At 58.6% G+C, this 57,671-nt stretch carries 50 protein-coding genes (2 of these 50 cut by a window edge); 2 read left to right on the forward strand and 48 right to left on the reverse strand.

All coding sequences use genetic code 11. The annotated features are described in order from the left end of the window. The 43 genes from ppc to aspS form a co-directional block, all read right to left on the reverse strand. Window positions 1–902 carry the beginning of a phosphoenolpyruvate carboxylase gene (gene ppc, locus QKE19_RS04285; RefSeq protein ID WP_347890458.1) on the reverse strand. It extends 1,927 nt beyond the left edge of the window, so only the first 902 of its 2,829 coding nucleotides appear in the window; the start codon lies at window positions 900–902; its stop codon lies beyond the left edge, outside the window. Between the two features lie 202 nt (window positions 903–1,104). Beyond that, entirely contained in the window at window positions 1,105–1,893 is a 789-nt protein-coding gene (gene tpiA / locus QKE19_RS04290; RefSeq protein WP_049190741.1) for a triose-phosphate isomerase, read from the reverse strand. Between the two features lie 69 nt (window positions 1,894–1,962). Then, complete coding sequence (locus QKE19_RS04295) at window positions 1,963–3,174, reverse strand: phosphoglycerate kinase (RefSeq protein WP_347890459.1); 1,212 nt, start codon at window positions 3,172–3,174, stop codon at window positions 1,963–1,965. A 110-nt stretch (window positions 3,175–3,284) separates the two neighbouring features. Further along, complete coding sequence (gap, locus tag QKE19_RS04300) at window positions 3,285–4,289, reverse strand: type I glyceraldehyde-3-phosphate dehydrogenase (RefSeq protein ID WP_048731894.1); 1,005 nt, start codon at window positions 4,287–4,289, stop codon at window positions 3,285–3,287. Between the two features lie 183 nt (window positions 4,290–4,472). Beyond that, window positions 4,473–5,471: a DNA-binding protein WhiA gene (whiA, locus tag QKE19_RS04305; protein ID WP_049190810.1), complete on the reverse strand. Its 999-nt coding sequence runs from the start codon at window positions 5,469–5,471 to the stop codon at window positions 4,473–4,475. A 191-nt stretch (window positions 5,472–5,662) separates the two neighbouring features. Next, the gene (gene yvcK, locus QKE19_RS04310; RefSeq protein WP_048731879.1) at window positions 5,663–6,610 is read right to left on the reverse strand and encodes a uridine diphosphate-N-acetylglucosamine-binding protein YvcK; all 948 of its coding nucleotides are present in this window, start codon (window positions 6,608–6,610) and stop codon (window positions 5,663–5,665) included. Between the two features lie 23 nt (window positions 6,611–6,633). Then, entirely contained in the window at window positions 6,634–7,524 is an 891-nt protein-coding gene (rapZ, locus tag QKE19_RS04315) for an RNase adapter RapZ (RefSeq protein ID WP_005510809.1), read from the reverse strand. Between the two features lie 112 nt (window positions 7,525–7,636). Further along, a complete protein-coding gene (gene uvrC / locus QKE19_RS04320) occupies window positions 7,637–9,685 on the reverse strand; it encodes an excinuclease ABC subunit UvrC (RefSeq protein ID WP_347890460.1) in 2,049 nt (682 codons plus the stop codon). A gap of 29 nt (window positions 9,686–9,714) precedes the next feature. Next, entirely contained in the window at window positions 9,715–10,209 is a 495-nt protein-coding gene (locus QKE19_RS04325; RefSeq protein WP_347890461.1) for a PH domain-containing protein, read from the reverse strand. A 2-nt stretch (window positions 10,210–10,211) separates the two neighbouring features. Then, entirely contained in the window at window positions 10,212–10,694 is a 483-nt protein-coding gene (gene ribH, locus QKE19_RS04330) for a 6,7-dimethyl-8-ribityllumazine synthase (RefSeq protein ID WP_048731874.1), read from the reverse strand. Beyond that, complete coding sequence (locus tag QKE19_RS04335; protein ID WP_239272011.1) at window positions 10,695–11,957, reverse strand: bifunctional 3,4-dihydroxy-2-butanone-4-phosphate synthase/GTP cyclohydrolase II; 1,263 nt, start codon at window positions 11,955–11,957, stop codon at window positions 10,695–10,697. It lies immediately after the preceding gene. Window positions 11,958–11,968: 11 nt separating this feature from the next. After that, window positions 11,969–12,556 carry a riboflavin synthase gene (locus QKE19_RS04340; RefSeq protein WP_016422724.1) on the reverse strand — a complete coding sequence of 196 codons (588 nt, stop codon included), beginning with the start codon at window positions 12,554–12,556 and terminating at the stop codon, window positions 11,969–11,971. Between the two features lie 69 nt (window positions 12,557–12,625). Then, complete coding sequence (ribD, locus tag QKE19_RS04345; protein ID WP_347890462.1) at window positions 12,626–13,678, reverse strand: bifunctional diaminohydroxyphosphoribosylaminopyrimidine deaminase/5-amino-6-(5-phosphoribosylamino)uracil reductase RibD; 1,053 nt, start codon at window positions 13,676–13,678, stop codon at window positions 12,626–12,628. A 16-nt stretch (window positions 13,679–13,694) separates the two neighbouring features. Further along, window positions 13,695–14,363, reverse strand: coding sequence for a ribulose-phosphate 3-epimerase (rpe, locus tag QKE19_RS04350; protein WP_347890463.1), 669 nt, complete (start codon window positions 14,361–14,363; stop codon window positions 13,695–13,697). Window positions 14,364–14,374: 11 nt separating this feature from the next. Further along, window positions 14,375–15,832, reverse strand: coding sequence for a transcription antitermination factor NusB (locus QKE19_RS04355; protein ID WP_347890464.1), 1,458 nt, complete (start codon window positions 15,830–15,832; stop codon window positions 14,375–14,377). Next, window positions 15,833–16,807, reverse strand: a complete 975-nt coding sequence (fmt, locus tag QKE19_RS04360; protein WP_016422720.1) for a methionyl-tRNA formyltransferase — start codon at window positions 16,805–16,807, stop codon at window positions 15,833–15,835. 94 nt (window positions 16,808–16,901) lie between these two features. Beyond that, the gene (gene def, locus QKE19_RS04365; protein ID WP_016422719.1) at window positions 16,902–17,405 is read right to left on the reverse strand and encodes a peptide deformylase; all 504 of its coding nucleotides are present in this window, start codon (window positions 17,403–17,405) and stop codon (window positions 16,902–16,904) included. 60 nt (window positions 17,406–17,465) lie between these two features. After that, the gene (locus QKE19_RS04370; protein WP_272708044.1) at window positions 17,466–19,502 is read right to left on the reverse strand and encodes a primosomal protein N'; all 2,037 of its coding nucleotides are present in this window, start codon (window positions 19,500–19,502) and stop codon (window positions 17,466–17,468) included. A gap of 49 nt (window positions 19,503–19,551) precedes the next feature. After that, complete coding sequence (metK, locus tag QKE19_RS04375) at window positions 19,552–20,769, reverse strand: methionine adenosyltransferase (RefSeq protein ID WP_016422717.1); 1,218 nt, start codon at window positions 20,767–20,769, stop codon at window positions 19,552–19,554. A gap of 118 nt (window positions 20,770–20,887) precedes the next feature. Continuing rightward, complete coding sequence (coaBC, locus tag QKE19_RS04380; protein ID WP_347890465.1) at window positions 20,888–22,168, reverse strand: bifunctional phosphopantothenoylcysteine decarboxylase/phosphopantothenate--cysteine ligase CoaBC; 1,281 nt, start codon at window positions 22,166–22,168, stop codon at window positions 20,888–20,890. A 27-nt stretch (window positions 22,169–22,195) separates the two neighbouring features. Beyond that, the gene (gene rpoZ, locus QKE19_RS04385) at window positions 22,196–22,474 is read right to left on the reverse strand and encodes a DNA-directed RNA polymerase subunit omega (RefSeq protein WP_005510796.1); all 279 of its coding nucleotides are present in this window, start codon (window positions 22,472–22,474) and stop codon (window positions 22,196–22,198) included. Between the two features lie 117 nt (window positions 22,475–22,591). Continuing rightward, window positions 22,592–23,164 (reverse strand): guanylate kinase, encoded by a 573-nt coding sequence (gene gmk, locus QKE19_RS04390; protein ID WP_016422715.1) that lies wholly within the window; start codon window positions 23,162–23,164, stop codon window positions 22,592–22,594. Window positions 23,165–23,169: 5 nt separating this feature from the next. Continuing rightward, the gene (gene mihF, locus QKE19_RS04395; protein WP_016422714.1) at window positions 23,170–23,496 is read right to left on the reverse strand and encodes an integration host factor, actinobacterial type; all 327 of its coding nucleotides are present in this window, start codon (window positions 23,494–23,496) and stop codon (window positions 23,170–23,172) included. A 421-nt stretch (window positions 23,497–23,917) separates the two neighbouring features. After that, window positions 23,918–24,787, reverse strand: a complete 870-nt coding sequence (pyrF, locus tag QKE19_RS04400) for an orotidine-5'-phosphate decarboxylase (protein ID WP_049172959.1) — start codon at window positions 24,785–24,787, stop codon at window positions 23,918–23,920. A gap of 1 nt (window position 24,788) precedes the next feature. After that, complete coding sequence (gene carB, locus QKE19_RS04405) at window positions 24,789–28,148, reverse strand: carbamoyl-phosphate synthase large subunit (protein ID WP_049193726.1); 3,360 nt, start codon at window positions 28,146–28,148, stop codon at window positions 24,789–24,791. Between the two features lie 24 nt (window positions 28,149–28,172). After that, a complete protein-coding gene (carA, locus tag QKE19_RS04410) occupies window positions 28,173–29,357 on the reverse strand; it encodes a glutamine-hydrolyzing carbamoyl-phosphate synthase small subunit (RefSeq protein WP_101687876.1) in 1,185 nt (394 codons plus the stop codon). An 86-nt stretch (window positions 29,358–29,443) separates the two neighbouring features. Continuing rightward, window positions 29,444–30,805: a dihydroorotase gene (locus QKE19_RS04415; RefSeq protein WP_049193729.1), complete on the reverse strand. Its 1,362-nt coding sequence runs from the start codon at window positions 30,803–30,805 to the stop codon at window positions 29,444–29,446. Further along, window positions 30,806–31,759, reverse strand: a complete 954-nt coding sequence (locus QKE19_RS04420) for an aspartate carbamoyltransferase catalytic subunit (protein ID WP_347890466.1) — start codon at window positions 31,757–31,759, stop codon at window positions 30,806–30,808. Continuing rightward, window positions 31,756–32,325, reverse strand: a complete 570-nt coding sequence (gene pyrR, locus QKE19_RS04425) for a bifunctional pyr operon transcriptional regulator/uracil phosphoribosyltransferase PyrR (protein WP_016422708.1) — start codon at window positions 32,323–32,325, stop codon at window positions 31,756–31,758. Before pyrR ends, QKE19_RS04420 begins: the two co-directional genes overlap by 4 nt. A gap of 251 nt (window positions 32,326–32,576) precedes the next feature. Next, complete coding sequence (gene nusB, locus QKE19_RS04430; protein ID WP_016422707.1) at window positions 32,577–33,281, reverse strand: transcription antitermination factor NusB; 705 nt, start codon at window positions 33,279–33,281, stop codon at window positions 32,577–32,579. A gap of 48 nt (window positions 33,282–33,329) precedes the next feature. Next, window positions 33,330–33,893, reverse strand: a complete 564-nt coding sequence (gene efp / locus QKE19_RS04435; protein WP_016422706.1) for an elongation factor P — start codon at window positions 33,891–33,893, stop codon at window positions 33,330–33,332. Between the two features lie 87 nt (window positions 33,894–33,980). Continuing rightward, the gene (locus QKE19_RS04440) at window positions 33,981–35,153 is read right to left on the reverse strand and encodes an aminopeptidase P family protein (protein WP_347890467.1); all 1,173 of its coding nucleotides are present in this window, start codon (window positions 35,151–35,153) and stop codon (window positions 33,981–33,983) included. Beyond that, on the reverse strand, window positions 35,150–35,626 hold the full coding sequence (gene aroQ, locus QKE19_RS04445; RefSeq protein WP_070602576.1) for a type II 3-dehydroquinate dehydratase: 477 nt from the start codon (window positions 35,624–35,626) through the stop codon (window positions 35,150–35,152). The genes QKE19_RS04440 and aroQ overlap by 4 nt, the downstream gene beginning before the upstream one ends. Next, on the reverse strand, window positions 35,623–36,732 hold the full coding sequence (gene aroB / locus QKE19_RS04450) for a 3-dehydroquinate synthase (RefSeq protein WP_070602574.1): 1,110 nt from the start codon (window positions 36,730–36,732) through the stop codon (window positions 35,623–35,625). Before aroB ends, aroQ begins: the two co-directional genes overlap by 4 nt. 87 nt (window positions 36,733–36,819) lie before the next feature. After that, the gene (locus tag QKE19_RS04455) at window positions 36,820–37,341 is read right to left on the reverse strand and encodes a shikimate kinase (protein ID WP_048731844.1); all 522 of its coding nucleotides are present in this window, start codon (window positions 37,339–37,341) and stop codon (window positions 36,820–36,822) included. 40 nt (window positions 37,342–37,381) lie between these two features. Next, complete coding sequence (aroC, locus tag QKE19_RS04460; RefSeq protein WP_187400145.1) at window positions 37,382–38,569, reverse strand: chorismate synthase; 1,188 nt, start codon at window positions 38,567–38,569, stop codon at window positions 37,382–37,384. A 732-nt stretch (window positions 38,570–39,301) separates the two neighbouring features. Further along, window positions 39,302–40,117, reverse strand: coding sequence for a shikimate dehydrogenase (locus QKE19_RS04465; RefSeq protein WP_347890468.1), 816 nt, complete (start codon window positions 40,115–40,117; stop codon window positions 39,302–39,304). A gap of 14 nt (window positions 40,118–40,131) precedes the next feature. Continuing rightward, window positions 40,132–41,358 (reverse strand): endolytic transglycosylase MltG, encoded by a 1,227-nt coding sequence (gene mltG, locus QKE19_RS04470; RefSeq protein ID WP_070602568.1) that lies wholly within the window; start codon window positions 41,356–41,358, stop codon window positions 40,132–40,134. 259 nt (window positions 41,359–41,617) lie between these two features. Beyond that, complete coding sequence (ruvX, locus tag QKE19_RS04475; protein WP_049193736.1) at window positions 41,618–42,121, reverse strand: Holliday junction resolvase RuvX; 504 nt, start codon at window positions 42,119–42,121, stop codon at window positions 41,618–41,620. Between the two features lie 37 nt (window positions 42,122–42,158). Further along, the gene (gene alaS / locus QKE19_RS04480) at window positions 42,159–44,819 is read right to left on the reverse strand and encodes an alanine--tRNA ligase (protein ID WP_347890471.1); all 2,661 of its coding nucleotides are present in this window, start codon (window positions 44,817–44,819) and stop codon (window positions 42,159–42,161) included. A gap of 128 nt (window positions 44,820–44,947) precedes the next feature. Further along, the gene (locus QKE19_RS04485) at window positions 44,948–46,273 is read right to left on the reverse strand and encodes a replication-associated recombination protein A (RefSeq protein ID WP_232250888.1); all 1,326 of its coding nucleotides are present in this window, start codon (window positions 46,271–46,273) and stop codon (window positions 44,948–44,950) included. A 148-nt stretch (window positions 46,274–46,421) separates the two neighbouring features. Beyond that, the gene (locus tag QKE19_RS04490) at window positions 46,422–47,603 is read right to left on the reverse strand and encodes a hypothetical protein (protein ID WP_347890473.1); all 1,182 of its coding nucleotides are present in this window, start codon (window positions 47,601–47,603) and stop codon (window positions 46,422–46,424) included. 147 nt (window positions 47,604–47,750) lie between these two features. Next, window positions 47,751–49,580 (reverse strand): aspartate--tRNA ligase, encoded by a 1,830-nt coding sequence (gene aspS / locus QKE19_RS04495; protein ID WP_347890475.1) that lies wholly within the window; start codon window positions 49,578–49,580, stop codon window positions 47,751–47,753. Between the two features lie 271 nt (window positions 49,581–49,851). Here aspS and QKE19_RS04500 point away from each other — a divergent pair, with 271 nt between their 5' ends. Then, on the forward strand, window positions 49,852–50,739 hold the full coding sequence (locus QKE19_RS04500; protein WP_005511486.1) for a neutral zinc metallopeptidase: 888 nt from the start codon (window positions 49,852–49,854) through the stop codon (window positions 50,737–50,739). 27 nt (window positions 50,740–50,766) lie between these two features. Here QKE19_RS04500 and hisS read toward each other — a convergent pair whose 3' ends face one another. Together hisS and QKE19_RS04510 are read right to left on the reverse strand one after the other, a co-directional pair. Further along, window positions 50,767–52,050, reverse strand: a complete 1,284-nt coding sequence (gene hisS, locus QKE19_RS04505) for a histidine--tRNA ligase (RefSeq protein ID WP_347890477.1) — start codon at window positions 52,048–52,050, stop codon at window positions 50,767–50,769. A gap of 43 nt (window positions 52,051–52,093) precedes the next feature. After that, window positions 52,094–52,765 (reverse strand): MBL fold metallo-hydrolase, encoded by a 672-nt coding sequence (locus tag QKE19_RS04510; RefSeq protein WP_347890479.1) that lies wholly within the window; start codon window positions 52,763–52,765, stop codon window positions 52,094–52,096. Between the two features lie 291 nt (window positions 52,766–53,056). Here QKE19_RS04510 and QKE19_RS04515 point away from each other — a divergent pair, with 291 nt between their 5' ends. Continuing rightward, window positions 53,057–53,896, forward strand: a complete 840-nt coding sequence (locus tag QKE19_RS04515; RefSeq protein ID WP_016422689.1) for a peptidylprolyl isomerase — start codon at window positions 53,057–53,059, stop codon at window positions 53,894–53,896. Between the two features lie 121 nt (window positions 53,897–54,017). Here QKE19_RS04515 and QKE19_RS04520 read toward each other — a convergent pair whose 3' ends face one another. The 3 genes from QKE19_RS04520 to secF form a co-directional block, all read right to left on the reverse strand. Then, entirely contained in the window at window positions 54,018–56,279 is a 2,262-nt protein-coding gene (locus QKE19_RS04520; RefSeq protein ID WP_016422688.1) for a bifunctional (p)ppGpp synthetase/guanosine-3',5'-bis(diphosphate) 3'-pyrophosphohydrolase, read from the reverse strand. A gap of 7 nt (window positions 56,280–56,286) precedes the next feature. Next, on the reverse strand, window positions 56,287–56,823 hold the full coding sequence (locus QKE19_RS04525) for an adenine phosphoribosyltransferase (RefSeq protein ID WP_016422687.1): 537 nt from the start codon (window positions 56,821–56,823) through the stop codon (window positions 56,287–56,289). A 110-nt stretch (window positions 56,824–56,933) separates the two neighbouring features. After that, a protein-coding gene (gene secF / locus QKE19_RS04530; protein WP_070602555.1) for a protein translocase subunit SecF crosses the window boundary here: on the reverse strand, window positions 56,934–57,671 show its 3' portion. Its footprint extends 480 nt past the window's final position; the window shows 738 of its 1,218 coding nt (coding positions 481–1,218); the start codon falls outside the window, past its right edge; its stop codon occupies window positions 56,934–56,936.

Here is a 57,671-nt window from a genome sequence, read left to right on the forward strand (position 1 = left end):
CTATCGGAGGCATAGCGCAGCGTCTCCTCCGTCACGTATGGGTTGCCGTCGTGGTCACCGCCAATCCACGAGCCCATGCGAATCGTTGGGTTAGCAGGCAACTTGTTGCCGCCGAGCTGACGCAAGTGCTTGACGACGTCTCGGTTAATCTGTGGCACAGCTTCCAGCAGAGAAAGCTGGTAGTAGCGAAGACCAACCTCGACCTCATCGCGAATGTCCGGGCGGTTCATGCGAATGAGAGCCGTTTGCCACAGCGTCAGGATACGGCGGCGGATATCGGCATCAATCTCAGCGAGTCGGTCCGCGGTGCGCGCATTCATCGGGGCCGCCTGAATCTCGTGGCGGCGCCGCATTGCGGCCGTGATGTGCTTCTGCACATCGAACACTGTGCGACGACGAGTTTCCGTTGGGTGTGCGGTCAGAACCGGGACGACCTCAATGTGGTCCATCATGTCCGCAATGGCGCTGCCGGAAACCTTGGCGTCGCGAAGCTTCTGCCATGTTGCCTCCAGAGTGGAGTCCTGCGGTGGATCGCCAGCATCGAGAGATGCCTCGATGCCCAGCTCCTCGTGCAAATCCTCAGCGAGGTTAGCCAAAAGTGCGAAGTGCGTGAAAGCACGGATGACAGGGCTTGCCTCGGCAGGGTCAATATCTCGGAAGAGGCCGGTGAGCTTCTCGATGTCGCCATCGCCACGATGGAGTTCGAAGGCTGCACGGCGAGCATTTTCGACCAGGTTAAAGACCTCGTCACCCTCTTGCTCGCGGATTACCTGCCCAAGAATTCGACCCAGGTGGCGAATATCCTCCCAGAGCAAGTCCTGCTGCTTCGCGGTAGCGGTCGATGAGGATTGCTCATTGCGTGCAGTGTGTCGGTCAGTGTCACCATGTACTTGTTCGTTCATTGAGCACGTCCTTTGAAAATTGCCGGGCATTCCAAGTGGAAAGCCTCGGGAAATGTATTGCGCTGAATTATTGCCAGTCGGTGTGCCTGGATTGAGTCCGCCTAAAGGCAATAACCCCGAATCGGTTTTATGAGAATCAATAAAACCAATCCGGGGTCGCGCATGGCGCCTATCTTATCAGTTGTTCTGAATTTATATGCACTTAGGCGTTCTGAGCGGCATCTGCAGCAAGTGCGCAGAGCTTCGCGAATGCTTCACCGTCGAGCGAAGCGCCACCGACGAGGCCGCCGTCGACGTCGGGCTTGCCGACGATCTCAGCGACGTTCTCGGCCTTGACGGAACCACCGTAGAGGATGCGCATCTCCTTTGCGATGTTCTCGTCCGCAATTTCTGCGACGGTCTCGCGGATAGCTGCACAGACTTCCTGCGCGTCCGCAGCCGATGCGACCTTACCGGTGCCGATAGCCCAGACAGGCTCGTAAGCGATGACGGTCTTGGCCAGCTCAGCGTTGGTCAGATTAGCCAGGGAGCCCTTGACCTGAGAGACAACGTACTCGACGTGCTCTTCGGCCTCTCGGACCTCCAGCGGCTCGCCGACACAGACGATTGGGTTCATGCCCTCGCGCAGTGCTGCCTTGGCCTTCTTTGCGACCAGCTCATCGTCCTCTGCGTGCATATCGCGACGCTCGGAGTGACCGACGACGACCCAGGTGCAGCCGAGCTTTGCCAGCATCGATGCGGAAATCTCGCCGGTGTAAGCGCCGGACTCGTGGACTGAGACATCCTGCGCGCCGTAAGTGACGCCGAGCTTATCGCCCTCAACCAGAGTCTGGACCGAACGCAGGTCGGTAAACGGCGGGATGACAGCGACGTCAACCTTGTCGTAGTACTCCTTTGGCAGAGCGAACGCGAGTTTCTGCACCACACCGATAGCTTCGAGATGGTTCAGGTTCATCTTCCAGTTACCAGCAATAAATGGTGTACGTGCCATAGTGGTGGAATTCACTTCCCTATCAATTAGCGGATTTTTAAGCGATGAAAATCCGGTGGTGGAAAAATCTTAGTCTTCCAGGACGGAGACGCCCGGCAGAGTCTTACCCTCGAGGAACTCCAGCGAAGCGCCACCACCAGTGGAGATGTGGGTGAAGCCGTCCTCGTTCAACCCCAGAGTACGTACTGCTGCTGCGGAGTCGCCGCCACCGACGACGGAGAAGCAACCGTTGTTAGTGGTGGCATCGATGATGGCCTGTGCAACCTCGCGGGTGCCAGCTGCGAAAGCCTCCATCTCGAACACGCCCATCGGACCGTTCCAGAACACAGTCTTGGACTCAGCGAGCACCTTGCCGAATGCCTCGGCGGAAGCCGGTCCGATGTCCAGGCCCATCCAGCCTTCCGGAATCTCGGTGGCGTCTACCACCTTGTTTTCAGCGTCTGCAGCGAACTTCTCAGCCACGACTACGTCGGTTGGCAGAACGATCTTATCGCCGTAGCGGTCCAGCAGATCCTTACAGGTGTCAATCATCTTTTCCTGCAGCAGGGATGCACCAACGGCGTAGCCCTTGGCAGCCAGGAAGGTGAAGCACATGCCGCCGCCGATGACCAGGGAGTCAACCTTCGGCGCGAGAGCCTCAATAACGCCCAGCTTGTCGGAAACCTTGGAACCGCCGAGCACGACGGTGTACGGCTTCTCCGGGGTCTCTGCGACCTTGCGCAGAACTTCAAGCTCAGCCTGAACCAGGTTGCCGGCGTAGTGCGGCAGCTTCTTAGCGACGTCGAAGACGGAAGCCTGGGCGCGGTGAACAACACCGAAACCGTCGGAAACAAATGCTCCGTCCGGAACAAGTGCGGCCAGCTCGGCTGCGAACTCGGCGCGCTCTGCCTCGTCCTTGGAGGTCTCGCGCGGATCGAAGCGGACGTTCTCCAACAGGAGTACATCGCCCTCAGTCAGACCATTTGCGCGCTCGTGCGCGTCCTCACCGGAGACATCACCGGCGAGCGCGACGTACTGCTCCAGGCGCTCAGATAGCGCCTCAGCGACCGGGGCCAGGGAGAACTCGGACTTAACCTCGCCCTTCGGGCGACCCAGGTGAGCCATAACAACGACCTTGGCGCCGGCCTCGACAAGCGCGGACAGGGTGGGCAGCGAAGCATCGATTCGACCCGGATCGGTGATAACGCCGTCTTTCAGTGGGACGTTAAAGTCGGAGCGGACGAGGACGTAACGGCCTTCAATACCTTCGTTGATCAGGTCTTTGACAGTCTTAACAGTCATCTCAATGAAATCCTTGTGAAAGTGTGTAAAAAACGGGCCGTGGGTGGTGTGCCCTACTCAGGCGCAACCACCCCGGCCCGTTCGGGGTCTGGGATTAACCAGGTGAGTTATTAGAGGCGCTCACCGACGTAGACAGCCAGGTCGACGAGGCGGTTGGAGTAGCCCCACTCGTTGTCGTACCAGGAGACAACCTTGACCTGATCGCCGATGACCTTGGTCAGCGGTGCGTCGAAGATCGAGGAACGCGGGTCGCCCTCGATGTCCTTGGAAACGATTGGGTCCTCGTTGTAGCCCAGAACACCCTTGAGCTCGCCCTCAGCAGCTTCCTTGATGGCAGCATTGACGGACTCGACGGTGACCTCGCTCTTCGCAGTGAAGGTCAGGTCGGTGACAGAGCCGGTCGGGGTCGGAACACGCAGTGCGTAGCCGTCCAGCAGACCCTTGAGCTGCGGCAGAACCAGAGCGACTGCCTTTGCAGCACCGGTGGAGGTCGGAACAATGTTCAGTGCAGCAGCGCGGGCGCGACGCAGGTCCTTGTGCGGAGCGTCGTGCAGACGCTGGTCACCGGTGTATGCGTGGATGGTGGTCATGAGACCGCGCTCGATGCCGAACTTGTCGTCCAGAACCTTAGCCATCGGAGCCAGGCAGTTGGTGGTGCAAGAAGCGTTCGAAATGATGTTGTGCTTCTCTGGGTCGTAGTCAGTGTGGTTGACACCGACAACGAAGGTTGCGTCTTCGTTCTTAGCTGGAGCGGAGATGATGACCTTCTTGGCGCCAGCCTCGATGTGAGCCTTGGCAGCGTTGGCATCGGTGAAGAAACCGGTGGACTCAATGACGATGTCGACCTCGTGCTTGCCCCACGGCAGGTCCTTCGGGTCGCGCTCAGCGTATGCCGCGATGCGCTTGCCGTTGACGGTGAGGGACTCATCGTCGTAGGTGACCTCTGCGTCAAGCTTGCCCATGATGGAGTCGTACTTGAGCAGGTGAGCCAGGGTCTTGTTATCAGTGAGGTCGTTTACAGCAACGACTTCCAGGTCAGCGCCCGCAGCGAGCAGGGAGCGGAAGAAGTTGCGGCCAATGCGACCAAAACCGTTAATACCTACACGAACCGTCACAATAATCTCCTTAATGGATTGGCGAATCGATGCCACTTGTCAGGGCGCTGATTGCGCTCCAACAGGTTCACTACAGAAGTGTACGTTGGGTTTTTCATTCGCGCAGCGGTGGTTTGGTGCGAAAACCCCAAATAAACGGAGATTTATCAAAAATTACGCACCTGACTAGGCATAACAGGTGCTTTACTCGTCAACTTCTTTGTCAAAAAGTTCGTCTGTAACGACTGCAGTTGTGGGGGGAATTCCGAGTTCGTTTGCTCTTTTGTCCGCCATGGAGAGCAAACGGCGGATGCGTCCTGCGACGGCGTCCTTGGTCATTGGCGGATTGGCCAGCTGCCCAAGTTCTTCCAGTGAAGCCTGCTTGTGCTCGATGCGCAGCTGTCCTGCAGACACCAAATGGTCTGGTACATCGTCACCGAGAATCTCTAAAGCACGCTCTACTCGCGCTGCTGCAATAACGGCCGCACGAGCCGAGCGCCGCAGGTTGGCATCGTCGAAGTTTGCCAAGCGGGTGGCCGTCGCTCGCACTTCACGACGCATACGCTGTTCTTCCCACTGCAGGCGAGTAGTCTGGGCCCCCATTCGCGTCAGCAGCGCACCGATTGCATCGCCCTCCCGGATGATTACGCGATCGCCACCGCGGGACTTATTCTCCTTGCTCTTAGCCGTAATTCCGAGCCTACGAGCACATCCCACCAATGCGAGTGCCGCTTCAGCAGAAGGAGCAGTGACTTCCAAAGCTGAGGAACGCCCCGGCTCAGTCAGTGAACCATGTGCCAAAAAAGCACCCCGCCATGCAGCTTCTTGATCAATTTTCTGCCCCATGATCAGCTTGCGTGGTAGCCCACGTACGGGACGTCCCGCAGAGTCAATCAGGCCAGTTTGCCTAACGACGAGTTCCGCGCCATCAGTTACCCGCACGATGTACTTCGAGGTCTTTCGCAAGCCACCGGGAGACAAGACATTGAGGCTGGCTTTGACATCGTAGAGTTCGGCCAGCATGGAGCGCAGGCGGCGTGCGACAGCGCCGGAATCCAACTCAGCCTCCAGCACAATCGAACCTGCCACCAGGTGGAGTCCTCCTGCGAAGCGGAACAGGGTCGCAATCTCCGCTGCCTGAGCGCTTTCCTGCGAAACTGACACGCGGGCTAGTTCGTCTTTGACCTTCGCCGTCAATGCCACGATGCTGTCCATCCTCATTTCATGTGTACGAGCTGGGTTTGAGCCTGGTTAATTTAGGTGAAATTAACCCCATTTGAGCTTTAGCAATAAACCTCAAGGATAGTATCCGGAACCAATCGAGTGGCAATTAGTTGATTGTCTGTTGCATCCTCGCAGGAGAATGCATAAAAATCCTCGATTGGCCGGACGCTTTAGAGGAACTGACGAAGTGCGACAGCTAGTTTCTCCGGCGAATGCCGACCCGTCAGAGCTCCGTGGTCATCAACTTCTTGCACATCGGCGAAGACAACCTGCGCGTCTAGGCTATCCGCCGCTCGCTGCAGGTATTCTCGTTCGGTATCCGCGAGCGGCGTGTTGTCGTCGACAAGCACGTAATTGAGCTTCAAGTTAGGTGCATGCTGCGTGAGCATATGGATGTGCCGTTCGGAAGAAAAACCGGCGGTCTCCCCCGGCTCGGCGACAAGATTCAGCACCACGACGGTTGTGGCATTGGTTTCTTGCAGAGCATCCCGCAGCCCGGGCACCTGAAGATGTGGCAGAACCGAAGTGAACCACGAACCCGGACCCAGCGTCACCAAATCGGCATTGAGGATAGCTTCAATGGCCTCCTCGGATGCCGGCGGAGTCTCAGGAATCAGCCGGATTCGGCGCACCTGGCCAGGTGTCGTGGCCACTGCGACCTGGCCACGGACCTGGCGCACAACGCGAGCATCCTGCTCCAAGCCAACGACTTCGGCCTCAATCTCTAGCGGGATCGGCGACATGGGCACGACGCGACCCCGGATTTGCAGCAACCGGCCAATTTCGTCAAGCGCGTCGACTTCATTTCCCATCACACTGGTGAGGCCAGCGATAATCAGATTGCCAATCGCATGCCCTGCCAGTGCGCCAGTTCCGCCAAAGCGGTGCTGCAGTGTCTTTTCCCACAGATCGCCTTTTTCCGTATCTGCGGAAAGCGCGGCGAGTGCCATGCGAAGGTCTCCAGGGGGAATCTGCCCCAGCTCACGACGAAGGCGACCCGAGGATCCGCCGTCGTCGGCAACTGTGACCACCGCTGTGACATGGTCCGCAACCTGACGGTCAGCTCTCAGCGTGGCAAATAGACCATGACCGCCACCCAGACTGGTAATTGATGTCAATTTCTACACCTCCACGAAAACCGCTAGTTGCGGTCAATATCGCGGTGGACGACGTTGACGTTGATCCCGGAAACTCCCTCGAGCTTCTTAGCCAGCGCCTCCGACATGGCCACACTTCGGTGATGGCCTCCGGTGCATCCCACAGCGATAGTCATAAAACCCTTGCCCTCACGGCGGTACCCGGGCAAAACCAATTCAATCAAGTTTGTGACGTTGTCCAAAAACCCCTGAGACTCAGGTTGGGACAGCACGTAGTCGGCCACGGCTTTGTTGGTACCGCGGCCCGCACGCAGCTCAGGTACCCAATAGGGATTGGGGAGAAAACGGACGTCGAAAAGCATGTCGGCATCGCGCGGCGCACCGTGCTTAAACCCAAATGATTCGATGGTGATCTGCTGAATCTTGCTAGCGGTATCCGACAACTGATGCTCTAACTCACGGCGCAAATCGTGCACGCTCATGTCAGAGGTATCCACTACTAAATCCGACATGCCCTTTATTGGCAGCAACATCTGACGTTCAGCGGCAATACCCTGTGAAAGCGTGCCATTTTCCTGCAGCGGATGGGTGCGGCGGACAGAGTCGTAGCGGGCGATGAGGGTGTCGTCGTTGGCATCAAAGAAGATGACATAGGGCTGGCGCCCCTCATTGCGGAGTCCGTCGAGCACCTCCCCCAAACTGCCGGCGAACGCGCGCGAGCGCACGTCGGTGACGATAGCGAGGCGCTCTACTGGAGAGTCCGCTTCAAACGACAACTCGACCATGCGCATAATCAACTCCGGGGGCAGGTTGTCTGCGACATACCAGCCCATCTCCTCCAAGACGCTGGCGGCCGTATTGCGTCCGGAACCGGACATGCCGGTAATCAACACAAGTGACTTTTCAGCCTGAGGGGAATAACCCGAAGTAATCATGCCATCACTCTAATACAATTCCGCCCAACCGCTCTCGGTTTTACTAGCGGAAGTAAACCCCCTAGCACTGTTTCAAGTGCGGTTTTAGCCACTTGTTTACCTACTTCTACGCCTACTCTCCCGGACCGACATCCGAGTTTGGCTCTGACGACTTCTCGTCTGGATGGAGGTAATCGTAAACAGTTTTCGCGAGCATCGGCCCGAAACCAGCCGCTTCTTCGATCTGCTCGACGCTGGCCTTCTTCAGCGCCGCAACGGAACCAAAGTGCTTGACCAACTCACTGCGGCGTGCTGGCCCCAGCCCCTTAATGCCATCAAGCACCGAAGAACGCATGCGTTTAGAGCGCTGCTGGCGGTGATAATTAATGGCAAAGCGGTGCGCCTCATCACGAATTCGCTGGATTAGGTACATCGCTTCCGAATTACGCGGCAGAATGAGCGGCTCATCATCGTCGGGAATCCACAGCTCTTCTAAGCGCTTGGCAATTCCCACCAACGTCACATCGGTGACCTCGAGTTCATCGAGAACCGCCTGTGCGGCTGCGACCTGCGGTGCACCACCGTCGACGATGAACAACTGTGGCGGGTAGGCAAACTTGCGGTTACTCCGCGACTGCTCATCGACGGCATCAGTCGTCTCTTCGACGAACATCTCGCTGGCATCATCGGGCATGGCGAGCTTGTCCTCGTTATGGCGCAGAAAACGACGGCGCACCACCTCAGCGATAGAACCGACGTCGTCCGAGCGACCGTCACCCGCTGCATCTTTGATCCGGTAGCGGCGATAGTCGGACTTCTTGGGCAATCCATCCTCGAAGACCACCAACGAGGCCACCACATCGGTGCCTTGAATATGCGAGATGTCAGTGCATTCGATACGCAGCGGCGCTTCATCCATAAACAGCGCGTCCTGAAGTTCGGAGAGAGCCTGCGATCGAGTAGTTAGATCTCCACTTCGCTTTAGTTTGTGCTGGCGTAGCGCTTCAGCGGCATTTTTCTGAACGGTCTCCATGAGCGTCCGCTTGTCACCGCGCTGTGGGACGCGAATATCCACATTGGTGCCACGAATATCGGCCAAAAATGCAGTAACCTCGTCAAGATCGTCGGGCGTGGCCTGGACGAGGATTTCGCGTGGCACAACCTGGGCGGCAGTGGTCGATTCATCGCCGTCTACATCCGCGTGCTTGGCGGCATCGCCATAGAACTGTGTGAGGAACTGCGTTAGCAGCCCACCCAAGCTGGGGTCAGTTTCTCCCTCTCGAAACTCCGTAGTCGCGTACTCGCCGGACTTCTCCACTACCCAGCCGCGCTGACCGTAAATACGTCCCGCCCGAACGTGGAAAATCTGCACGGCCGCTTCCAGTTCGTCGGTTGCTAGCGCAATAAAGTCGGCATCAGCGGCGTCGGAAAGCACGACTGATTGCCGCTCCATGACCTTGTCGATGGCAGCGAGGTTGTCGCGCAGACTAGCGGCGCGCTCGAAGTCTAACTCGCCGGCAGCTTCCTCCATTTCCTTTTTTAAGCGCCTGGTGACCGGGCCCGTATTTCCCGACATGAAGCTGGTAAAACCACGGACAATTTCGCGGTGTTCCTCGGCACTGACACGGCCGACACAAGGCGCCGAGCATTTGTCGATATAGCCGAGCAAACAGGGTCGCCCGAGGGCCTGCTGACGGTTGAAAACTCCCTTTGAACAGGTGCGGGCTGGGAAAACTCGAGTAAGCAAGTCGAGCGTTTCTCGGATAGCCCACGCGTGTGAATAGGGGCCGAAATAACGCACGCCCTTCCGGCGTGGCCCTCGGTAGAGGAACAGCCGCGGGTACAGCTCTCCGACGCTGACGGCCAACATCGGATACGACTTGTCGTCGCGGTACATCACGTTGAACCGCGGATTAAAGCGCTTGATCCAGGTGTACTCCAACTGCAGCGCTTCGACCTCATTGTGGACGACAGTCCACGTCACCTTCGAAGCGGACTGCACCATCTGACGGGTGCGGGGATGCAGCCGAGTTAAGTCCTGGAAATAGTTAGACAAACGTGCACGGAGATTCTTCGCCTTGCCGACGTAGAGAACGCGCCCGGTTGAATCGAGAAAACGGTACACCCCCGGCTCCGTGGGAATGGTGCCGGGGGCGGGACGGTACTGAGAAGGGTCAGTCACTTACGGTGTCCTTAAAACGTGTCCTTGGGTTAGTCCTCCGGCATGAACTTGTCTTCAAGTTCACGGAACCGGCGGATGTCTTCCACGACGCGGCTGCCGTCGGCTGACTGAATCGCGAGCATCGGCACAAACTCAAAGTCAGGCAGCTCCAAGCGAGCCCAGCGGGACTTCTTTGGAAAACTCAGGCCGTAGATATCGACCCACGGGTAGAACTTCGCATTGAGCAGATTGCGGACTTCCACGCCCCTGGCATTGACGCGAACGCGAGCCCGAGTCAGCAGCAGGATTACCCCGGCGATGATCAAACCAATCATTGGGAAAGCTAGCTGGTCAATAGTGGTCACCGAAGCGCCGGTGTTACCAAAGTCCACCACGATACCCATGAAGATATGGATAGCGAAGACCACAACTGCAGCGATAATCGCCCACAGACGCAGCTTTTGCGAGGTGATTTCCAACAGCCATTTGTCTTCGCTACCGGTGTCGACGGCAGTCGAATTGCTGTGGCGTTCGGAGTTACCCATTCTTACTCAGCTCCACCTTCACGAAGGGACTTCAACACGGCGACGGTATGCAGCGCTGCGGCCATGGCCTCGCGACCTTTATTCTCCGCAGCTCCCTCACCGCCGGCACGATCAATTGCCTGCTGTTCAGTGTTGCAGGTCAACACACCATTGCCAACTGGTGTTTCGCAGTCTAGTGCGATGCGCGTCAGGCCCTCAGTCACCGAGTCGCAGACATAGTCGAAGTGCGGCGTACCACCGCGGATAACGCATCCCAGCGCCACCACGGCGTCGTGAGTTCGCGCAAGCTGTTGCACCACAACCGGAATCTCTAGAGCACCGACGACAGTCACATCCGTAACTACAGCGCCGACCTCCTCGGCCTGGGCGAGCGCTTCACGACGAAGCTGCCCAGTAATCTCCTCGTTCCAGTGAGAGGTGACCAGACCGACGGTCACACCAGTGGAATCGGGAACGGAAATTTCAGGAAGACCTGCGCCACTCATCTACTGTGCTCCTTCTGTCGAAATGCCGTGGGTCTCCATGTACTCATCCAACCAAGGAAGCTCATGGCCCATGCGTTCGCGCTTTGTCAACAAGTATTTCAAGTTATCCTCGTTGACCTCAACTGGCACCGGTACCCGGCGGCTCATCTCCAACCCATATCCGCCTAGACCGGCACGCTTGGTCGGATTGTTCGTCAGCAGCGCCATAGAGGTGACTCCAAGATCCTGCAGAATCTGTGCACCAGTGCCGTACTCGCGGGCATCCGACGGCAAGCCGAGTGCGAGATTGGCATCAACGGTGTCAGCGCCTTCATCTTGCAGGTGGTAGGCCTGCAGCTTCGGCATCAGACCAATGCCTCGGCCCTCGTGACCGCGCATGTAGAGGATGACGCCACGCCCCGCTTCGTGAACCATGCGCATGGAGTTGTGCAGCTGCTGACCGCAGTCGCAGCGGCGAGATCCCAGTGCGTCGCCGGTGAGGCATTCGGAGTGCACACGCACGAGGACGTCCTGACCATCGTTGGAAGAAACATCCCCCACAACGAGAGCAACATGCTCGACACCGTCGATAAGGCTGCGGTACCCAATGGCACGGAACTCGCCGTAGTCGGTCGGCAGCTTTGTTTCGACAACGCGTTCAATCAAGTGCTCGTTGTGGCGACGGTATTCGATCAGCTGCTCAATGGAGATCAGCGCTAAATCGTGCTTGTCGCAGAAGCGACGCAGTTCCTCCGCGCGCGCCATACCGGTCGGGTCTTCCTCGGAGACAACCTCACACAGCACGCCGGCAGGACGAAGCCCTGCCAGGCGGGCGAGATCGACCGCAGCCTCGGTGTGGCCGGCACGGACGAGGACGCCTCCATCGCGAGCTCGCAACGGAACCACGTGTCCTGGTCGGGTGAAATCGTGCGGGCTCGACGTGGGGTCAGCCAGAGTACGAATGGTGTTCGCACGATCTGTGGCGGAAATACCGGTCGTACCGGTGTTGGCATCCACGGTCACTGTGTATGCGGTACCGCGGGCATCCTCATTCTCTGACACCATCGGTGGCAGATTCAGACGCTCGCAGTCCTCGGCGGTCAGCGGCGCGCAGATGTAACCAGAGGAATAGCGAACCATAAAGGCAACAAGTTCAGGCGTTGCCTTCTCGGCGGCGAAGATGATGTCGCCCTCGTTCTCACGATCTTCATCGTCGACGACGACCACGGCCTTACCGGCTGCGATGTCCGCAATGGCCCGCTCTACAGAATCGAACTTAATCACAGTCTTGTAGCTTATCTTTCCAACATTTTCTCGACGTACTTGGCTAGCACATCGACTTCCAAATTGACCTTGGCGCCTACCGCGGTCGAACCAATAACGGAGTCCGTCAGCGTCGTCGGTATCAGGCTGACCTCAAAGAACCCCTCGCCTACTGCAGAGACGGTCAACGAAGTACCATCCACGGCAATTGAGCCCTTTTCCACGACATACTTGGAGAGATGCTCCGGCAGGGAAATCCGCACTACCTCCCAGCGCTCCCCTGGCGTGCGCGAAATAACCTCGCCGGTGCCATCGACATGTCCCTGCACGATATGGCCGCCGAGGCGTTGACCTACTGCGGTTGCACGTTCGAGGTTGACCTTGGAACCGACCTCTACCTGGCCGAGGCTCGACCTATCCAGAGTCTCTTGCATGAGATCAGCGGTAAAGAAATCATCGCCAAACTCCACGACGGTCAAACAAACGCCATTGACAGCAATGGAATCACCGTGGTGCACGTCGTCAAGCACGGTGGTCGCGCGAATGGTCAGAGTAATGGAATCGGCTTCGCGGTGGATTTCGCGAATTTCGCCGAGTTCCTCAACAATTCCCGTAAACATAGTGGTCAGGAAAATCCTTTACCGTTTATTATAAATTGAAAGATTTTTACAAAATTAACTCTAGCCGGTCTACCCGCGATCTTTGCCACTGCGGAGAGCCGTAATCAAAATGTCATCTCCCAGAGTCTCGACCGCGACGGTACGAAAGCGCGAGATGTCAGTGATGGTGGTCTCATGGTTGGCCGATGTCACCGGCAGACCAGCTCCGAGAAACGCCGGGGCAATGTAAGACTCAATCGCGTCGACAGCATCGGCTTCTAAGAAAGCGCTGGCGAGCCGTGGTCCGCCTTCTACCAGCACGTCAATAAGCCCCATATCCGCCATTGTCTCCAGCGCAACTTCCACATCGTGAGTTCGAATGTGGCGGAAGTTATCGCCGCGGATATTCGCATCGGCAGCAACATCCGAGGTGCCGATCGCGATGCGCAGAGGTTGCGTTGACAGCTCGTCACCGTCTGGTGTGCGCGCGGTCAATCGCGGATTGTCGGCGAGCACTGTTCCCGTTCCGACGACAATCGCTTGCCGACGTGCACGATCGATATGTACCCGTGCCCGCGCCTGCTCCCCCGTAATCCACTGCGAGGTGCGGTCGGTAGCGGCGGCGAAACCATCCAGCGTGCCCGCCGTCTTCAGCGTGATGTGTGGGCGCCGAGTGCGCTGCCAGTGTAACCATGGACGCAGATAGCCATCCGTCACACGATTGCGTTGGAACTCCTCGACCACGTCGATTCCCTTGTATCGCAACCACTCGCTGCCGCCAGCGGCCACGGGATTAGGATCGGCGACCGCAAATATGACGCGGGAAACACCGGCTGCCGCAAGTGCCTCGGTGCACGGTGGTGTACGGCCGATATGATTGCACGGCTCTAGTGTGACCACTGCAGTACCGCCCTGAGCTCGTGCCCCCGCCATTTCCAATGCTTGTGGCTCTGCGTGTCGGCCACCTACCGGCTCAGTTCCGGCCACACCTACCGCAATCCCTGCGGTATCGAGGATGACGCAACCAATCGGTGGATTGGGATAGGTGGTGCCTCGAACTCGCTGGCCGGCTTCTATGGCCAATGCCATAGCTTGGGTGTCAGTCAGCGGCTGTGCGGAGACGAGATCCGGAAACTGTGCCACCGTGCTTCACCGCCGTCTACTTAGTTGCAGCAGCAGTTGCCAATGCGCGCAGCTCATCGACAGCCGCCGCACGATCCTCAGCGCCGAAAACGGCCGACCCTGCAACGAAGGCGTCGCAACCAGCGGCGGCAGCGGATTCGATGGTCTTGGCGGAGATACCACCGTCAATCTCGATCAGAGTATCCAGACCTTCGGCATCAATGCGCTGACGCAGCTTCTCGACCTTGGTTAGCTGATCCGGCATAAAGGACTGGCCCCCGAAACCGGGTTCGACACTCATGACCAGCACCTCGTCGAATTCGGCGAGGTGATCCAGCCACGGCTCAATTGGGGTACCCGGGCGCAGCGAGAACCCGGCCTTCACACCCTGGGAACGAATGTGGCGTGCCAGTGCGATGGCATCGTCGACGGCTTCCACATGGAAAATAACGGAGCTCGCCCCCGCCTTAATGTAGGTGTCGACCCACTTCTCCGGGTTCTCAATCATGAGATGGACATCCAAGTACTTGTCCGTCACCGCAGCTACGGCCTCCAGCACCGGAGCGCCGAAAGACAGGTTGGGAACGAAGTGGCCATCCATGACGTCGATATGTAGCCAATCTGCATTCGCTACAGCCTCAACCTCGCGGTCGAGGCGAGCGAAGTCAGCAGCGAGAATGGACGGGGCAATAATTGGTGCGCTCATAACCTCTGAGCCTAGTCGTTCTTGCGCAAAACTGAGAAGAACATCGCATCGGTACCGTGGCGGTGTGGCCACATCTGCACAGATGGATACGGTCCGACATCGGTCATCGGCGTTACCAGCTCGTGTGCCTTCAGCTCCGTCACCGGCAATTCCGTCACTGCCCTATCGACAATGCCCCTGGTTTCACGCAGATGCGGAGAACACGTGGAATAGACGATGATGCCACCCGGCCGTGCCAGACGCACAGCTTCACTGAGCAGTTCAAACTGCAGCGCAGTCAAGGAGTTCAGATCGGACGGCGACTTCCGCCAGCGTGCTTCCGGGCGACGGCGAAGCGAGCCCAAACCAGAGCACGGCGCGTCTACCAAAATGCGGTCAAAGCCTGCCTCCAGCCCGGTATCGCGACCATCCGCAACGGTTACAGTCACTGGCAGCCCGGCCGTGGCCTTCTTCACCAGTTCTGCGCGAGTCGCTGATACCTCAACAGCATCGAGCTTCGCGCCCTCAATAGCTGCGATGCCGCCGATGAAAGCTGACTTACCACCGGGGCCGGAACACAGATCTAACCAGCGGCCGCTGTCTTCACCGGCAACGGGTGCCATGGTGACGGCACGCGCAATGAGCTGAGAACCCTCGTCCTGCACCGCGGCCAAGCCCTGTCGGACCGGCTCCAGCTCTCCTGGGGCACCGGAATCCAAGCGCACGCAGTACGGCGACCACGGTCCCTCTTCACCGCCAGTGATCAGTGCCAATTCCTCAGCAGTAATCTCGCCCGGACGAGCGACCAAGTGCACTAGCGGGCGGGCATCGTCGGCAGCGAGTGCTTGCTGCAGCTCACCGGCTTGTGCACCGAGTGCGCGGGCAAACTCCATCGCAATCCAGCGCGGGTGGGCATGCTTCATTGCCACGTAGCCAATCGGATCGGTCGCGGGATCCGGTGCAATCTCAGCCACCCATTCGCTTTCGGTCTTCGAGGAGACCTTCCGCAAAATGGCGTTGACAAACCCGCGCGCACCAGGTCCCGCCACCTTCGCCACTGCCCGCACCGAGGTATCGACCGCCGCGTAGGCGTCGACGCGCGTACGCAGCAGCTGGTACGTGCCCAGGCGCAGCACGTCCATCACCGGTCCAGCAATATCGCTTAACGGGCGTGACGACGATGCCTCAATCACGGCATCCAACAGGCCTTCCGCCCGCAGTGTGCCGTACGTCAGCTCCGTTGCAAAAGCAGCATCCCGACCCTTGAGCTTGTGTGCCTTCAGCAACTTGGGCAGCAGCAGGTTCGCGTAAGCATCATTCTCGCGAACGTCGGCTAGTACCTTCAGTGCGACCTTGCGCGGCTGGTCGATGCCACCACGGTTGTCCCCACCGCGATTGTCACGGTTACGGTTGCGGTCATTGCGGTTCTGTCCGCTGCGATTGCCGCGCTGCCGTCCGCCACCGTTGTGGCGGGGTTTGTGGTTGCCCATTTACTCGCAGACCTTTCCGCCGGGTTGGCTACCTCGCGCCCAGTCGGACGCATCCATCATCTTCTTACCCTGTGGCTGCACCTTCACCAGCTGCACATAGCCATCGGCACAACGCACAGATACTCGGTGCTTCTCCACTACCAACTCACCCGGTGTGGCGGCTGCCGCCTCCGGAGCAGCTGCCTTTCGCACCTCGTCGACCGCGGCGCTGTCCTCGTCGGAAAGCGGGGTGAGCTCTCCGACCTTCAAACGTGCACCGTCGAGAGTCGTCCACGCACCTGGGGCAGGCGTGAATGCACGAGCGCGGCGGTCAAGAAGATGTCGCGGCTGAGTCCAAACGATTCGGGCATCCTCCGGCCCGAACTTAGCGGCGTAGCTGACATCCTGTTCTGGCTGAGCGGTCGGACGCAACGCACCGGCTTCGATGCCGTCCATGGTGGCGGCTAGAAGATCCGCGCCGGAGTATGCGAGGCGGGTCAAAAGGTCGTCGGCATTATCGGTCGGGCGAATCGCTTCGGTGACGGTACCGAAAACTGGTCCGGTATCCAGACCCTTTTCAATCCGGAAAGTACTGGCACCCGTGACTTCATCGCCGGCAGCGATAGCTGCCTGCACCGGCGCGGCACCTCGCCAAGCAGGAAGCAGTGAGAAATGCAGATTGACCCAGCCGTGCGTCGGTACATCGAGCAATTCCTCCGGCACGAGATTGCCGTAGGCGACCACCGGGATGCAGTCGGCGTTTAATTCGCGGATTTGCTGCTGGATCTCTTCATCGCGCAGGGTCGTCGGGGTGAGCACGGGAATGTCGTGTTCCAAGGCCAGCGCCTTCACCGGCGAGGGCGAAAGCGACTTGCCGCGGCCACGGCGGGCATCGGGGCGAGTGAGAACAGCGACGATTTCATGACGGGAGTCTTCGAGCAACTTCTTCAGTGCAACGACAGCAGGTTCCGGGGTTCCGGCAAAAATCAGGCGCACAGTAAGTGGATTCCTTCCTGGTGGACCTAGTTGTTCTAGTTAATCTAGTGATGAAACTCGGGGCGCCACACCCAGGGGGCTAGGCGCAGGTGAGTTAACCGCGGTTGAGGAACCAGTCCTGCTCACGTAGAGAACGCATCGCGGTCTTGCGCTCGTCGCCCTCGAGACGCTTTAAAAACAGCACACCGTCCAGGTGGTCGCTTTCATGCTGCACACAGCGAGCCAGCAAATCATCAGCTTCGAAGCTCACCGGTGTGCCGTGGCGATCCTGGCCAGTAACGCGCACACGTGCGTGTCGAGTCACGGGTCCATTAATACCCGGGATAGATAGGCATCCTTCGATTTCGTGGACAGTCTCGTCGCCGATGGCTTCCCATTCCGGATTGACGATGTGCCCGCGGGTGCCATTGCAGTCGTAGACGAAAACGCGCTGCAGCACGCCGACCTGGTTTGCCGCGAGCCCGACGCCCTGTTGCTCGTCCATCGTGTCGAACATGTCATCAATCAGGTGCGACAGCGTCGCGTCGAAATCAGTGACGGTATCCGCCTTGGACAGCAACACCGGATCGCCGAAAAGACGTACCTCACGAACTGCCATGAACTTAGAGCCTCCAAGAAAACTGGTGTGAATCAAGCGATAACGCGCTCATTTTAGCAGCTAGCCGAAATTAATCGGATCGACGACAACGCGCACCGGCGTCGGGTCCTTCCTGGTCGCTCGAACGACCTGTGCTGCCTTCAACGCCGCTCCCACCGCCCGTGCTTGCCGACGGTCACAGCGCACCAACATCCGCTGAATAGGTGTACCCGGTTCCACGCCTGCTGGTGGTCTGGCGTTGCGGGGAAGGTCTACCGGCCCCAGGATTTCCGCGCCCGATGGAACCTCCAGGGACTCCATGAAGTTACGCAGGCCCTCTTCAGTCCCGTCCACCGCTGCCACGTGAAAGGCCGGAGGCAGAGCGGCGGCTGTACGGTCGGCCAATTCCCTGTTTGCAGCGCCTACCGCGTCCCATGCCAGAAGATCGGCCACAGTCGGGACTGCAGCATCCGCATCGATAACTACTGCCCCTCCTCGCTCCCGCGGTCGCGCAAGCGTGACAGCTCGAGACCAATGCGCATAGGCCTCTTCATGAGCGCGCAAGTCCTGCCGGCCGAGCATCGCCCAAGTGTCCAGCAGCATCACTGCACCGTAGCCCTCCGGCGCATAAGGCTCGGCTCCCGGCGTGGCCACCACGACCCTCGGGCCTTCGGGAATGTCGTCAACAATCCGTTCGCCAGAGGAAGCGACGACTGGGAATGGACTGAAAATACGACCAAACTCTTCCGCCGTACGTTCACTGCCGACCACGACTGGCCGAATCTTGGTGGAACCGCAGCTATGGCAACGGTGGTGGATGTCGATGCGACCACACCACCGACAGGTCGGCGGCGCCGGATCGTCCGGGTTATCGGACGGTGGAATTCCCAGTGGACCGTTACACCAGCGACAGCGCGCAGGAGCACCACAGGAACGACACGACAATGTCGGTACATATCCCTTGCGGGGTACCTGGACCAGAATCGGAAGCTCTTCGCGCAGCGCGGCTTTTGCCCGTCGAAAAGCGATGGCAGGAAGGCGTCCCCTACTGACGTCATCCGGGTCTTCGGAAGTGTCCGTGGAGGCAATCATCTCCGGCATGGACTCAGCCAAGGCGTCGGCGCCTGCGACCAGATTGTGCGCCCAACCTGAGGAGACCAGCAGCTGCACTTCGGCTGTACGGCTATACGATGCAAAAATGAGAGCGCACCCCTCCTGCGCACTTCGCGTGACCAGCACCTCGCGAGAGTGGACGTAGGGTGCGCGGGGGTCTACGAGGTTATCATCGCCATCATCGACAATCACTGCTAAACGCAGATTCTGTACTGGCGCGTACGCTGCCGAACGCGTGCCGACGACTATGCGCCCCTGGCCGTGCAGGATATCCAGGTACCGGCGATAGCGGGACTCGGGCCCGAGACCAGCCCCGAGAAGAGTGAGCTGACGGGCAGAAATGAGCTCGCGAAAAGCGCTCTCGAAGCGTGCCTGCGTGCGTGCGTCCGGCACAATGATGAGAACACCGCCACCATTGCGGGCGACCGAAACACTGAGCGCGGCGAGCATGGCTGCCACCTGTTCCCCTGGAACTGGCTGCCACGCTGCACGTGCCGGGGCGCCCTTGCCGACGGAATCGACAAAGGATTCGCCGAAGACATAGTTGCCCCACGCGGAAAGGTCCGGATCCTCGGTGGCAAGCTTTCCCAATTCCTCCCACGTCGGGGGCATGTTCTCCTTGCGGGCACGTTCGGCCCGTGCATGACGGGTTGGGATGGCGGAGCGAATGATGTTTGAGCGTGTTGCGCCGTAATACTCCGCCAGAGAATCCACCAATCGTCGAAGCTGCGGCGGATAGACAACCTCAGAGCTGATGACATCCTTGAGATAGGACAGTTTGCCGTCGTGAGTGGGCGTGGCACAGCGCTCCAGCACCAGCGCATTGACCAATTGGCCGTGGAATCGAATCCGCACCCGGCAACCGACAACCGCTTCCTCCGCTAGCGCGCGCGGAACCAGGTAATCGAAGGGGCGATCCAACTGCGGCAGCCCCAAAAGTGGAAGCACCCGCGCGACTGGCAGCTTCTCAGCTGCGGCGGCGGGTGCGAAAGGGGCGTCGGTCATAGAGTCTTACTCTACTTCCCCACCCCAGGGTCATGCTGACGGGTGGTGTTTATCCCAGGCCAGCGGCTGCGCGGAGCTCTTCAACACGGTTGAGTTGCTCCCACGGCAGGTCCAAGTCAGTTCGGCCGAAGTGACCGTAGGTGGAGGTCTGCGCATAAATCGGGCGCAGCAAGTCCAGGTCACGAATAATAGCGGCCGGACGAAGGTCGAAGACCTTGTTGATAGCCTCGCGGATGGCGTCGTCCGAAACGTGACCGGTGCCGAAAGAGTCGACGTAAAGGCCTACCGGGCGAGCGCGGCCGATAGCGTAGGCGACCTGAATCTCCAGGCGGTCAGCCAGACCCGCAGCCACGGCATTCTTCGCAACCCAACGGGTGGCATAAGCGCCGGAGCGGTCCACCTTTGACGGGTCCTTACCCGAGAATGCGCCGCCACCGTGGCGAGCCATACCGCCATAAGTGTCGACGATAATCTTGCGGCCGGTCAGGCCGGCATCGCCCATCGGGCCACCGATAATAAATTGGCCAGACGGGTTGACCAGCAGCTTCAATTCATCGGTAACAAAGCGCTCGCGCAAGTTAGCGTCGTCGAGCACCCAATCGACTACGTGAGTCTTAATCTGCTCGGTAATCCACTCCTGGGTCACATCCGGGTCGTGCTGCGTGGACACCACAACAGTGTCCAAGTACACCGGGTTATTGTCTTCGTCGTAAGCGAAGGTGACCTGAGTCTTACCATCCGGTCGAAGCGATGGGACGATGCCTTCCTTGCGTACCTGCGTCAAGCGGCGAGCCAGACGGTGTGCCAGTGCAATCGGTAGCGGCATGTACTCCGGAGTTTCGTTGGTAGCGTAGCCGAACATCAGCCCCTGGTCGCCAGCGCCCTTGAGATCTTCTGCTTCGACTTCGCCATCAGAGCTGCGCGCTTCCAGAGAAGTGTGCACACCGTCGTGAATATCTGAGGACTGCTCACCGATCGAAACGGAGACGCCGCAGGTCTTGCCGTCAAAGCCCTTTTCAGAAGAATCGAAACCGATCTCCTTCAGTCGACTCCGGACAATACCGGGGATGTCAACGTAGCTCTTCGTGCGAACCTCGCCAACAACATGGACTAAACCGGTAGTCACCACAGTCTCAACGGCGACCATCGATGCAGAATCCTGCGCGAGCATAGCGTCAAGGATGGAGTCCGAAATCGAGTCGCAAATCTTATCTGGGTGCCCCTCGGTAACAGATTCACTGGAAAACAGCCGAAGATTAGAGGCCACGAGCAGTACAACTTTCTTCTAGATCATTTCCCCACGCCTGCGGTGTCGCTGCGGCGTGGGTTTTCGTTTGATTCGATAATTATAGACCAAGCGGTTCAGTCGCCGTAGTAGGCCTCCGCTACTCCGCTGGCTGAGGTTCCTGTCGCAGCTCGGAGACTGCATCCAAAATCGAACCGGCCACCGAGAATTTTGAGCCCCGCGGCACGTCCCACTGCTCGCCATCGAGAGACAGCAACCATCCGACATTGTCCGTCGCACCGAAAGTTTGCCCACCTGAGACGTCGTTACACATAAGCAAATCGCAGCCCTTGCGCACAATCTTCTGCTTCGCAAGCTCGAGTGGCGTCGTCGTCTCGTCGCCGGTCTCAGCCGCAAAGCCCACCATCGTCGTGGTTGCCGGAATCTCGCCCGCTTTACGCCGCTCCACAGTGGTAGCCAGAATGTCAGGGTTTTCTACGAGCTGGATGTTGCTCAAAGCGTCGTCTGCGACGCCCTTCTTCATCTTGGCCCCAGCGGTCGATGCCGGACGGAAGTCGGCGACGGCAGCGGCAAAAATGCAGACATCGGCCAACTTGGAGTGTTCGTGGGCGGCCTTGGCCATCTCCAAAGTGGAATCAACCTTTACAACATTCGCGCCCAGCGGTGTCGGCAACTGATCTGTATGTCCTGCCACCACAGTGACCTGAGCGCCACGCTGTGCTGCCATCTCAGCTAGCGCGAAGCCCTGACGTCCTGAGGAGTGGTTGCCGATAAAACGTACCGGGTCGATAGCCTCACGGGTGCCACCGGCAGTAATCATGAAGCGCACGCCCTCGAAGTCGCGGCGGAAGTGGCGCGGATTCTCGACTGCCGCTAATGCCAGCGAAACTATCTGCTCTGGCTCCGGCAGACGACCTGGACCAGTGTCCTTACCAGTCAAACGGCCATGGGCCGGATCGAGGACAATAGTGCCATGGCGACGAAGAATCGCGACATTATCGCGCGTAGCTGGATGGTTCCACATCTCAGTGTGCATGGCAGGAGCCAGAACCACCGGGCAGGTCGCCACAAGCAAAGTTGCGGTGAGAAGGTCGTCGGCACGCCCGTGTGCGGCACGCGCCATAAAGTCGGCACTCGCGGGAACCACGACGACGAGGTCGGCCTCCTGCCCCACGCGGACATGCTGAACTTCATCGACTGCGTCAAAAACCGTAGTCGACACCGGGTTCCCCGACAGCGCCTCGAAAGTAGCCGCACCTACAAAATTCAATGCGGACTCGGTGGGAACGACGCGAACATCGTGACCGAGTTCCTTGAAGCCACGAACAACGTGTGCGGCCTTATATGCAGCGATGCCGCCGGCAACCCCGACGACAACCTTTAAACATTCGGATACGTCAGCATTACCGGCGGCATGCATACAGATATCTCCCCTTAAGGAAATGCTCTAGCCCTCAGTGTGGTCCAGCAGACCAGCGTTGATTTCACGAAGAGCGATGGACAGAGGCTTCTCAGCGACCCCCGGAGTAACCAGCGGGCCAACGTACTCCAGCATGCCTTCGTCAATCTGCTGGTAGTAGTCATTAATCTGGCGTGCACGCTTGGCAGCGAAGATAGCCAGAGCGTACTTCGAAGAAGCCTTACCAAGCAGCTCATCGATCGGCGGATTGGTAATACCAATTGGCGGGTCGAACACTGCCTCGGTGGCGGTATTTTCCTGGGTCACGAGAAATCTTTCCTCAATAGAACGTGAGTTACTGGGGTGACAATAGAAACCGTCGGAGCAATAGAAACACCATTGCTTGGAAACGATTTCTACTATCGATGATGTGGAGTCGCCCTGTTACTTGCCAGTAGTCAGCGCCCGAGCGATGGCCGCCACAGCATCATCGACATTGTCGTTGACAACAACCTCATCGAATTCGTGCTGAGCATCCATTTCCACTCGCGCGGTTTCCAGGCGACGCTTGACTTGCGCCTCGGTTTCCGTGCCACGACCAGTGAGCCTGCTGACGAGAATCTCCCAGCTTGGCGGAGCCAAGAACAGCAGGTGAGCATTCGGCGCTACCTTACGGATGGAGCGGGCTCCCGCCAGATCCACCTCAACGAGTACCGGACGTCCCTCGGCGAGAGCTTTATCCACCGGGCCACGCGGCGTTCCAGAACGCTGCAGACCACCGTGGATTTCAGCCCACTCGAGCATCTCTCCTGCATCAATATGCTGTTGGAACTTCTCCGGGGTCACGAAGAAATAGTCGCGGCCATCGACCTCACCCGGCCGTGCGGCGCGGGTGGTCATGGAAACGCTGAAGTACAGTCCGGGAACCTCGGCACGGAGCCGACTGACAACAGTGGATTTTCCCACACCGGCAGGGCCGGCGAGGACTACCAGCTGACCGTTTTCATTCCCGGCCACTGCGACTAGTCCTCCACTGCGTAGCCGAAGCGCTCCAGCAGAGCGCGACGCTGACGGTCACCCAGGCCACGCAGGCGGCGGGTCTGAGCAATCTCCAGGTCATTCATGATGTCCTGTGCCTTGACCTTGCCGACCTTCGGCAGAGCCTCGAGCAGAGCGGAGACCTTCATCTTGCCGATGATCTCGTTCTCGTCAGCCTGCTTGAGAACCTCTGGCAGGTCGATAGCGCCACGCTTCAGCTTGTCCTTGAGCTCTGCGCGTACCTTGCGGGCCTGAGCTGCCTTCTCGAGTGCTGCTGCACGCTGCTCCGGGGTCAACTGCGGAAGGGCCACGTGTTCCTCCGTAAAAATAGATTGGTTAGCTTCTTATTTACTTGCACGAGCCTCGCGTCCACCAAGGGCAGGCAACGACACCGTGCTTAACGATTGGAGACCGTACCGCACTTACCGGTTGTTGAGGCAAATGCTGACGGGGTGTCGATAAAAATGACACCAGGGCTTTATCCGCCCCACCTTTCGGTCGTGGTCAACCAACTCCGGCGATTGTAGCACCGTTTGCCCAGGAGAATGGAAATTGACCACGGTTTTTGTACGAAATCTCCCAGGAATCGTCACAGTAACGTGCCTATACCTACTCCGCCGCCACCTGAGGCTCATTAGGAAAATCTCGGCAGCTAGGTACGGAAGAAGCCCGCAGGGCCACCTGTTCTATGAGGTGCGCCCTGCGGGCCTCTGCCAAATCGTCGATTCGCTGCTAACTCTCGGATAGGAACGGAGCCGCAGCTTCAATAGTTGCGCGCCGCAGCGCAGCAGGATCAGGCCCAGCGGAGAGAATTGCACGCGAAATATTTGGCAGTGCAAGCCCCTTGGATTCTCCTGCCAGACGATCTACATCGGCCGGGGTTCCACCCTGAGCTCCCACACCGGGCATGAGAATGGGACCGCGCAGATCACTGAGCACCGGGGCGTCGTCAAGCGTTGCGCCAACAACAACGCCGATGCTGCCCGCCTTTGCACCAGCGTCAATCTGGCGGGCATTAATAGCGGCTGCCTGGTTGACCATGGTCTGAGCCAGACTCTCACCCGAAACCGTCGCCTTCTGTACGGACGCACCTTCCGGATTGGACGTTGCGGCCAACACGAACAGGCCGCGTCCGTTCTCCAACGCCAACGAAACCGCCGGATCAAGAGCACCGAACCCGAGGTACGGAGAAACCGTCAGAGCGTCGGCTGCCAGCGGCGAGCTATCCGACAGCCAGGCATCAGCGTATGCAGCCATCGTCGAACCGATATCGCCACGCTTGGCATCTGCAATCGACAGCGCACCGGCGTCCTTCAGATCCGCCAACGTCCGCTCCAGGACGGCAAAGCCCTTGGAACCGTAGGCTTCGAAGAACGCCACCTGGGGCTTGACGACGGCAACGATGTCACCGAACGCTTCGACGCATGTGGCGGCAAAACGCTCTAGACCGTCAGCCGAATGCGGCAACTGCCAGGCATCCAGCAGCCCCGGGTGCGGGTCGATGCCCACGCAGAGCCGACCGCGCTCGGCGACAACCTCGCTGAGGCGATCGCCGAAACCTTTGACTGTCCGCACTGCGGAACCTTCAGCTTTCGCGGTCATGTTAGGCCTGCTCCTGAGCAGCCAACTCTGCCGGGTGGAGTTCCTGCAGAGCCTTAACGCTCATCTCACCGTTGCGCAGTGCCAGAATGCCCTGCAGTGCGGCGACGGCCCCCTGAGCGGTGGTCACACAAGTTACGCCCTGGCTCACAGCAGCAGCGCGAATCTCATATCCGTCAGAGCGTGCGCCAGCAGAACCGGACGGGGTGTTGATAATGATGTCAACCTCACCGTCGCGAATCATGTCGACGATGTCGCGCTCGTCCGTCGGCGCATCGGAATCAGTCGTACGCTTTGCGACGACCTCACACTCAACACCGTTGCGGCGCAGCATACCGGCCGTACCCTCCGTTGCCAGGATGCGGAAGCCCATATCCGCCAGCGTGAGGATCGGGAAGACCAGAGTGCGCTTATCGCGGTTGGCCAGCGAGACGAAGATCGTGCCCTCGGTCGGCAGCTCACCGAAACCGGCCAGCTCGCCCTTGGCGAAAGCGGCACCAAAGTTGTCTGCCAAGCCCATGACTTCACCGGTGGACTTCATCTCCGGGCTCAGCAGGCTGTCGAGAGCGCGGCCCTCGAAGTCGCGGAAGCGGTTGAACGGCAGGACGGCTTCCTTAACCGCAATCGGAGCGTCAGCAGGCAGAGAGCCGCCGTCGAAATTGGACGGAATCATGCCCTCTTCGCGCAGTTCCGCGATAGTAGCGCCCATCATGACGCGGGACGCGGCCTTAGCCAGCGGAACTGAGGTTGCCTTGGAGACAAACGGTACGGTACGAGATGCACGCGGGTTGGCCTCGATGACGTAGAGCGTCTCGTCCTTGAGTGCGTACTGAACGTTCATCAGGCCCTTGACACCGATGCCGTGTGCCAGTGCCTTGGTGGATTCACGCACCTTGTCGATGATGCCTGCAGACAGAGTCATCGGAGGCAGCGCACACGCGGAGTCACCGGAGTGAATACCGGCTTCCTCGATGTGCTCCATAACGCCGCCGAGGTAGACCTCTTCCCCATCACACAGTGCATCAACATCGATCTCGATGGCGCTGTCCAGGAAGCGGTCAACCAGTACCGGGTGCTCATTGGACAGCTCGGTAGCGCGGTTGATGTAGTCCTCCAGAGTGGCCTCATCGTAGACGATTTCCATGCCACGGCCGCCGAGGACGTAGGACGGACGGACCAGCACCGGGTAACCGATACCAGCGGCAACCTGGCGAGCTTCTGCGAAGGAGGTGGCGGTACCGAACTCCGGCGCCGGCAGCTTGGCCTCAGCCAGCACCTTGCCGAACTCACCGCGGTCCTCAGCCAGGTCGATTGCCTCTGGGCTAGTGCCGACAATCGGAACGCCTGCGGCCTGCAGACGCTCCGCCAGGCCCAACGGAGTCTGGCCACCGAGCTGAACAATGACGCCTGCGACCTTTCCGGACTGGCTCTCAGCGTGGTAGACCTCGAGGACATCCTCGAAAGTCAACGGCTCGAAGTAGAGGCGATCTGCGGTGTCGTAGTCGGTGGAAACCGTTTCCGGGTTGCAGTTGACCATGACGGTCTCGTACCCAACCCGGGAGAGCTCGAGCGCCGCGTGGACACAGGAGTAGTCGAACTCAATACCCTGGCCGATGCGGTTAGGACCGGAACCGAGGATGATGACCTTTTCCTTCTCGGTCTGCGGGGCGACCTCGGACTCAGCAGCCGGGTCCAGCTCGTATGCCGAGTAGTGGTACGGAGTCTGTGCTTCGAACTCGGCGGAGCAGGTATCGACAGTCTTGAATACCGGGTGGATGTTCAGGCGCCAGCGCAGCTCGCGCACGCCGTCTTCCCCGGCCAACTCCGGACGCAGCGCAGCAATCTGGGCGTCGGACAGGCCCCAGTACTTAGCCTCACGCAGCAGGTCGGAGGTCAGCACCGGAGCGTCGATAAGCTCCTTGCGGATATCCTGCAGGTTTTCCATCTCAGCGATAAACCACGGATCCAGGCCGGAAGCTTCGTGGATCTGCTCGATGGAAGCACCCAGACGCTGAGCCAGCTCAACGTCGTAGATGCGACCTTCAGTCGGACGCTTCAGGTCCTCAAGGACAGCGTTGACATCGTTTGCGCGCTCACCTGCGAAGTCCTCATCCGGAACAGTCCAGAAACCAGCTGGCTTGTTCTCCAGCGAGCGCATGACCTTACCGAGCGCGCCGATGTAGTTGCGGCCGATAGCCATGGCCTCACCGACGGACTTCATGGTGGTGGTCAGCGTATCGTCAGCACCTGGGAACTTCTCGAAAGCAAAGCGTGGAGCCTTGACAATCACGTAGTCCTGCACCGGCTCAAACGCAGCTGGGGTTTCACCGGTGATGTCGTTGGTGATCTCATCGAGGGTGTAGCCGATAGCCAGCTTGGCAGCGATCTTTGCAATCGGGAAACCGGTTGCCTTGGAAGCAAGCGCCGACGAGCGGGAGACGCGCGGGTTCATCTCAATGGTGATGATGCGGCCGTCATTCGGGTTGATGGCGAACTGGATGTTACAGCCACCGGTGTCAACGCCGACCTCACGCAGAATTGCGATGCCCTGGTCACGCATGGTCTGGAACTCGCGGTCGGTCAGAGTCATCGACGGAGCGACAGTCACCGAGTCACCAGTGTGGACACCGAGGGCATCAACGTTTTCAATGGAGCAGACCACGACAACGTTGTCGTCGCCATCGCGCATGAGCTCGAGCTCAAATTCCTTCCAGCCGAGGATGGACTCCTCGATCAGAACATTGGCCTCGGGCGATGCGGCCAGGCCGCCACCTGCAATACGGTCGAGGTCTTCCTGGTTGAAGGCCAGACCGGAACCCAGACCGCCCATGGTGAACGACGGGCGCACAACGACCGGAAGACCGAGCTCTGCAACAGTCTCATGGACTTCTTCCATGTTGTGGCAGACGCGGGAACGAGCGGATTCGCCACCAATCTTGGCGACGATGTCCTTGAACATCTGGCGATCCTCACCGCGCTGAATGGCCGGAATATCAGCACCAATCAGCTCGACATTGTACTTCTCCAGAATGCCCTCGCGGTCCAGCTGAATGGCTGCGTTTAGTGCAGTCTGGCCACCGAGAGTTGCCAGGACAGCGTCAATCGGGTTGCCCTCTGCAGCTTCCTTGGCCAGGATCTTTTCGATGTACTTGGTCTCAATCGGCTCGATGTAGGTGGAGTCTGCGAACTCCGGGTCGGTCATAATCGTTGCCGGGTTGGAGTTAACCAGCGTGACTCGCAGGCCCTCTTCGCGCAGCACGCGGCAAGCCTGGGTGCCGGAGTAGTCGAACTCGCAGGCCTGACCGATAACAATCGGGCCGGAGCCGATAACCAGTACGTGGTTGATGTCTGTACGACGTGGCATGGTGTTAGGTCCCTTAGCCCTTTCCTACTTGTTCGAGTTTCCGGTTGCGGACTTGTTGAAATCGACCTGCTGGATCAGCGCCAGGAAGTCATCAAAGAGAGAGTGCGCATCGTGCGGGCCGGCTGCGGACTCCGGGTGGTACTGCACAGAAAAGGCCATGCCGTTCTTCAGTGCGACACCTTCCACGACGTCGTCGTTAAGGCAGGTGTGCGTAACCTCTGCCTCGCCCCACGGGGTATCGAAACTCTCGCCGGCCTTGCCTTCAAGTGCGAAGCCGTGGTTCTGAGCGGTGATAAAAATACGGCCAGTGCGGTGGTCCTTCACCGGAACATTGACGCCGCGGTGACCGAAGACCAGCTTGTAAGTATTCAGGCCGAGTGCGCGGCCAAGAATCTGGTTACCGAAGCAGATACCGAATAGCGGCATGCCGTCATCGAGGGCAGCCTTGGCGACCGCAACCATCTCATCAGCAGTTGCCGGGTCACCCGGGCCGTTGGACAAGAAGACACCGTCCGGCTGGTATTCCTTCTTAATATCTTCGTACGGAGTGTTAGCCGGAACAACTACGACTTCCAGGCCACGCTTAGCCAGCTCACGCGGGGTGTTGGACTTGATGCCCAGGTCGTAGGCCACAACACGTGCCTTCTTCTCCCCCTGTGGTTCCACGACATAGGCCTCATCGGTGCTGACCTCGCGAGCCAGATCCGCGCCCTTCATCGCAGGCTGAGCGCGAACGATTTCCACCAGCTTATCGACGGGCTGCTGTGCGTCCTCACCGGAGAAAATACCAGCGGCAATCGAGCCATTGTCGCGCAAATGGCGAACCAGCGCGCGGGTATCAATCTGGCGGATACCGATGATGCCCTGTGCCTTCAGTTCATCTTCCAAGCTGCGCTCCGAGCGCCAGTTGGAGGGAATGCGCGACAAATCGCGGATAATAAAGCCAGCTGCCCAAATCTTGTTTCCGCGGGACTCGTAGTCCTCATCGTTCCAACCGGTGTTGCCGATCTGTGGTGCGGTAGCCACAATCAGCTGGCGGTGGTAGGACGGGTCCGTCAGGGTTTCCTGGTAGCCCGTCATAGCGGTGGTAAAAACTGCCTCACCCAGGGTTGTACCGGTGGCGCCGAAACCGCGTCCGCGGAACACTCGGCCATCTGCCAATACCAGGACTGCCGCTGTAGCGGCCGCGGCCTGCGACTCGTTGCTCACGTTATTGCCTTTCAGTTGGGTAGCGTGCGAGGAATTTACATTAATCATACGGGACGCATGTGAATGTTTATGCGTTGACATGAATATTATCCAGCGACCTCTCCGTTAAGAGCGGTCACCTTACCGCGCAGCACGGTAGCTGCCACGGACACGGCCATCTCCATTTCCTCATATGGAGTGTTCTCAGACTTCGACGCCAGGTCTTCACCGCGGACCGTCCACTTTTTGCCCGGGTCAACAACGGTCAGGTTGGCAGGCTCACCGACAGCAATCGGACGGCCGTGCCCCGGTAGCTTCACGATTTGAGCGGGACGCTCACTCATGACCTTGGCCAGCCAGCGCCAATCACAATCGCCCTTCAAAACGAACTCTTCGGCGATGATTGGCATCGAGGTCTCCAGACCAAGCATGCCGGGCTTAGCGTGCTCGAACTCGCAGCACTTTTCTTCAGAGCCGTGCGGAGCGTGGTCGGTAGCGACACAGTCAATGATCCCGTCAATCAGAGCCTGACGCAGAGCCAGGGTGTCGCGCTGCTCGCGCAGCGGCGGATTGACGCGGTAGACGCCGTCGTAGGTCTCCAACTTCTCATCGGTGAGAATCAGGTGATGCGGGGTAACCTCGGCGGTCAGCGGAATATCATGCTCTTTTGCCCACTTGACCAGCTCAACCGTGCCTTCGGTGGAAGCGTGGCAGATGTGCATGCGTCCGCCGTAGTCGCGAGCCATAATGGCATCTCGGGCCACGATGGACTCCTCAGCTACGCGCGGCCACCCGGTCAGGCCGAGTCGTGCGGCGGTCGGACCTTCGTGAGCCGATGCATCTGCGGTCAGACGCGGATCTTCGCAGTGCTGCGCCAGCAATACGTCTTCGCCGCGGGCGTATTCAATCGCGCGGCGCATAATCAGCGGATTGTCAACGCACTTACCGTCATCGGAGAACATGCGTACCTTCGCCTGCGAGTCTGCCATCATGCCGAACTCAGTCAGCGTCTCGCCCTTCAGCCCCTTAGTAATGGATCCGACCGGGTGAACGTCGCAGAGGTTCAGCGCCTGGCCCTTGAGCCACACCGACTCAGCAATCGAGGGGTCATCGGTTACCGGCGCGGTATTGGCCATAGTGAACACTGCGGTGAAACCACCGCGTGCTGCGGCAGCGGAACCAGTGGCCAGGGTTTCCGTATCTTCACGGCCCGGCTCCCGCAGGTGCACATGGATGTCAACCAGGCCTGGCAAGAGAACGAGGGAGTCGAACTCCAGGACCTCTACCCCGTCCTCGGCCGTGAGATTTTCACCAATCTCAGCGATGACGCCATCTTCAATCAGAACGTCGACATCTTCGCCTTCACCGTAGGGACGCACACCCTTCAGCAGCAGCTGTCCCCTCGCGGACGCTGCCAGCGGTCCTACCTCGGGGTACGAGGCTTCGTCATACTCATTGCGATTCGACATTTATGCCTGCCCTTCCAAGTTGACGGAAACACCTGAGGTCAGCAGTGTGAAAAGAACTGCCATACGGACGTGGACACCGTTGGCTACCTGCTGCAGCACGGCAGTGCGCGGCAGATCAGCGACGGCATCGTTAATTTCCATGCCACGAAGCATCGGGCCTGGGTGCATCACAATGCAGTCGTCGCGAAGCATCTTCTCGCGAGCCTTCGACAGCCCGTAGCGAGTGGCGTATTCGCGATGGGATGGGAAGAAGCCTCCGTTCATGCGCTCCTGCTGAACGCGGAGCATCATCACGGCATCAGCATCGCGGATCTCGTCTTCCATGCGGTAGGCAACACGCACCGGCCAGGTCTCGATGCCAAACGGCAGCAGCGTCGGTGGCGCGACGAAGACGACCTCGGCGCCGAGCTTGCTTAGCAGATCGGCGTTAGAGCGAGCGACGCGAGAGTGCAAAATATCGCCAACGATGACGACCTTGCGCCCCTCAATTCCACCGAGGCGCTGACGCAACGTCACCGCATCCAGGAGAGCCTGCGTCGGATGCTGGTGCTTTCCGTCACCCGCGTTGATGATCGATGGGCCGTTGCCAAATTCCTCAGTCCACTTGGCGATCAGCTGTGCCGCGCCCGACGATGGGTGCCTAACGACGATGGCATCGCCGCCGATAGCATCCAAAGTCAGCGCGGTGTCTTTCAGACTCTCGCCTTTCTTCACAGAGGAAGAGGAAGCCGAGATATTAATAACATCGGCGCTCATCCACTTACCCGCAGTCTCAAAAGAAGAGCGGGTACGCGTGGAGTTCTCGTAAAAGAGGTTGTAAATAGTGCGGCCGCGCAGGGTCGGCAGCTTCTTAATTTCCCGACCGCGGATGACCTCCTTGAAACGATCGGCCTCATCCATCAGGCCGACAATTTCATCCTTGGTCAAATCCGCAATGCTAATCAGGTGTTTCACTGTTCCTCCGCCCGGGTGAGAATAACCGCGTCACGGCCGTCAAGTGCCTCTACCAGCACATCGACGTCTTCGTCGCGGGAAGTTGGCAGATTCTTACCGACGTAATCGGCGCGAATTGGTAGTTGACGATGACCACGATCAACCAGCACTGCAAGCTGAATTACTCGCGGGCGACCGATGTCAGCAATAGCGTCGAGTGCGGCGCGAATCGTGCGACCTGAGAAGAGGACATCGTCTACGAGAACAACGGTGGTGCCGTCGATTCCGGAGTTTGGAATGTTCGTGGGCTGCAGGGCGCGGTGTGGGCCCTTGCGCAAGTCATCTCTGTACAGGGTGATATCAAGCGATCCAGTTTCCGGGCGAATGCCGGAGAACTGTTCAATCAAATCGGCTAGCTTCTCCGCCAGCGGTACGCCACCAGATGGAATGCCGAGGAGAACTACGCGCCCAGCATTTGGGCTATCCAGCGCAGTTTTTTCAATAATTTGGTGCGCGATGCGCGCGATGGTACGTGCAACTTCGTCTGCATTGAGCAGCTCGGTTGTTTGCGGCGTTCCTTCGCTCATCGTGACCTCCTTCCCCGCCTCTCAGTGCGGTCCGTTAAAGGATGTCTTGATTGTGGATATTTGATTATCAGTTTGCGTGACCCGCAACTACGGTCGCGGTGCAAACTTCCGCTGACCAGAATAGCACTCACACTTAAATTGCCTCTAAATGCAACAAAACTCCAAGCCCCCAAAAAAGGGACTTGGAGTTTCAGACAATCCGCGAGAACCGACTGCGATCGGTTCGCAGTGAGCCCGGCCGCTTTGATTGGCTAGGACCCGTTCTCGCTCTTAGCCACGTCTTCAGCCACCAGCTTGGCAATATCGCTCATGTCCAGGCCGGTAATCTTAGCCATCTCATCGGAGTCAGCCAGTGCCTTGTCAGCTTCCTCATTTGCAGCAGCCTGTGCCTGAATAGCCTCGTCGAACTGGGACTCGCCCACCGAAGTGCTAACAGCTGCTGCTGCCAGGCGTGCCTGGTCGGCAATCTTGGCCTCGGCATCGAGAACTGCGTTGATGTACGGTGCCGCCACATCAGTGGAGTATTCCGATGCCAGCTCAACGCCTTCCACCACGGCCACACGCGGAGGCACGTCGGAGTTGTAGAACAGCTCCCAGGTGGAAAGACGCAAAATAGCACGGTCGACTGCCGGTAGGCGACGCAGCGGCCACTCCTCCGTCAGGTACGAAGAAATCGTCGAGTCGATACCGATAATTTCCGCAGCTACACCGCGCACGATCTGCTCGGTGTACTCCGCAATTGGATTCACATCCAGATCGGGATTACGGACCATTTCCAGCCGCTCTTCAAGAAGCTTGACGACGTCGACGCCTCGCTGCTCGGCCTCAAATAGCAGATCTACCGCACGACGGCGCGCACGGTAGCGCGCGCCGTGGCGCTTGTAGTTAGGTTCGCGAACTTTCGCGGACTCCTGCGCATCCGGGGTCTCGACGGACTTGTGATCCTTTTCAGTCATGGATGTGTATGTATCGCTCTCAACAAAAGGGTGAACTAGATGAGGGAATTAGTGGTTGACGCGGGACAGGTAGGAGCCGTCACGGGTGTCGACCTTCAGTACGTCGCCGGTTTCGATGAACAGCGGCACCTGAATCTCAGCGCCAGTCTCCAAAGTTGCCGGCTTGGTGCCACCGGTGGAGCGGTCGCCCTGCAGACCCGGGTCGGTCTGCTCAACCTTCAGTTCAACCGAAACAGGCATTTCAGCGAAAAGAACGTTGCCCTCATGGAAGGACACCTGGCAGGTGGTTTCCGGAAGCAGGAACTTAGCACCCTCCGGCATCTGAGCGTCCAGGATGGAAATCTGGTCGTAGGTCTTGTCGTCCATGAAGACGTATCCTTCACCGTCGTGGTACAGGTACGTCATGTCGCGGCGGTCGACGGTAGCAGTCTCAATCTTGACGCCAGCGTTGAAAGTCTTGTCAACAACCTTGCCGGTCAGAACGTCCTTCAGCTTGGTGCGGACGAATGCCGGACCCTTACCTGGCTTGACGTGCTGGAACTCCACGATCTGCTGAAGCTTGTTGTCGTGCTTGATAACTAGACCGTTTTTAAAATCTGCAGTGGTAGCCAACTAAACTCTCCTGAAATTGTTAAAAAGCTCTCTGACGAAACCACGATACTCCGTATCTCATCGAGAGAAAAATAAAACGCCGTGATGTTAGGCTCGCGGTTTCGGCAGCTGCGTAATAATTTCCGGCTCGGTGTCGGTGATAATCAACGTATCTTCGATGCGCACACCGCCGAACCCCGGCACATAAATACCAGGCTCGATGGTCAACGTCATGCCAGCTGCCAACTTCCCCTTGCCGGTGCGACCAGCAAATGGAGCCTCATGCACCTCAATACCGATTCCGTGGCCGGTGGAATGAACGAAGTGCTCCCCATAACCAGCCTTTTCAATAATGTCCCGGCTTGCTGCGTCTACAGCCACAACATCAGCCCCTGGCACGGCCGCTTTTACGCCAGCCAGCTGGGCTTCCAGCACGACATTGTAAATCTCTCGGGCCTTCTCGTCTGCGAACTCCACCCCGTCAACAATCGCGCCGTCCAAATCCGACGACGTATTGTTCGGATCGTTTTCGCTTGACGACGTTCCCGCCTCACCGGCAAAGAGGGTACGTGTCATATCTGAGTTGTAGCCCCCGGCAAAGGCGCCAAAGTCAATAGTGACCAGGTCACCTGCCTCGATTACGCGATCTTCCGCTCCGTGGTGTGGCTTGGCGGAATTCGGGCCGCTCGCGACAATCGTGTCGAAGCTTGGCCGATCGGCGCCATGCATGCGCATGCGGTACTCCAACTCTGCGGCGACTTCGCGCTCCGTGCGGCCGGCGACCACGATGCCGTCGTGAAGCAAGTCCTCGAATGCGCGGACCGCGATGTCGGCGACGTGGCGCAGAGCGACGAGTTCCGTATCAAACTTGACCTCCCGCAGTTTAGAGACGACGCCCGTAGTCGATACCAGCTCGAGTGCCTGTGGCCGGGCATCCTCTAGCTCTTGATAAGCGGCCATAGTGAGGAACTCAGATTCAACACCAAGACGCGAGATATCCAGCTTTCGGCATTGACCGACGAGTGCCACGCCAGTGTTGCGAGCGGTGAGTAACTCCACGTCCGGTGCCTGCTTGCCAGCCTGAACCGTATAGCGGCCGTCGGTGGAAAGCAGCGCTTCCCCACTGGCCGCAACAATCAAACCAGCATTCGAGCCGTGGAATCCCGTAAGCCAGCCAACATGCGTCGGGTCGACTGTGAGGAAACCGTCGCAGTCGTTGTCGGACAATGCGTCGATAAGAGCAGCTCGGCGGGCGGCGTAGTTCGTGGAGATATCTGTCATAGTGTCGTACTCACCCTTCTCAGTGCCATGGAATAGCCATCAGTTCCGCACCCGACGATAACGCCCGCGGCAAGCGCTGACAGGTACGAGTGGTGCCGAAACTCCTCCCGGGCGTGAATGTTTGAAATATGGACCTCGTGGAAGCCCGCACCGTCGGCAACTTCGGCAAGCGCGTCACGCAGGGCGACGGAGGTGTGTGTCAACCCTCCTGGATTGATAATGACTGGCCAACCGTAGTCGGCAGCTTCATGAACCCACTCGATGAGTTGACCTTCATAGTTGGATTGGCGGCAATCCACTACGACGCCAAGCTCCTTGGCCAGGGTGCGAAGTTCAGATTCGACATCGGCTAAAGTAGTGGCTCCGTAAATTTCTGGCTGACGCTTGCCCAGACGATCGAGGTTCGGGCCGTTCAGAACAAGCACGGTCGGAATCGCCGCTGTGGCATCCGTTGCTGCGCGAAGAGAGGTCATGAGCGGGTTGACTCCTCCGATGCGGCCTGCCCATTGTTGCAGAGCAGTTCGTACGCACGCTCGAGGTCATCCATGCCCGGGCCTTCAAGACGGGCTGTTTCACCGGGGTTTTCTAGAATAACGAATCGGATCGCACCGTCGCGGTTCTTCTTATCCCTGGTCATCGCATCGTAGAGCTCGGTAAAACGACCTGTCTGGTAGGTCGTTGGCAGACCAATGGACTCTAGGATGCGACGGTGACGGTCTACGAGTTCCTGATCAATATGTCCGGTAATCTTGGCCAGCTCAGCAACATAAACCATGCCTACAGCTACGGCGTGGCCATGGCGCCAGCGGTAATTTTCAAAGTGCTCAACGGCATGACCGAAAGTGTGGCCATAGTTCAGGATCTCGCGGAGGCCAGATTCCTTCAGATCCTCAGCGACCACGCGTGCCTTGACAGCAATCGCGCGCTCGACCAGTTCTGGCAGGTCACCGTCAACATCGAGGCAGGCCTGCGGGTTTGCCTCGTAAAGATCGAGAATCTTCGTGTCCGCGATAAATCCAGCCTTGATAATCTCTGCCGAGCCCGCGATCAGCTCGGCCTTCGGCAAGGTGCGCAGGACATCAAGGTCACAGAACACCGCGGCAGGCTCGTGGAAAGCGCCGACCAGGTTCTTGCCGGCTGCAGTGTTGATACCGGTCTTACCGCCGACAGCTGCGTCGACCATGCCGAGCAGCGTCGTCGGGACCTGGATAACCTTCACTCCACGCATCCACGCGGCGGCGACGAATCCACCGAAGTCTGTGGCTGCACCGCCGCCAATCGCGATTACTGCATCACGCCGGCCCAGACCGCGTTCACCAAAAGTGTCCCAAACTGTTTCAGCAACTGCGAGCGTCTTGCCCTCCTCCGCATCCGGAACCTGGATGCTAAAGGCATCGACTCCTTTGTCCGCCAGAGCCTTGATGACGCCGAAGCTCAGCTCTTGAACGCTCTCCTGGTGAATCACCGCAACCTGGGAGGCAAACGTAGCGGCCTCCGCAATCTGCTCGGTGAGTCCATGCCCCATGGTCACCGTGTACGGCGATGGGCCTTCAACACGGATTGTGCGGGTTGAGTTCATTGTCAGTCCCTAGTCGTTAGCGTAAGAAATGTATGGAGTTGCTGGTTATACGGCAGTGATTAGCTGCCGCCTTTTAAGAGTCGCCAGTTAAGCCTCGTCGCAGGTTTCATCGAGGTAACTGAGGATCTCGGCCACAACGCGCTGCGGGGAACGTTCGTCGGAACGCACCTTGAAAGTGGCTGCATCTTCGTAGAAAGCGCGGCGAGCCTCATAGAGCGCGCGGTAATGAGCCTCAGGGTCATCCGCCTGGAGCACCGGGCGGGAATTGTTACCCGCTGTACGACGGACCCCCTCTGCAATGCTGATCTCGAGGTAGACGACGTTATGGTCTGCCAGCAGGTCACGGGTCGCCTGCGAAATCACGGCACCACCGCCAAGTGAGACGATTCCGTCGTGGGTCAGAGCCTCCGCCACGATTTGTTCCTCGATACGGCGGAATTCCGGCTCTCCCAGCTCGGAAAAGACTTCCCCACAAGTCTTGCCCATGCGCTGTTCAATCATCTCATCGGTATCGGTGAGTCTTGTGCTCAATGCACGAGACAGTCGACGACCGATGGTGGACTTTCCCGATCCGGGCGGTCCGACAAGGACAATAGTAGGAACGGACATTCCCCTCGTTTTACCCTTCTTCGTGTGCGCGACTGTGGCGCTATTTCCAATCAAGGCGACGTCGAGTCTGCTCCAAGTAGCCCTCAACGTTACGCTTGGTTTCCTCCAGGCTATCGCCGCCAAACTTTTCCATCACTGCACGCGCCAGTACCAGCGCGACCATTGCCTCTGCGACAACACCGCCGGCCGGGACCGCGCAGACATCAGAGCGCTGGTGGATTGCGGTAGCTGCATCGCCGCTGGCCATATCGACGGTCTTCAGCGCACGCGGAACGGTCGAAATTGGTTTCATCGCAGCACGCACAACGAGAGGTTGAGCATTAGTCATGCCACCCTCCAGGCCACCGGCGCGGTTAGTTTCCCGATCCACGCCGTCGTCGGTACGCACCATTTCATCGTGAGCCTCGGTGCCACGGCGACGGGCTTCCTCAAAACCGTCGCCGATCTCCACGCCCTTGACGGACTGAATTCCCATCAAGGCAGCCGCAAGCTGCGAATCCAGACGGGCATCACCGGAAATGTGCGATCCCAGACCCACCGGCAGACCGTGGACAACGACCTCGACGATGCCACCGAGGGTGTCGCCCTGCTTCTTGGCGGCCTTGATTTCGTCAATCATCGACTCCTCCGCAGCTGCGGAGAATGCACGCACTGGCGACTCGTCAATCTTGTCCTGATCAGCGAAGGTCGGCAGTGGCCCCTCGTAGGGCTCCGAACGACCGATGGAAATAACGTGGCTGACAACTTCCACACCGAGAGTCTCACGCAGAATTGAGCGTGCCACAACCGATGCCGCCACACGTGCTGCAGTCTCGCGAGCCGATGAACGCTCCAGGATGTTTCGAGCATCGGTGTGGTTGTACTTCAGCATGCCGTTGAAATCGGCATGCCCCGGGCGCGGGCGGGTTAAGGTGGCGCCACGAGCTGTATCCAAAACAACTGGGTCAACTGGATCCGGGCTCATGACCTCAGTCCACTTGGGCCATTCGGAGTTGCCGACCATAATGCCAATCGGCGATCCCAGCGTCTCACCATGTCGAATGCCAGTCAGCAGGGTGACCTCATCAGCCTCAAACTTCATTCGCGCCCCGCGACCATAGCCGAGGCGGCGGCGTGCGAGGTGGCGTGATACGTCATCTGTAGTCAGGGGAAGTCCGGCTGGCGCGCCTTCTACGAGAGCGATAAGCGCTTTGCCGTGAGATTCACCCGCGGTAGTCCAACGAAGCATAGGTATCATAATGTCACGTTTGCCGTACTTCTTGTGCATTTGGGGGCATACAAGTTTCAAATATGCCCCAATTCATCGCCCCTGGTCTACCGCTTCAGGGGACTTGTAGGTACCCTCCGCTTATCCCCCACACAATGGCGGTTGCTGCAAGCATCGCAGGCCCATGAGGCACGCTCGCCGGCACAGGCGTTGTTTTCACTTTACGATGGTCACCCCAGCCCCGCTTTCCCGCGGTGACTCCTGCCATGAGGAGAGTGAGTCCGGCAGCCAACAGAATTGCCACTGCAATCCAAATTGCTGTCGCCACTGGCTCGCCCGATACCAGACCGACACCGCCCCCGAGAATTGCTGCGAGCTTCACATCTCCAGCCCCCATAGAGCGTGGGTTGAAGATGAAGACTGCTACATAGAGGCCAAACCAGAGGCCTATTCCTGTTCCTATGGCTGCGACTGCACTGGCGAGATTGTCAGCCAAGGTGCTCTTTTGCTGGAGCACCATTCCAGTGGTTGTTATCAGACCCACTGCCCCTAGCACTAACCACCAGTTCGGTAGTCGTCTCCGAGTCACATCCAACCAGCAGCCAATACCGCCCCAGCCGAGTACAAGCATCACGACTAGGAAATAGAAAACCCGGTCAAGGTAGACCGGGTCAATCCTGTGCTGTCCAATCGGAGACAGCCCTATCTCAGTTATTCCCCACCCCATAACTTTGGGATTGTAACGGTTGTGAACTAGTTCGGCAGCGCTGCACGCATCGCCTCGACATCGGGAGTGCGTCCAGTAAACTGCTCAAACTGTCCCACCGCTTGATGTAGCAACATGGACAATCCACCGACCGCCTGTGTCCCTCCGCGTTCCGCTGCTTTCACAAGTGGGGTTGGCCAGGGATTGTAAATGACGTCGAGAATCTTCGGTGCTCGAGCGAGGTAGCCAGCAACCGACTCAATTGCGGCTGACGGCACCGTAGAGACCAGCACGTCGGCATTACCAGCAATATCTGCCAGGTTTGGAACATCAAAAGTCACCCAAACAAATTCCATCCCCAGCGCGGCAGCTAATGGTTCAATGTCATATGCGCGCTCGGAGCGCGCTACTACGGTCACATGATTGACCCCCAGCTGCGACAGCGCCCAAAGTGCCGGCCGTGCTGTGCCACCGGCACCAACAACAACGGCGCGGCCACGTGGTGCGTTCGTGCAGTCTATCTCGCGCAGTGCTCCCAGTACGCCGTCGCCATCGGTGTTGTCGGCAAACCAGACCGAATCGCGACGGACCAGAGTGTTCGCTGAACCTATGAGCCGTGCGCGCTCACTGACTTCATCCGCGAAGTCCAGCGCGGCAAACTTGTCAGGCATCGTGACGGAAAATCCCTGGAAACAGGGGTCTGCTCCACCAACGACGTCGGCAAGTTCTTCGGCGTTGCAGCGAATGCGGTCATAGTGCCAGTCATTCATTCCCGCAGCGCGGTAACCGGCGTTGTGAATAGCCGGCGAGTACGAGTGATCAATCGGATCTCCCAGCACGGCTGCGCGATGAGTTATAGGCATAGGAGTTCTACCTCTTAGCGGTTGGAATCCAGCACGCCATTGTTGCGTGACTCGTCGATAGCGGCCTCGTGCTCTTCGAAGGTCGTGCTAAAGACAGTATTTCCTTCCTTGTCCACCGTGACAAAGTACAGCCAGGTGCCGTCAGCCGGATTTTCCATGGCACGAATCGCCTCGATGGAGGGCGAAGCAATGGGGGTTTCCGGCAGCCCCTCCTTGGCGTAGGTGTTCCACGCGGTCTTTCGCGCGCGGTCCTCATCCGTGGTTGCGATTTCCTGATCTGGCAGGTCGTAGTTGACTGTCGAGTCGAACTGCAGCTGCATCGGTTCGTCGAGACGGTTGAGAATAACGCGAGCGACCTTATCGAAGTCGCCATCTGGCGCCTCCATCTGGATCAAAGAAGCTGCGGTAATCAGCTCGTATGGAGTTAGACCAACCATGTCCGCTGAAGCCATGAGACCCGTGTCCTCATAATTCTTCACCGATTCCTTGACCAATTTTGCAAGCATCTGTTCGGGCGTCTGCTGCGGGTCAAGGTGATGAATACCCGGCGTAATGAGTCCCTCAAGACGACGAGGGTCGTTGCCACGCGCAGCTACCGCGTCCCGAGCCCATTCTGGAACACCCAGCGCGGCCAAATCGGCCTCGCCAGCAGCACGTTCGAGATCGGCCTTGGATACGCAGTCATTGTCCTCAACACAAGTGGCCTCAGAAATAAGCGAGAAAATTCCCTTACGTACATCCGATGAGGACACAATGCGGGTATCGGCGAAACGGGCGCCAGTCGGAATGTCAACGGTACCGACCTGATTTTCGACATCCAGAAGAGCCTCGACGGTCTCGTCGGCCTTCATCCGCTGATGGAGTCGGTAGAAACCAGGCTGCAATTCACTTGAATGAGAGTTCTCATTCGCGGCCTGGATGAACGCACGGGAAGACTTGACGACGCCGCTTTCCACCAACTGGTTGGACAAATCAGTAAGTGACGTGCCTTCACTGACCTCAACAATCGTCAATGGACCCTCAGCTTTGCCATCGTAATCGTCAACAATGCCGCCACGGTTCCAGACGAGGCCAATCACTCCGAGGACCAACACGCATAACAGGACAGAAGTCACATTGATTGCCACTGCCGTTTGGCGGTGACGAACTCGAGGCTTTGCCCCACCGCTGCGAGCACCAGCGCGGTCCCGGTCGGCACCGCCGCTATCAGTGCGGCGCGCAGTCTGCGCGTCTTTACTCATCAATAATCTCCTCGAATGCAGCTCACTCTCCCATCGGTATCAGCAAGGAGTCTTCCCATTCGGGTACGACACGCGACTGATAACGACTGGTGCGACATAGCTTTACGACGAAGTCGTAGCACTAGGTTGCATTGTAGGTGTGAATCGCCACTTCAACTTTTCAAATCCTATGCACGCGACAAACGTGCTTAGGTATTACACAGTTAATAATTGCGCAAAGGTGGGTGAATTGTCACCTTTCGGTAACTTTTGTGTGCCCCTACTCGGTATTTTCGTCCAAAGCTTTTGCCCGTCTGTCCAACCAGGACTGCAGAATTTCTACTGCCGCAGCCTGGTCAATAATCTTCCGACCGGACTTAACATCAATACCTGCTGCGTGCAGTCGTGATTGGGCCATTACCGTCGTCATCCGCTCGTCGGCGTAATGCACTACGACTCGATCACCGAGTCGGCGCTGCAACCGGAATCCAACGTCAGTAGCTTTCCGCGCAGAAGTCCCGAACGAGCCGTCGAGCATAAGGGGCATGCCGACAACAATCTCGACGACCTCAAGTTCAGTGGCAAGTTCCACGAGCCGGTCAATATCCGGCCCGTCAGGATCTTTTCGCCCCGTTGCTCGAGTGACTGTTTCAACCGGGGTCGCCAGGATACAGTCGGGGTCAGAGACCGCGACGCCAACGCGGACATCGCCGACGTCGATTCCGAGCCGTCGACCCCGACCGGGATCGTCCTGACCGGGGGTATCAATACGGGGCTTAGCCATTGTTTACTGCTCTTCCGATAGCACAGCCGTTAATTGGCTACTTGGACAGTTCGGCCTCAACCGCGGCCAATGCTGCGTCGATTCCGGAAGCATCAGAGCCGGAGCCCTGTGCCATTGCCGGTTTACCGCCGCCCTTGCCGCCGACCTCAGCGCCCATCAGCTTCACCAAATCGCCGGCCTTAATACCGCGATTGACGGCTTCATCCGAAACCGAGGCCACAAACGGAACCTTGCCGCCAGCGTTGGAAATCAACGCAATGACGCTTGGGCGATCCGCAAGGCGCTTCGCCAAGTCATTAGCCAGCGAACGGATGTCCTTCATCTCCGTACCGTCGGGAAGCTTAAGGCCGAGGTAGGTGACATCGCCGATGGTGCGAGCGGACTCCAGGTGAGACGCGGCATTGGCCAGCAGCTGTCCGGCCTTGAAATCAGCGAGCTGCTTCTCTGCAGCCTTGAGCTTCTCAGCCAGTGCTGCAATGCGGTCTGGCAGCTCAGCAGAAGGAGCCTTGAATTCAGTGGCCAGTCGTTCAGCCAGGAGACGCTCGGTGGACAGGTAGCGGAAGGAATCCATACCCGAATAGGCCTCAATACGGCGCACGCCCGATCCGACCGAGGACTCGCCCAGCACAGCTACCGGACCAATCTGCGAAGAATGCGAAACGTGGGTACCGCCACACAGCTCAATTGAGAACGGGCCACCGACCTCGACAACGCGGACGATGTCGCCGTAGTTCTCGTTGAACAATGCCATGGCACCAGCGGCCTTGGCCTCTTCCAAAGGCATCTCGGCAGTATTGACAGCCCAGTCGTTGTCGACAGCCTCATTGGTGATCTGCTCAATCTCACGGAGCTGTTCCGGTGTGAGCTGCTCACCGTACTTGAAGTCGAAACGGAGGTAGCCCGGCTTATTCATGGAACCAGCCTGAGTTGCAGTATCCCCCAGTACCTGACGCAGAGCACCGTGAATCAAGTGAGTTGCAGTGTGCGCCTGACGAGCACCGTGACGCCACTGCTCGTCGACCAAAGCTTCAGCGGAGACGCCCGGAGTGAATTCACCAGCGGTGACAATGCCCTTGTGCAGCCACAGCTTCTTGCCCACCTTTTGAACATCGTTGATGTGGACCACAGCGCCGGAATCAGTCACGATACGACCACGGTCAGCCAGCTGACCGCCGGCCTCGGCGTAGAGCGGAGTGCGATCGAGGATAACCTCAATCTCATCGCCCTCTGCGGCAAACGACTGCTTCTGGCCATCGGCAATGATGCCAAGAATCGTGGATTCGTCGGCAAGCCGATCGTAACCAGTGAAGGACGTCGGGTGTTCATCGATGAACTCGCGGTAGACATGCAGGTCGGTGTGAGACTGCTTCTTTGCCTGGCTGTCGGCCTTTGCGCGCGCACGCTGCTCAGCCATCTCGCGATCGAATTCCTCGCGGTCGATGGTCAGGCCGGCCTCTTCGGCCATCTCGATGGTCAGGTCGATTGGGAAGCCGTGGGTGTCATGCAGGGTGAAGGCGTCGTGACCGGATAGAACGGTTTTACCCTCTGCCTTGGCCTTGGTGGCAGCACGTTCGAACAGCTCCTCACCGGCGGACAGAGTCTTGGTGAAGGTCTTTTCCTCGGCGACGGCGACGCGGCGAATACGGTTCCAGTTCTCCGCGATCTCTGGGTACGACGGGGTCATGGTCTCGGCCGCAATACCAATCAGCTTCTCCAGCACTGGACCGTTAGCGCCGAGCAGACGCGCAGAGCGGATGATGCGGCGCAGCAGGCGACGCAGGATATAGCCACGATCGGAGTTCGAGGGGGTGACACCGTCGAGCATCAGCATCAAGCCGGTGCGGCTGTGGTCAGCGATGACGCGGAAACGGATGTTGTCCTGGTGGTTGGAGCTGTACTTCGAACCGGTGAGCCGCTCAGCTTCGTCGATAACCGGACGCAGCAGATCGGTTTCGTAGACGTTGTCGACACCCTGCAGCAGAAAAGCAACGCGCTCGATGCCCATACCGGTATCGATGTTCTTCTTCGGCAGTGGGCCAAGAATCTCGAAAGAGTCCTTGCCTGTTCCTTCGCCACGCTCGTTTTCCATGAAGACGAGGTTCCAAATCTCGATGTAGCGATCCTCGTCCGCTTCTGGGCCACCGTCAGCGCCGTACTCCGGGCCGCGGTCGTAGAAAATCTCTGAGCACGGACCACACGGGCCAGGCACACCCATGGACCAGTAGTTGTCCTCCATGCCTCGGCGCTGAATGCGCTCTTCCGGCACACCAACCTTCTCGTGCCAGATGTCATGGGCCTCATCGTCATCGAGGAAAACCGTCACCCACAGCTTCTCAGCCGGGATGCCAAAGCCGCCGTCCTCAACAGCACCAGTCAGAAGGCTCCATGCATGAGTGATGGCACCTTCCTTGAAGTAATTTCCGAAGGAGAAGTTACCCGCCATCTGGAAGAAGGTGTTGTGGCGGGTGGTGATACCCACCTCTTCAATGTCCAGTGTGCGCACGCACTTCTGAATTGAGGTCGCGGTGGAGAAGTCCGGAGTCTCATTGCCGAGGAAGTAGGGCTTGAACGGCACCATGCCGGCATTAACGAACAGCAGGTTCGGGTCATCCAAAACCAGGGAGGCACTGGGGACCTCGGTGTGTCCCGCCTTTACGAAATGCTGGATGAAGCGATTTCGAATTTCATGAGTCTGCACGGTGTTCTACTTCCTCGTTTCACGTCGAGCGTCCGAGATGTTTAATACAAAACTAGCAGTCTACCCGCTCGGTTCGAGCAACTTTAAAACCACCCCACCGGCACCCCGTAGATTCCGACCAATCTCGCCTACTTCGATTTCCGGCGGCTCCCCCGGATAATTCGGCGAATGCGTCCGAGGTATTCAGCCATGCCGTTTTCACGACCGTGATTGGATGGGACGAAATAATCAGTGCCCACCAACTGATCTGGTGGATACTGTTGGGCGACGACACCCATGGGGTCATTGTGCGGGTAGATATAGTCCACCGCGTGACCAAGGTCCTTAGCCCCGCTGTAATGTCCGTCGCGCAAATGTGGTGGCACCGGTCCGGTCTTCCCGGAACGAACATCCTTCAATGCCCCGTCGATTGCGCTTATGACCGAATTCGACTTCGGTGCTGTTGCCAAGTGAATCGTGGCCTGCGCCAGCGTCAGCCGGGCTTCCGGCATCCCTATCAAGGCAACTGCCTGCGCCGCGGCGACGGCGGTTTGCAGAGCTGTCGGGTCGGCCATACCGATGTCTTCGCTGGCCAGAATTACGATTCGGCGGGCAATAAACCGAGGGTCTTCCCCACCCTCAATCATCCGCGCCAGGTAATGCAGGGCAGCATCGACATCAGATCCGCGGACGGACTTAATAAACGCGCTGGTGACGTCGTAATGCTGGTCGCCGTCGCGGTCATAGCGAACCACAGCCCTGTTGATCGAATTGGCAAGCGACTCAGCGGTAATCTGCTCACCATCGGCTACGGCTTCTGCGGCTGCCTCGAGGTACGTGAGGGAACGACGGGCATCTCCAGCTGCCAGCGCAATGAGTTGTTTACGTGCATCGTCTGTCATACTGACGCGACCATTCAGGCCACGCTCATCAGTAAGTGCCCGATCAATGAGCGTGCCGACGGCTTCGTCGTCCAGTGGCTGCAACTGCAACAGCAGTGACCGACTGAGCAGCGGGGACACCACTGAGAAGGATGGGTTTTCCGTCGTTGCCGCGACGAGAAGGACAATCCGGTTTTCCACGGCACCCAACAGGGCATCCTGCTGGGTCTTGGAAAAACGGTGCACCTCGTCGATGAAGAGCACCGTTTGAATGCCCTGGTTAACGAGCGTGCGACGAGCAGTGTCGATAACCGCACGCACTTCCTTTACCCCGGCATTAAGCGCGGAAAGCGCTTCAAAGTGTCGTCCGGTCGCCGCGGAAATCAAACTGGCGAGAGTGGTTTTGCCAGTTCCGGGAGGGCCGAACAGAATAACGGAGGTGTCGCCGCCACCTTCGACCAGACGGCGCAACGGTGCTCCGGGGGCTAACAGGTGGTCTTGACCAACGACTTCATCGAGGTTTCGCGGTCGCATCCGAACCGCCAACGGCGCGTGTGCACCTGGGTGAAAATAGGCGCTCGCATCGGAGTTCAGGCCAGTGCTTGCTGGCCCCGCACTCCGACCTTGGCTCTTGGCCGCTGTAGGTCCGGCGACCGAAGGCTCGTCGAAAAGCCCTGGAGCGTCATCGGCGGAGCCGTTTGCACCGCCTGACGGCAGCTTATTCGGATCCGCCACGTGTGCCCTAGCCTTCCTCTTGCTCTAAGAAATCGATGACTGCATGCGCGAACCGTTCCAGCTCGTCGGCACGATCGTCCTCACACTTATGGGCGAACTGTGCAATCGCGCGAGCCGTGTTAGCCATGTCGCGCCGCTCCAGTGCTGAGCCGCCAACTTCCGGCTTCAGGTCCGTGCGTCCTTCATGCCCCACCCACAGCGCTTGTTTTGGAGAACCGAAGAAGGAAACTGTTGCGGAGATGAAAAACCAACCGAGCAACGCCGCAGCGATGAACGCCATCAAACGGCGGTCGCTCGTGCCGCGATACCAATGGTCACGAATCTCTTCCATCCAGGCACGGACAAACACGTCGACCTCTGCCTCCGATGGACGCTCCACGAAAACGTGCAGCGGGAAGCCAGCGACGACGCTGGCCACGTCGAAGATGACATCGCGGTAACCAGCCCACTCATAGTCGAGGAACTGGACCTTGTCCGCCAGCAGGATGTTGTCCGGAGCGAGGTCAAACGGAGTGAACGCCCTATGCGTGCCCTTCTCAATTCGACGAGCAGCATCCTCACCGAAAGAGCGCACAGCGTCGGGAACGGGAATGCCGGACCCCTCGATAGCTCGCATGCCAAAGCGAATCCCCGACACAATGCCGTGGTCACGCGCCTCGAGAGCCTCACGATCGACCTTGTTCTTCACCCACATACGACGACGCAGGGTCTCAAACCCCTCTTCGCGAGTATGCGTGTGAATATGCATCCGGCCCAGCGAAGCGCCGAGGCTGCGGAATGCGCGCAATCGTCGCTCTTCATCGCCACGAAAGAGTACGTCCGCAAGAGTGTCCACGACACCGACGTCGCTGAGAACCAATAGCTGCTTTGAAACATCGTAAGCAAGAAGCTGAGGCCCCGGGCGGACGTCGTCAGGCAGCGTATTGATGAACTGGTACGCCACGACTTCCCGTAAAACGGCGGGATCGACGCCTTCAGTCGTCGTAGGAATTTGCTTTACGACGACCGTGCGTTCCTGCATAAAGGGATTTGTGGCGACCCGTACGCGGACAACAAGAGCGTTTGACTGGCCTGTAAGTACTTCTGGATCCGACAACACTGGAGTGCCGCCGAATCGTGCGGAAAGCAGTGTCGCTGCGTCTTTAACTACGCTGTCAACTTCTGCTGCAGCGTCGTCCGAGTACTCCATTGAATGCCCTTTCAATGAGCCAGTTTCAGTCAGGCGATACGGATGTTGCGTTGTGGCCAGTACCGCCTTGGTTAGGAGGAATTGGCGCCACTCGCGCTGTTCACGCTGGAGTGGCAGATCACATTCCTCGCAATGTGATTTCTTTGTTTACTTGTTGTCGCCTGCGGCGGCTGCTGCCTTAACGCCGTCTGCCTTCTGCTTTGGCTTCGGCTTGAAGTCGATACCGGTCTCCTTGCGCTGCTGAGCGGTAATCGGAGTCGGGGCGTCAGTCAACGGATCAACGCCGCCACCGGACTTCGGGAAGGCGATAACTTCGCGAATGGAGTCAACGCCGGCCAGCAGGGAAACGATACGGTCCCAACCGAATGCGATACCACCGTGCGGCGGAGCGCCGTACTGGAAGGCGTCCAGCAGGAAGCCGAACTGCTCCTGTGCCTCTTCCTCGCCGATGCCCATAACGTCGAAGACGCGCTTCTGGACATCTGGGCGGTGAATACGAATGGAGCCGCCACCAATTTCGTTACCGTTGCAGACGATGTCGTAGGCGTAAGCCAGTGCGTTGCCCGGATCCTTGTCGAAGGTATCCATGTGCTCTGGCTTCGGCGAGGTGAAGGCGTGGTGCACAGCAGTCCACTGCGAGTGGCCCAGCGCAACGTCACCGGAAGCGGTAGCGTCGGCAGCCGGCTCGAACAACGGTGCGTCGACGACCCAGGTGAATGCCCAGTCGCCTTCCTTGATAAGGCCGAGCTTCTTGGCAATCTCTCCACGAGCAGCACCCAGCAGTGCACGGGAGCTCTTAGCGTCACCTGCAGCGAAGAAGATGCAGTCACCCGGCTTCGCGCCTACGTGCGCCGCGATGCCTTCACGCTCTGCGTCAGTAATGTTCTTGGCAACCGGGCCGCCCAGAGTGCCGTCCTCCCCAACGAGGATGTAGGCCAGGCCCTTTGCGCCGCGCTGGCGGGCCCAATCCTGCCAAGCGTCGAGCTGACGACGAGGCTGCGATGCGCCACCGTCCATAACAACTGCACCGACGTAATCGTTCTGGAAGACACGGAAAGTGGTGTCCTTGAAGAACTCGGTGCACTCCACCAGCGGAATGTCGAAGCGCAGGTCCGGCTTGTCAGAACCGTACTTCTCCATGGCCTCCTTGAAGGTCATGCGTGGAATCGGGGTCTGAACAGTGACACCGGCCTCAGCGAAGATAGCAACCAGAATCTCTTCTGCCAGCGCAATGACATCGTCCTGCTCGGCGAAGCTCATCTCAACGTCGAGCTGAGTGAACTCCGGCTGGCGGTCAGCGCGGAAGTCCTCATCGCGGTAGCAGCGGGCGATCTGGTAGTAGCGCTCCATGCCAGCGACCATAAGCAGCTGCTTGAACAACTGAGGGGACTGCGGCAGTGCGTAGAAAGTGCCCGGCTTCAAACGAGCCGGCACCACGAAGTCACGAGCACCTTCCGGCGTAGAGCGAGTCAACGTCGGAGTCTCGATTTCGGTGAAGTCGTGGCTGTCCAGCACCTTACGGGCTGCGCGGTTGACAGCCGCACGAAGACGCATAATCTTGGCCGGGCCTTCACGGCGTAGGTCTAGGTAGCGGTACTTCAGACGGGCTTCTTCGCCCACAGTGCCAGAAGTTCCAACATCCTCGAGCTGGAACGGCAATGCCGCCGACTCGTTGAGGATGGTCAGCTCCGTAACATTGACCTCAATTTCACCCGATGCCAGATTCGGGTTCTCGGAGCCCTCCGGGCGCTTCTCAACGACACCGGTGACCTGAATGCAGTATTCGCTGCGCAGGTGGTGTGCACGCTCAGCAACTTCGCTGTTGCGGAACACAACCTGGGCGTAACCGGAGCGGTCACGCATGTCGATGAAGATCACGCCACCATGGTCACGGCGGCGTCCTACCCAACCGGTCAGGGTTACTGTGCTGCCGGCGAGGTCAGCGCGGAGGTCTCCGGCAAGATGCGTACGAAGCACTGCGAATTGGTCCTTCCAAAATTGGTGCTATAGGGATTAACGCTGTGGATAGCGGTTTCGTCCGTGTAGTCTACCTTGAAGCCAGAAAGGTGAGAAGAAGACCCCGGCTATTTTGCTTATTACCGGTCATCGCCTTGGGTCTACCTCGGGCTTCATGTACTCATTTTGACAAAGTTCTCCGTAGGTCCTGACGTTGATTTACATGCGGTTACTATGACGCAGCGCTATTCAATGGCCCGTTTTCCGCACCTTATGCAATAGTCTTACTCCTATGACCTTCCGGAATGACTTCCAAAAGAGCTCGGCTCGTGCCGAGCGACGCTCGGGTGGTGGCCGCGCTATCGCCGTAGGCGGTGGCGGTATCGGCGGCCTTGTCCTCATTGGCCTGTACTTACTTCTCGGCGGTGACCCGGGACAATTGGGACAGCTGACAGGTGCCCAGAACAATCAGTCCTCTCAGACTGCACAGCAGTCCCCTGGTGAGGATCCCTGCAAGACCGGCGAAGATGCCAACAGCCGCATCGACTGCCGCATGGAATTCACCGGTATTTCGGTCGACCGAGTCTGGGAAGAACAGCTCCCCGCGCAGGCCGGCATCGAGTACACGAACCCAGGTCTAGTCCTCTTTGAAGGCTCCACTCAGTCGGGCTGCGGCGCAGCGTCCTCGTCCACCGGCCCGTTCTACTGCCCCGCCGATCAAACGGCCTACTTCGACACGGAGTTCTTTAGCACCCTGGAGCGCATGGGCGGAGGCAACGGACCGCTCGCTCAGGAATACGTCGTGGCCCACGAATTCGGACATCACATCCAGAAGTTGGAGGGAACCCTCGGCCGCAGTAACTACAACGAACCGGGCCCCGATTCCGACGCTGTAAAGATTGAGCTGCAGGCCGACTGCTACGCGGGTATCTGGGCTCATTACGCGGACAAAGGCCCGGACGCAATCCTCGAACCGCTTTCCGACGAGCAGGTTGCCGATGCCCTCAAAACTACGAAGGCCATTGGCGATGACACCATCCAGCAGCATTCAGGCGGTGGTGTTCAACCGGACTCCTGGACCCACGGCTCGGCCGAGCAGCGTACGAAGGCATTCCTGACCGGCTACAAGTCAGGAAAGATGTCTCAGTGCGACACTCTCGAGCGCGGCGTCTACAGCTAGACTCCGCACTCAACAAATGCGCGTTTCCTAGATGCGCGACTGCAACTCCGGAACCAGTGCATCTAGGGCGACTGCGTGCTGCTCGTGGGACTCAAGGTTCTTCAGCTGAACCTCGCCCGCGGCCAATTCAGACTCGCCGAGGACCAACGCAAATCGGGCTCCAGCGCGATCGGCACCCTTCATTGCCCCCTTCAGCCCGCGGCCACCGTAGGACATATCCGCGCGAATACCCGCTTGGCGCAGCTTATTGATCTGCACCGCCATAGCGTGAGCGGCTTCTTCACCGAGCGCAACACCATACACATCGACGCGTCGACCATCGCTGGCCTGCTTGCCCTCTGCTTCCAGTGCGAGCAGCGCGCGATCCACACCCAAACCAAAGCCAATTCCAGACAGCTCTTGGCCGCCGAGCTGCGCCATCAGCCCGTCGTAGCGACCACCGCCACCGATACCCGACTGAGCACCAAGGCCGTCGTGAACAAACTCGAAGCACGTCTTGGTGTAGTAGTCCAGTCCGCGCACCATTCGAGGATTGATGACATAGGGCACCTTCATGTCATCCAACAGTCCAGTCACAGCTTCAAAGTGACCGCGAGCGCTGTCAGAAAGGTGGTCCAGCATCAGCGGCGCGTCGGCAAGCATTTCCTGCATTTCCGGTCGCTTATCGTCGAGAACGCGCAGCGGGTTGATGTTTGCACGGTGGCGCGTTTCCTCATCCAGAGGCAGGTCAAACAAGAATTCCTGCAGCTTAGCGCGGTATTCGGGGCGACAGGTGTTGTCACCGAGGCTTGTCAGCTCAAGCCGGAAGCCTTCGAGTCCGATGCCGCGGAAACATGCGTCGGCAAGCGCGATGACTTCAGCGTCCAGCGCAGGATCATCGACGCCGATTGCCTCTACGCCCACCTGCTGCAACTGACGGTAACGGCCTGCCTGCGGGCGTTCATAGCGGAAGAACGGCCCCGCGTAGGAAAGCTTGACCGGCAACTGACCGCGGTCCAAATTGTGCTCAATGACCGCGCGCATCACGCCCGCGGTACCCTCCGGGCGCAGGGTGACGGAGCGGTCGCCGCGGTCGGCGAACGTGTACATCTCCTTGGTGACGACGTCCGTCGATTCACCTACGCCACGTGCAAAAAGCCCGGTGTCCTCGAAAATTGGCAGCTCAATGTGCTCATAGCCCGCAAGTCGTGCGCGGTGCTGGAATGAGTTTCGCACCGCCTCGAATTCGCGGGAGACCGGCGGGACGTAATCCGGCACGCCCTTGGGCGCGGAGAATGGCTTCAACTTCTTTGGCTTCTGGCTAGAGTTCACCCCGCTAACTCTACCTGCCAACTCTCACGAGGTGTCAGCCAGGCTAGGTGAGGTTTTGCAGGAACGGGTTGGTCGCGCGTTCCTCGCCTATCGACGATGCGGAGCCATGGCCCGGAAGAATCATGAGGTCATCCGCCAGCGGGAGGACCTTATCCTTCAACGACTGCTGCATGTGCTCCGGACTACTGCCCGGCAAATCTACGCGACCGATAGCCCCCTTAAAGAGGACGTCCCCGCTGAAGACAATCTCATCTTCCCCATCGGAAGCGCGCAGCATTACACAGCCCGGAGAGTGACCCGGTGCGTGAATGACTTCGAAATTCAACCCTGCCCACTTTACTTCGTCGCCATCCTCGAAGAAATCGGCTTTCGTATAAGCCTGCATGGAATCGATGTCAAAGAGGTGTCCGAAAGAAGAACCGCCGAGCTTCGGATTGGCCAGCAACACATTGTCGCTTTCGTGAATGAAGACGGGAATATCCCAGAAGTCGGCGGCCTCCGCGACATCGCGGACATGGTCGATATGACCATGGGTCAGCAGAATTGCTTCCGGCTTCCAATCTCGCTTCTCAACCTCGCCGCGTACTACCTCGAACGCCCCCATGCCCGGGTCAACAATGACGCATGGGGTGGACAGGCCGTCCATTTCCGGAGCGCCTGTTGCCACGTAGCAGTTGGTCTGAAAAGGGCCGGGTGCAAATCCAAATATCTCCATGGCGCTCCATTGTATCGATTCTGTACAGCCCCCGGCAGGCTGATTACTCCTTCCGAAAACAGGAAGGAGCACCTTTCCCCTAGCGCCTTGGCCTGTCATCTCGCAAATGGGAACCAATCCCGGGCATAATGGTCGATTGTGTACGCGACGGTGACCGACTGAGCTGTTACTTCAAATGCGGTCACTATCAATGGGCAAAATCGTCCGCTGGTGTTCCGTCACCAGCAATAGATGACTAACAGATACGGAGAAAGACTAGTGGCTAATAATGAGCAAAGGCGCAAAGATGCGATGCGGACGCTCGAGCGCGAACTTAAGCGCCGTGCACGTGCCGAGAAGCTGAAGCCACTGGGCGTTGTCGTAACCACCTTGGCTATCCTGCTCTTTATCGGTGGCGGCATCTACTTGCTGACCACGGCTGGCGGCGCTGACGACAATGAGGCCGCTGATGAATCCACGACTCCAGTCGAACCTGCAGCTCTGACAGCTACTCCCGTCAGCGGTGAAAAGGTTCCAATGAAGCGCTCTTCCCCACTTCCGGAAACCGTGACCTGTGACTACCCGGATGATGGCGAGGCATCGAAGGACATAGATAAGCCAGCTACCGACAACGTTCCCGCCACTGGCACTGTAACCATCACCCTGAAGACTAACCAGGGCGACATTCCGATGGAGCTGGACCGCGCTATTTCACCTTGCGGCGTCAATGCAATTGAGCACATGGCCAAGTCCAACTACTTCAACGACACTGTGTGCCACCGTATTACCGGTGGTGGCCTGAACGTTCTGCAGTGTGGCGACCCGACTGGTACCGGTACCGGCGGACCGGGCTTCAAGTTCGCTGGCGAGTGGCCGGTCAAGGATTCCGGCCTGGATCAGAACACCCCGTTGGTGTACCCGAAGGGCTCTATCGCCATGGCAAACCCGAGCGACCCGGATGCCAACGGCAGCCAGTTCTTCCTCAACTGGGCAGATTCTCAGCTGCCTCCGCAGTACACCGTGCTTGGCTCCATGACTGACGAGGGCACCAAGACGGTTGCGGACATTGCGAAGAACGGTATCGAGGGTGGCGGTACCTCTGACGGTAAGCCAGCTAAGGAAGTCCGTATTGAGAAGGCGGAAGTCAAGTAGCTGACTCAACTGACTGATTCAGAAATTAATCAAAAACAGGGCCAAGGTGTTTCACCTTGGCCCTGTTTTAATACCTACGCGGCCTCATCCTTTTTCACATATCGATGGGCTGCTAAAACGCCTACTGACCAGAAGTAATGCGGTAGACATCGAAGACTCCCTCGACACCGCGCAGAATGTTGAAGATATAGCCCATCTGCTTAGTGTCCGAAACCTCGAAGCTAAAACGCATTACGGCAACGCGGTCATCGGAGGTATGGGAGGACGTCGACAGGATTGAGACCTTCTGATCGGAGAAGACGCGAGTAATCTCCGAGAGCAGTCCATGACGGTCAAGTGCTTCGATTTGCACCGTAACCATGAAGACCGCACCGGAGGAATCTGTTGCCCAGGAGACCTCGATAATGCGCTCCGGCTCCTGGTGCAGCTTCTCCGCATTAGTGCAGTCCGTACGGTGCACACTGACCCCACCGCCGCGGGTGACGAAGCCAAAGATGGCATCGCCCGGCACAGGCGTACAGCATTTGGCAAGCTTAGCGGCCATATCCGCGCTGCCTTCTACCAACACACCCGTGCTGTCAGCGCGGCGCGGAGTGTTGTGCACGTTCATCTTTGAAATTGGTGTGCGGGAGACCAACTGCTCTTCGGCATCGTCCGCGCTCGAGAACTGCGCCATCAGCCGGTGAGTCACATGCTGCGCTGAGACCTGCCCCTTACCGATAGCGGTATAGAGCGCATCGACATCCGCATAGTGCAGCTCGGAGGCAATCTGCTTGATGGACGCCGGAGTGAACAGGCGGTGCATCGGCAGACCGCCGCGCTGTACCTCTGCAGCCAGCGCGTCACGGCCGGCATCGAGTGCCTCCTCGCGGCGCTCTTTGGCAAACCACTGACGGATCTTTGCCCGCGCACGTGGAGTTTTAACAAACTTCTCCCAGTCCTTAGACGGACCGGAATCGGCATCCTTGGACGTGAAAATCTCGACGCGGTCGCCAGTTTTTAGCGGTGATTCCAACGCCACTAGCTTGCCGTTGACTTTGGCACCAATACATCGGTGACCTACTTCAGTATGGACCGCGTAGGCAAAGTCGACCGGCGTGGAGTCCGCAGGCAATGTGATGACATCGCCCTTAGGTGTGAACGCAAAAATTTCAGTGACTGAGAGGTCATAGCGCAGGGAGTCCAGGAACTCGTTAGGATCTGCGGCCTCGCGCTGCCAATCCAGCAGCTGACGCATCCACGCCATCTGATCGACTTCGGCGGAATCTCCCTTGTGAGAGCCCTTGGTTTCCTTGTAGCGCCAGTGTGCGGCAATGCCGTACTCAGCGTTGTAGTGCATCTCATGGGTGCGAATCTGCACTTCTAGCGGGGAGCCACCTGGACCGATGACCGTTGTGTGCAACGACTGGTAAACCCCGAAACGCGGCGCGGAAATATAGTCCTTGAATCGCCCCGGCATGGGTTTGAACAGCGAGTGGACGGCACCCATGGCGGCATAGCAGTCCTTGGTCGTGTCCACCAGAACTCGAAGTCCGACCAGGTCAAAAATCTCGTCGAACTCATGGCCGCGGACAATCATCTTCTGATAAATCGACCAGTAGTGCTTCGGCCTGCCCTGTACCTCAGCAGCAATGTGAGACTCCTTCAGATCCTTCTGAATCATCTCGGAGACTTCCTGGATGTACCGGTCCCGCTGCGGCGCTCGATCTGCGACCAAACGCACGATCTCGTCGTACTTCTTCGGGTACAAAATGGCGAAGGAGAGATCTTCCAACTCCCACTTCACGCTGGCCATTCCCAAACGATGCGCCAGCGGTGCAATCACCTCGAGGGTCTCACGGGCCTTCTTAGCCTGCTTTTCCGGCGGCAGGAAGCGCATTGTGCGCATGTTATGCAGCCGGTCAGCCACCTTGATAACCAGCACGCGCGGGTCCTGGCTCATGGCGATAATCATCTTTCGCACGGTCTCTGCCTCGGCGGCGGAGCCCAACGCGACCTTATCCAATTTGGTCACGCCGTCGACCAGTCGTGCGACTTCTGGGCCGAAGTCCCGCTCCAGGTCCTCCAGCGTGTAATCGGTATCTTCGACCGTGTCATGTAGTAGCGCTGCCACCAGCGTGGTGGTATCCATGCCGATCTCGGCGGCAATAGTGGCGACTGCAAGCGGGTGAGTGATGTATGGCTCGCCGGATTTCCGGTACACGCCGTCGTGAAGGCGCTCGGCGGTATCGTAGGCACGCTGAAGCACAGCCAAATCTGCGCGCGGATGCACCTGTCGATGCACCGCGACAAGGGGATCTAGCACCGGGCGGATTTTCGTTCTGTTGCCGGTAAGGCTTCGCGCTAGGCGGGCACCATAACGGCGTGCGGGCCCTTCAGCCATGACTCATTCACCCCTTATTAACCACGTACAAAGGCAGATCAGCAAGCTTCTCCCGAGCTCCCAGGCCTTCAACCTCCAGCACGGTGCACAGCCCGGTTACCTCGACACCAGCTGTCTCCAGCAGGGCGCGAGCTGCACACAGGGTGCCACCAGTTGCCAACACATCGTCGACAAGTACGGCCTTCTTGCCCTTCAGCTCAAACCCACTAGCCGGAATCTCAAGCGCGGCCGTACCATATTCCAGTTCATAGGTCTCGGTCAGCACAGGCGGTGGTAGCTTACCCTTCTTACGAATAGCGAGCACTCCCAGTCCAAGCTTGTACGCCACCGCAGAACCCAGCAGGAATCCACGCGCATCTAGGCTGCCTATAACATCAGCCCCGAACTCTTCCACCTTGGCGGAAATCTCGTCCACAATCAGGGCGAACGTCGTGGCGTCGGCAAGCGCCGGCGTCAGGTCCTCGAAGAGTACGCCCTCAACTGGAAAATCGGGCACGAACCGAATCTGATCGGCTAATGCCTCACGCGCGTGTGCATACGACACAGGTTTAAGCTCCTTTTCGGCGAAAAGAAAAAGTGCGGGTACCTGTCAACGATACCCGCACAATGCGCTTTTAAAGTAGTTTCACCCGAACCACTGGGAGGCGCTACCTCCTACTGCCCCGGACGCCAGGACAGCGGCTTGTCTTCATCGCCCTCAAGCTTCGGAGTCGTCACCGTTCGTTTCGGCGTCGAATGTTCCATCTCGCTTGCCGACGGCTCCTTCGAGGCCGAGTCCTCCGCAACATCAGTGGTGGCGGAATCGGTGCCCGAACCGGCTCCCTCAGATGCCTTTGCGCGGGCAGACAGTACCGCCTCTTCATGCTTGCGGTATTCACGCTGCCGCGACTTAAGAGACACCAACAGCGACGAAGCCAGGAAGATCGAAGAGAACGTACCTTGAATAATGCCGATGAGCTGAACGAGTGCAAGGTCCTTCAGCGTTCCGACCCCTAGCATGCCCACGGCGATGACCATCAGTGCCAGGATTGGCAGGAGCGTCGACACCGTGGTGTTGATAGAACGCATGATGGTTTGGTTGACCGCCAGGTTCACCAACTCGGCGTAACTTCTACGGGTCGATGAACGATAGCCTGCCGTGTTCTCGTCGACCTTGTCGAAAACCACGACGGTGTCGTACAGGGAGAACGACAGCACTGTCAGCAAGCCGATAATGGTTGCCGGGGTGACGTCAAGACCAATGAGCGCGTAGATGCCCATAATCACGATTGCATCCACAACCAGGGCGAGAATTGCGGCAATGGCCATGTCGCGCTCGAAGTGAATGGTGATGTAGATGAACACCAGACCCAGGAACACCACTGCAGCCAGCAGCATTCGGTTGGTAATCGA

The sequence above is a fragment of the Corynebacterium sp. c8Ua_99 genome (genome assembly GCF_039907185.1).
Classification (GTDB): Bacteria; Actinomycetota; Actinomycetes; order Mycobacteriales; family Mycobacteriaceae; genus Corynebacterium; species Corynebacterium jeikeium_D.

Coding starts and splice junctions, on each gene's coding strand:
- aroC (WP_187400145.1), bottom strand. CDS start 38,569: ATGCTTCGTTGGACTACCGCGGGTGAATCTCACGGCAAAGCGCTTATC.
- QKE19_RS04340 (WP_016422724.1), bottom strand. CDS start 12,556: ATGTTTACGGGAATTGTTGAGGAACTCGGCGAAATTCGCGAAATCCAC.
- QKE19_RS04515 (WP_016422689.1), top strand. CDS start 53,057: ATGCGGACGCTCGAGCGCGAACTTAAGCGCCGTGCACGTGCCGAGAAG.
- def (WP_016422719.1), bottom strand. CDS start 17,405: ATGGCAGTTCGTGAGGTACGTCTTTTCGGCGATCCGGTGTTGCTGTCC.
- aroB (WP_070602574.1), bottom strand. CDS start 36,732: ATGAACTCAACCCGCACAATCCGTGTTGAAGGCCCATCGCCGTACACG.
- QKE19_RS04510 (WP_347890479.1), bottom strand. CDS start 52,765: ATGGAGATATTTGGATTTGCACCCGGCCCTTTTCAGACCAACTGCTAC.
- QKE19_RS04440 (WP_347890467.1), bottom strand. CDS start 35,153: ATGACAGATATCTCCACGAACTACGCCGCCCGCCGAGCTGCTCTTATC.
- ribH (WP_048731874.1), bottom strand. CDS start 10,694: ATGAGTGGCGCAGGTCTTCCTGAAATTTCCGTTCCCGATTCCACTGGT.
- QKE19_RS04520 (WP_016422688.1), bottom strand. CDS start 56,279: ATGGCTGAAGGGCCCGCACGCCGTTATGGTGCCCGCCTAGCGCGAAGC.
- pyrF (WP_049172959.1), bottom strand. CDS start 24,787: ATGACCGCGAAAGCTGAAGGTTCCGCAGTGCGGACAGTCAAAGGTTTC.
- coaBC (WP_347890465.1), bottom strand. CDS start 22,168: ATGCATGCCGCCGGTAATGCTGACGTATCCGAATGTTTAAAGGTTGTC.
- QKE19_RS04370 (WP_272708044.1), bottom strand. CDS start 19,502: ATGACCGACGCCCCTTTCGCACCCGCCGCCGCAGCTGAGAAGCTGCCA.
- aroQ (WP_070602576.1), bottom strand. CDS start 35,626: ATGACCTCTCTTCGCGCAGCAACGGATGCCACAGCGGCGATTCCGACC.
- QKE19_RS04455 (WP_048731844.1), bottom strand. CDS start 37,341: ATGTCCGTTCCTACTATTGTCCTTGTCGGACCGCCCGGATCGGGAAAG.
- tpiA (WP_049190741.1), bottom strand. CDS start 1,893: ATGGCACGTACACCATTTATTGCTGGTAACTGGAAGATGAACCTGAAC.
- QKE19_RS04325 (WP_347890461.1), bottom strand. CDS start 10,209: ATGGGTAACTCCGAACGCCACAGCAATTCGACTGCCGTCGACACCGGT.
- mltG (WP_070602568.1), bottom strand. CDS start 41,358: ATGAGTAAAGACGCGCAGACTGCGCGCCGCACTGATAGCGGCGGTGCC.
- carB (WP_049193726.1), bottom strand. CDS start 28,148: ATGCCACGTCGTACAGACATCAACCACGTACTGGTTATCGGCTCCGGC.
- pyrR (WP_016422708.1), bottom strand. CDS start 32,325: ATGAGCGAAGGAACGCCGCAAACAACCGAGCTGCTCAATGCAGACGAA.
- QKE19_RS04355 (WP_347890464.1), bottom strand. CDS start 15,832: ATGGGCAACCACAAACCCCGCCACAACGGTGGCGGACGGCAGCGCGGC.
- nusB (WP_016422707.1), bottom strand. CDS start 33,281: ATGACTGAAAAGGATCACAAGTCCGTCGAGACCCCGGATGCGCAGGAG.
- rapZ (WP_005510809.1), bottom strand. CDS start 7,524: ATGATTACTTCGGGTTATTCCCCTCAGGCTGAAAAGTCACTTGTGTTG.
- QKE19_RS04500 (WP_005511486.1), top strand. CDS start 49,852: ATGACCTTCCGGAATGACTTCCAAAAGAGCTCGGCTCGTGCCGAGCGA.
- QKE19_RS04465 (WP_347890468.1), bottom strand. CDS start 40,117: ATGCCTATAACTCATCGCGCAGCCGTGCTGGGAGATCCGATTGATCAC.
- ruvX (WP_049193736.1), bottom strand. CDS start 42,121: ATGGCTAAGCCCCGTATTGATACCCCCGGTCAGGACGATCCCGGTCGG.
- rpe (WP_347890463.1), bottom strand. CDS start 14,363: ATGAGCGCACCAATTATTGCCCCGTCCATTCTCGCTGCTGACTTCGCT.
- QKE19_RS04295 (WP_347890459.1), bottom strand. CDS start 3,174: ATGACTGTTAAGACTGTCAAAGACCTGATCAACGAAGGTATTGAAGGC.
- QKE19_RS04415 (WP_049193729.1), bottom strand. CDS start 30,805: ATGTCGAATCGCAATGAGTATGACGAAGCCTCGTACCCCGAGGTAGGA.
- QKE19_RS04490 (WP_347890473.1), bottom strand. CDS start 47,603: ATGGAGTACTCGGACGACGCTGCAGCAGAAGTTGACAGCGTAGTTAAA.